The organism is Streptomyces sp. BYX5S (genome assembly GCF_054724165.1).
This window is the reverse complement of the sequence record NZ_CM138829.1, coordinates 5,884,954-5,941,541: the sequence shown is the minus strand read 5'-3', so window position 1 is coordinate 5,941,541 and position 56,588 is coordinate 5,884,954. Positions and strand designations below refer to the sequence as shown.

51 protein-coding genes (1 of these 51 running past the window's edge) are annotated in these 56,588 nt (G+C 72.5%); 30 read left to right on the top strand and 21 right to left on the bottom strand.

Annotated elements, in window-relative coordinates:
* Together ACYBSK_RS26935 and ACYBSK_RS26930 are read right to left on the bottom strand one after the other, a co-directional pair.
* Nucleotides 1–899: the 5' portion of a PhzF family phenazine biosynthesis protein gene (locus tag ACYBSK_RS26935; RefSeq protein ID WP_460243654.1), read on the bottom strand. The gene continues 43 nt to the left of window position 1, outside the view; only the first 899 of its 942 coding nucleotides appear in the window; its start codon is at nt 897–899; the stop codon falls past the left edge of the window.
* 130 nt (nt 900–1,029) lie between these two features.
* Nucleotides 1,030–2,583: an MFS transporter gene (locus ACYBSK_RS26930; RefSeq protein WP_460243653.1), complete on the bottom strand. Its 1,554-nt coding sequence runs from the start codon at nt 2,581–2,583 to the stop codon at nt 1,030–1,032.
* A gap of 62 nt (nt 2,584–2,645) precedes the next feature.
* Here ACYBSK_RS26930 and ACYBSK_RS26925 point away from each other — a divergent pair, with 62 nt between their 5' ends.
* Complete coding sequence (locus ACYBSK_RS26925) at nt 2,646–3,437, top strand: ArsR/SmtB family transcription factor (protein WP_460243652.1); 792 nt, start codon at nt 2,646–2,648, stop codon at nt 3,435–3,437.
* A gap of 750 nt (nt 3,438–4,187) precedes the next feature.
* On the top strand, nt 4,188–4,547 hold the full coding sequence (locus tag ACYBSK_RS26920; protein ID WP_460243651.1) for an ANTAR domain-containing protein: 360 nt from the start codon (nt 4,188–4,190) through the stop codon (nt 4,545–4,547).
* Nucleotides 4,548–4,563: 16 nt separating this feature from the next.
* Here ACYBSK_RS26920 and ACYBSK_RS26915 read toward each other — a convergent pair whose 3' ends face one another.
* Nucleotides 4,564–5,724, bottom strand: a complete 1,161-nt coding sequence (locus ACYBSK_RS26915; protein WP_460243650.1) for a magnesium and cobalt transport protein CorA — start codon at nt 5,722–5,724, stop codon at nt 4,564–4,566.
* A gap of 130 nt (nt 5,725–5,854) precedes the next feature.
* Here ACYBSK_RS26915 and ACYBSK_RS26910 point away from each other — a divergent pair, with 130 nt between their 5' ends.
* Nucleotides 5,855–7,024 (top strand): winged helix DNA-binding domain-containing protein, encoded by a 1,170-nt coding sequence (locus ACYBSK_RS26910; RefSeq protein ID WP_460243649.1) that lies wholly within the window; start codon nt 5,855–5,857, stop codon nt 7,022–7,024.
* 199 nt (nt 7,025–7,223) lie between these two features.
* Here ACYBSK_RS26910 and ACYBSK_RS26905 read toward each other — a convergent pair whose 3' ends face one another.
* Nucleotides 7,224–8,030 (bottom strand): helix-turn-helix transcriptional regulator, encoded by an 807-nt coding sequence (locus ACYBSK_RS26905; protein ID WP_460247108.1) that lies wholly within the window; start codon nt 8,028–8,030, stop codon nt 7,224–7,226.
* 193 nt (nt 8,031–8,223) lie between these two features.
* On the opposite strand from ACYBSK_RS26905, the gene ACYBSK_RS26900 reads away from it, so the two are divergent.
* Together ACYBSK_RS26900 and ACYBSK_RS26895 are read left to right on the top strand one after the other, a co-directional pair.
* The gene (locus ACYBSK_RS26900; protein ID WP_457479811.1) at nt 8,224–9,933 is read left to right on the top strand and encodes an AMP-binding protein; all 1,710 of its coding nucleotides are present in this window, start codon (nt 8,224–8,226) and stop codon (nt 9,931–9,933) included.
* Entirely contained in the window at nt 9,930–11,552 is a 1,623-nt protein-coding gene (locus ACYBSK_RS26895; protein WP_460243648.1) for an AMP-binding protein, read from the top strand. Before ACYBSK_RS26900 ends, ACYBSK_RS26895 begins: the two co-directional genes overlap by 4 nt.
* Nucleotides 11,553–11,576: 24 nt before the next feature.
* Here ACYBSK_RS26895 and ACYBSK_RS26890 read toward each other — a convergent pair whose 3' ends face one another.
* Together ACYBSK_RS26890 and ACYBSK_RS26885 are read right to left on the bottom strand one after the other, a co-directional pair.
* The gene (locus ACYBSK_RS26890; protein ID WP_457479809.1) at nt 11,577–12,083 is read right to left on the bottom strand and encodes a GNAT family N-acetyltransferase; all 507 of its coding nucleotides are present in this window, start codon (nt 12,081–12,083) and stop codon (nt 11,577–11,579) included.
* Nucleotides 12,084–12,158: 75 nt separating this feature from the next.
* Entirely contained in the window at nt 12,159–12,851 is a 693-nt protein-coding gene (locus ACYBSK_RS26885) for a hypothetical protein (RefSeq protein WP_457479808.1), read from the bottom strand.
* Between the two features lie 259 nt (nt 12,852–13,110).
* On the opposite strand from ACYBSK_RS26885, the gene gcl reads away from it, so the two are divergent.
* Nucleotides 13,111–14,898, top strand: coding sequence for a glyoxylate carboligase (gene gcl / locus ACYBSK_RS26880; RefSeq protein ID WP_460243647.1), 1,788 nt, complete (start codon nt 13,111–13,113; stop codon nt 14,896–14,898).
* Between the two features lie 682 nt (nt 14,899–15,580).
* On the opposite strand, the gene ACYBSK_RS26875 is transcribed toward gcl, so the two are convergent.
* From ACYBSK_RS26875 to ACYBSK_RS26865, 3 genes are all read right to left on the bottom strand, one after another.
* Nucleotides 15,581–17,038 (bottom strand): catalase, encoded by a 1,458-nt coding sequence (locus ACYBSK_RS26875; protein ID WP_457479806.1) that lies wholly within the window; start codon nt 17,036–17,038, stop codon nt 15,581–15,583.
* A gap of 201 nt (nt 17,039–17,239) precedes the next feature.
* Nucleotides 17,240–18,136 carry a 2-hydroxy-3-oxopropionate reductase gene (locus tag ACYBSK_RS26870; protein ID WP_457479805.1) on the bottom strand — a complete coding sequence of 299 codons (897 nt, stop codon included), beginning with the start codon at nt 18,134–18,136 and terminating at the stop codon, nt 17,240–17,242.
* 64 nt (nt 18,137–18,200) lie between these two features.
* Nucleotides 18,201–19,037, bottom strand: coding sequence for a TIM barrel protein (locus ACYBSK_RS26865; protein WP_460247107.1), 837 nt, complete (start codon nt 19,035–19,037; stop codon nt 18,201–18,203).
* 263 nt (nt 19,038–19,300) lie between these two features.
* Here ACYBSK_RS26865 and ACYBSK_RS26860 point away from each other — a divergent pair, with 263 nt between their 5' ends.
* From ACYBSK_RS26860 to ACYBSK_RS26810, 11 genes are all read left to right on the top strand, one after another.
* Complete coding sequence (locus tag ACYBSK_RS26860) at nt 19,301–20,059, top strand: hypothetical protein (RefSeq protein WP_457479804.1); 759 nt, start codon at nt 19,301–19,303, stop codon at nt 20,057–20,059.
* Entirely contained in the window at nt 20,056–22,320 is a 2,265-nt protein-coding gene (locus tag ACYBSK_RS26855) for a hypothetical protein (protein WP_457479803.1), read from the top strand. Before ACYBSK_RS26860 ends, ACYBSK_RS26855 begins: the two co-directional genes overlap by 4 nt.
* Nucleotide 22,321: 1 nt before the next feature.
* A complete protein-coding gene (locus tag ACYBSK_RS26850; RefSeq protein ID WP_460243646.1) occupies nt 22,322–23,935 on the top strand; it encodes an ABC transporter substrate-binding protein in 1,614 nt (537 codons plus the stop codon).
* 49 nt (nt 23,936–23,984) lie between these two features.
* Complete coding sequence (locus ACYBSK_RS26845) at nt 23,985–24,251, top strand: hypothetical protein (RefSeq protein ID WP_457479801.1); 267 nt, start codon at nt 23,985–23,987, stop codon at nt 24,249–24,251.
* 50 nt (nt 24,252–24,301) lie between these two features.
* Entirely contained in the window at nt 24,302–24,613 is a 312-nt protein-coding gene (locus ACYBSK_RS26840; protein WP_457481867.1) for a helix-turn-helix domain-containing protein, read from the top strand.
* A 162-nt stretch (nt 24,614–24,775) separates the two neighbouring features.
* Complete coding sequence (gene uraD / locus ACYBSK_RS26835) at nt 24,776–25,279, top strand: 2-oxo-4-hydroxy-4-carboxy-5-ureidoimidazoline decarboxylase (RefSeq protein ID WP_457479800.1); 504 nt, start codon at nt 24,776–24,778, stop codon at nt 25,277–25,279.
* A gap of 16 nt (nt 25,280–25,295) precedes the next feature.
* Nucleotides 25,296–25,685, top strand: coding sequence for a hydroxyisourate hydrolase (gene uraH, locus ACYBSK_RS26830; RefSeq protein WP_457479799.1), 390 nt, complete (start codon nt 25,296–25,298; stop codon nt 25,683–25,685).
* A gap of 5 nt (nt 25,686–25,690) precedes the next feature.
* Nucleotides 25,691–26,626, top strand: coding sequence for a factor-independent urate hydroxylase (pucL, locus tag ACYBSK_RS26825; RefSeq protein ID WP_460243645.1), 936 nt, complete (start codon nt 25,691–25,693; stop codon nt 26,624–26,626).
* 87 nt (nt 26,627–26,713) lie between these two features.
* Nucleotides 26,714–28,135 (top strand): nucleobase:cation symporter-2 family protein, encoded by a 1,422-nt coding sequence (locus tag ACYBSK_RS26820; RefSeq protein WP_457479797.1) that lies wholly within the window; start codon nt 26,714–26,716, stop codon nt 28,133–28,135.
* Between the two features lie 45 nt (nt 28,136–28,180).
* The gene (locus ACYBSK_RS26815; RefSeq protein ID WP_457479796.1) at nt 28,181–29,566 is read left to right on the top strand and encodes an 8-oxoguanine deaminase; all 1,386 of its coding nucleotides are present in this window, start codon (nt 28,181–28,183) and stop codon (nt 29,564–29,566) included.
* Between the two features lie 269 nt (nt 29,567–29,835).
* Nucleotides 29,836–31,293, top strand: coding sequence for a nucleobase:cation symporter-2 family protein (locus ACYBSK_RS26810; RefSeq protein ID WP_460243644.1), 1,458 nt, complete (start codon nt 29,836–29,838; stop codon nt 31,291–31,293).
* A gap of 84 nt (nt 31,294–31,377) precedes the next feature.
* Here the strand turns inward: ACYBSK_RS26810 and ACYBSK_RS26805 are convergent, their stop codons facing one another.
* From ACYBSK_RS26805 to ACYBSK_RS26790, 4 genes are all read right to left on the bottom strand, one after another.
* On the bottom strand, nt 31,378–32,346 hold the full coding sequence (locus ACYBSK_RS26805; RefSeq protein ID WP_460243643.1) for a hypothetical protein: 969 nt from the start codon (nt 32,344–32,346) through the stop codon (nt 31,378–31,380).
* Nucleotides 32,347–32,628: 282 nt separating this feature from the next.
* A complete protein-coding gene (locus ACYBSK_RS26800; RefSeq protein ID WP_457479793.1) occupies nt 32,629–33,051 on the bottom strand; it encodes an acyl-CoA thioesterase in 423 nt (140 codons plus the stop codon).
* Between the two features lie 98 nt (nt 33,052–33,149).
* A complete protein-coding gene (locus tag ACYBSK_RS26795) occupies nt 33,150–33,782 on the bottom strand; it encodes a hypothetical protein (RefSeq protein ID WP_460243642.1) in 633 nt (210 codons plus the stop codon).
* A gap of 60 nt (nt 33,783–33,842) precedes the next feature.
* Complete coding sequence (locus ACYBSK_RS26790) at nt 33,843–34,436, bottom strand: histidine phosphatase family protein (RefSeq protein WP_457479791.1); 594 nt, start codon at nt 34,434–34,436, stop codon at nt 33,843–33,845.
* A 533-nt stretch (nt 34,437–34,969) separates the two neighbouring features.
* Between ACYBSK_RS26790 and ACYBSK_RS26785 the strand changes: the two genes are divergently transcribed.
* The 3 genes from ACYBSK_RS26785 to ACYBSK_RS26775 all read left to right on the top strand — a co-directional run bounded on the left by ACYBSK_RS26785 (nt 34,970) and on the right by ACYBSK_RS26775 (nt 39,746).
* Nucleotides 34,970–37,831 (top strand): DEAD/DEAH box helicase, encoded by a 2,862-nt coding sequence (locus tag ACYBSK_RS26785; protein WP_460243641.1) that lies wholly within the window; start codon nt 34,970–34,972, stop codon nt 37,829–37,831.
* On the top strand, nt 37,828–39,174 hold the full coding sequence (locus tag ACYBSK_RS26780) for an SWIM zinc finger family protein (RefSeq protein ID WP_460243640.1): 1,347 nt from the start codon (nt 37,828–37,830) through the stop codon (nt 39,172–39,174). Before ACYBSK_RS26785 ends, ACYBSK_RS26780 begins: the two co-directional genes overlap by 4 nt.
* 89 nt (nt 39,175–39,263) lie before the next feature.
* A complete protein-coding gene (locus ACYBSK_RS26775; RefSeq protein ID WP_457479788.1) occupies nt 39,264–39,746 on the top strand; it encodes a hypothetical protein in 483 nt (160 codons plus the stop codon).
* A 22-nt stretch (nt 39,747–39,768) separates the two neighbouring features.
* Here the strand turns inward: ACYBSK_RS26775 and ACYBSK_RS26770 are convergent, their stop codons facing one another.
* The gene (locus ACYBSK_RS26770) at nt 39,769–40,410 is read right to left on the bottom strand and encodes a cysteine peptidase family C39 domain-containing protein (protein ID WP_460247106.1); all 642 of its coding nucleotides are present in this window, start codon (nt 40,408–40,410) and stop codon (nt 39,769–39,771) included.
* Between the two features lie 5 nt (nt 40,411–40,415).
* Nucleotides 40,416–41,630, bottom strand: a complete 1,215-nt coding sequence (locus ACYBSK_RS26765; protein ID WP_460243639.1) for a pyridoxal phosphate-dependent aminotransferase — start codon at nt 41,628–41,630, stop codon at nt 40,416–40,418.
* A gap of 91 nt (nt 41,631–41,721) precedes the next feature.
* Between ACYBSK_RS26765 and ACYBSK_RS26760 the strand changes: the two genes are divergently transcribed.
* The 7 genes from ACYBSK_RS26760 (at nt 41,722) to ACYBSK_RS26730 (ending at nt 48,067) form a co-directional block, all read left to right on the top strand.
* Nucleotides 41,722–42,366 (top strand): winged helix-turn-helix transcriptional regulator, encoded by a 645-nt coding sequence (locus ACYBSK_RS26760; protein ID WP_460243638.1) that lies wholly within the window; start codon nt 41,722–41,724, stop codon nt 42,364–42,366.
* A gap of 255 nt (nt 42,367–42,621) precedes the next feature.
* Entirely contained in the window at nt 42,622–43,404 is a 783-nt protein-coding gene (locus ACYBSK_RS26755; RefSeq protein ID WP_457479785.1) for an MHYT domain-containing protein, read from the top strand.
* Nucleotides 43,405–43,460: 56 nt separating this feature from the next.
* Entirely contained in the window at nt 43,461–45,707 is a 2,247-nt protein-coding gene (locus ACYBSK_RS26750; protein ID WP_460243637.1) for a nitrate- and nitrite sensing domain-containing protein, read from the top strand.
* 56 nt (nt 45,708–45,763) lie between these two features.
* The gene (locus ACYBSK_RS26745) at nt 45,764–46,153 is read left to right on the top strand and encodes a roadblock/LC7 domain-containing protein (protein WP_457481865.1); all 390 of its coding nucleotides are present in this window, start codon (nt 45,764–45,766) and stop codon (nt 46,151–46,153) included.
* Nucleotides 46,150–46,572 carry a DUF742 domain-containing protein gene (locus ACYBSK_RS26740; RefSeq protein WP_460243636.1) on the top strand — a complete coding sequence of 141 codons (423 nt, stop codon included), beginning with the start codon at nt 46,150–46,152 and terminating at the stop codon, nt 46,570–46,572. Before ACYBSK_RS26745 ends, ACYBSK_RS26740 begins: the two co-directional genes overlap by 4 nt.
* Nucleotides 46,553–47,143 carry a GTP-binding protein gene (locus ACYBSK_RS26735; protein WP_460243635.1) on the top strand — a complete coding sequence of 197 codons (591 nt, stop codon included), beginning with the start codon at nt 46,553–46,555 and terminating at the stop codon, nt 47,141–47,143. The genes ACYBSK_RS26740 and ACYBSK_RS26735 overlap by 20 nt, the downstream gene beginning before the upstream one ends.
* A 9-nt stretch (nt 47,144–47,152) precedes the next feature.
* On the top strand, nt 47,153–48,067 hold the full coding sequence (locus ACYBSK_RS26730) for a HipA family kinase (RefSeq protein ID WP_460243634.1): 915 nt from the start codon (nt 47,153–47,155) through the stop codon (nt 48,065–48,067).
* A gap of 49 nt (nt 48,068–48,116) precedes the next feature.
* On the opposite strand, the gene ACYBSK_RS26725 is transcribed toward ACYBSK_RS26730, so the two are convergent.
* Nucleotides 48,117–48,746, bottom strand: coding sequence for a class I SAM-dependent methyltransferase (locus ACYBSK_RS26725; protein WP_460243633.1), 630 nt, complete (start codon nt 48,744–48,746; stop codon nt 48,117–48,119).
* A 61-nt stretch (nt 48,747–48,807) separates the two neighbouring features.
* On the opposite strand from ACYBSK_RS26725, the gene ACYBSK_RS26720 reads away from it, so the two are divergent.
* On the top strand, nt 48,808–49,458 hold the full coding sequence (locus tag ACYBSK_RS26720) for a TetR/AcrR family transcriptional regulator (protein ID WP_460243632.1): 651 nt from the start codon (nt 48,808–48,810) through the stop codon (nt 49,456–49,458).
* 57 nt (nt 49,459–49,515) lie between these two features.
* On the opposite strand, the gene aceB is transcribed toward ACYBSK_RS26720, so the two are convergent.
* Both aceB and ACYBSK_RS26710 read right to left on the bottom strand, forming a co-directional pair.
* Entirely contained in the window at nt 49,516–51,138 is a 1,623-nt protein-coding gene (gene aceB, locus ACYBSK_RS26715) for a malate synthase A (RefSeq protein WP_460243631.1), read from the bottom strand.
* Nucleotides 51,139–51,367: 229 nt separating this feature from the next.
* Nucleotides 51,368–51,970 carry a nucleotidyltransferase family protein gene (locus ACYBSK_RS26710; RefSeq protein WP_460243630.1) on the bottom strand — a complete coding sequence of 201 codons (603 nt, stop codon included), beginning with the start codon at nt 51,968–51,970 and terminating at the stop codon, nt 51,368–51,370.
* Between the two features lie 219 nt (nt 51,971–52,189).
* Here ACYBSK_RS26710 and ACYBSK_RS26705 point away from each other — a divergent pair, with 219 nt between their 5' ends.
* Nucleotides 52,190–52,507, top strand: coding sequence for a DUF5955 family protein (locus tag ACYBSK_RS26705; RefSeq protein WP_460243629.1), 318 nt, complete (start codon nt 52,190–52,192; stop codon nt 52,505–52,507).
* 37 nt (nt 52,508–52,544) lie between these two features.
* Here ACYBSK_RS26705 and yczR read toward each other — a convergent pair whose 3' ends face one another.
* Nucleotides 52,545–53,996, bottom strand: coding sequence for a MocR-like transcription factor YczR (gene yczR / locus ACYBSK_RS26700; protein WP_460243628.1), 1,452 nt, complete (start codon nt 53,994–53,996; stop codon nt 52,545–52,547).
* A gap of 113 nt (nt 53,997–54,109) precedes the next feature.
* Between yczR and ACYBSK_RS26695 the strand changes: the two genes are divergently transcribed.
* Nucleotides 54,110–54,613, top strand: a complete 504-nt coding sequence (locus ACYBSK_RS26695; RefSeq protein ID WP_457479774.1) for a universal stress protein — start codon at nt 54,110–54,112, stop codon at nt 54,611–54,613.
* On the opposite strand, the gene ACYBSK_RS26690 is transcribed toward ACYBSK_RS26695, so the two are convergent.
* Both ACYBSK_RS26690 and ACYBSK_RS26685 read right to left on the bottom strand, forming a co-directional pair.
* Nucleotides 54,614–55,237, bottom strand: coding sequence for a response regulator (locus ACYBSK_RS26690; protein ID WP_457479773.1), 624 nt, complete (start codon nt 55,235–55,237; stop codon nt 54,614–54,616). It lies immediately after the preceding gene.
* A 97-nt stretch (nt 55,238–55,334) separates the two neighbouring features.
* Nucleotides 55,335–56,528, bottom strand: coding sequence for a sensor histidine kinase (locus ACYBSK_RS26685; protein WP_460243627.1), 1,194 nt, complete (start codon nt 56,526–56,528; stop codon nt 55,335–55,337).
* Nucleotides 56,529–56,588 lie beyond the last annotated feature (60 nt).

Genomic DNA, 56,588 nt, shown 5'->3' with positions numbered 1-56,588 from the left:
GCGGGCCGGATGCCGACGGCCGCCCCGGTGACCCGTACCCGGGGATCGCCCGCGCGCAGGTCGACCTCCAGGAGCGACGGACGGCCCATGTCGTGGCCCTGGTGGAGGGTGAGTGCGGCGTTCGCCGGGACGAGGGCCTGGTCGCGGGCGTAGGCGCCGAACGCGGCGGCCGCGGCGCCCGTCGCGGCGTCCTCCACCACACCGCCGACCGGGAACGGGTCGCGGACGTGGAAGACGGTCGGCGTCTGGCGCCACACCAACTGCACCGTCGTCAGGTCCAGGCGTCGCATCAGCGCGGCGAGCCGGTCGAAGTCGTAGTCGAGGTCGGCCAGTCGCTCCCGGGTGGCCGCCGCGAGCACCAGGTGGCGCACGCCGGCGAAGGCGATCCTCGCAGGCAGGGCGCTGTCGAGATCGCCGGGCCGCCAGCCGAGCGCGTCCAGGGCCTCCGCCACATCGGCCGGGTCGGCGTCGAGCACGTGGGGCTCGACGCTGGTGAGGGTGGCCTTCAGCACCCCGTCGTCCTCGCGGACGGTGACGGGCACGTGGCCCGCGGCGGTGTGGAAGCCGAAATCGCCCGCGCCGAGACGTTCGCCGAGCGCCACCGCGGTGGCGACGGTGGCGTGCCCGCAGAAGTCCACTTCGGCCCGGGGGCTGAAGAACCGCAGCGTGAACGAGCGGGCGTCCTCCGGGTCGGGCCCGGCCGTGACGAAGGCGGACTCCGAGTAGCCGAGCTCGGCGGCGAGCGCCACCATCCCGGCGTCGCTGAGACGGGAGGCGTCGAGGACGACTCCGGCGCCGTTGCCGCCGTTCGGGCTGGTGGAGAAGGCGGTGTAGTGCAACACCTCGGAGGTGAGAGGGCTGGGCGGTGGGGTCGCGTCGGTCTTCGGCGGGTTCGCCATGGTCGTACGTCCTGTCCTGTCGTGTGCGGCGTCCGATGGTTTTCCGACGGGCTTCCTATAGGGGGCCTCCCTGTATGGGGCCTCCCTATGTGGGGCCTTCCTATATGGGGCCTTCCTATATGGGGGCTTCCTATGTGAGGGCTTCCTGCGGGCCCGCCGGGGGTCGGACCGGATCCGATTCTTGTTCCACGGGGGCGTTGGCGCGGCGGCCGGCGGCGAGCGCGAGCACGGCCGCCGTCGCGAAGGCGGCAGCGGCGAGACCGGCGGACAGCCGCAGCCCCGAGGTGAAGTGTGCTGCCGTGGCGGCGAAGGTGCCGAACAGGGCCACTCCCACCGCGCTGCCGACCTGTCGGGCGACGTTGAAGACGGCGGAGGCGATGCCCGCGCCCGTGGCGGGTGCGGCGTCGATGATCGCGGCGGTGGCGGCGAGCGCCGTCAGCGTCTGGCCGAGGCCGGTGGCGGTCAACGCGAACAGCAGCACGGGATACGGGGTGTGGGGCCCGGCCGGCAGCCAGCCGAGGAAGCCGAGCGCGCCCAGCGCGAGGCCGGCGGTCATCGGCACGTACGGGCCGGTGCGGGCGGCGATCCGGCTGAGCAGCGGCGCGGAGATCAGCCCCATGCACACCGACGGCAGCAGGGCGAGCCCCGTGGCCAGGGCGCTGAAGCCGCGCTCCTGCTGGAAGTACAGGGTGGCCAGGAACAGCATGCCGTAGTAGCCGAGGCTGAACAGCAGGCCGACGACCGCGGTCAGCGTGAAGGCGGGGGCGCGGAACAGGGCCGGTGGCAGCAGCGGCGCACGTCCGTTCCCCGTACGACTGCGTGCTTCCAGGGCGCGTTCCACGGCGGCGAACGCGGCCAGGGCCGTGACGCCGACGCCGAACGCGCAGAGCACCAGCGGCGAGGTCCAGCCGCGCGAGCCGGCCTCGTTGAGACCGCCGGCCAGTGCGATGAGGCCTACGACGCCGAGCAGTTGGCCGAGCGGATCGGCTTTCCGCGCCGTGCGCCGCGGCCGGGGAGCGGGAGGGTGGTGCCGCAGGGTGAGGGCGACGGCGAGGGCGGCGACGGGAAGGTTCAGCCAGAACACCGCGCGCCAGCCGCTGCCGGAGACCAGCAGCCCGCCGACGACCGGTCCGGCCCCGAAGGCCACCGAGGCGACCGCGCCCCAGACGGCGACGGCGCGGGCGCGCACCGCGCGGTCGGGGTAGGTGACCTGGAGCAGGCCGAGGGACGCGGGTACCAGGAGCGCCGCGCCCGCGCCCTGCGCCAGCCGTCCCGCGATCAGCGGTGCCGGTGACCCGGCGACGGCGCAGCCCAGCGAGGCGACGGCGAAGACGACGAGACCGGCCAGGAACGTCGCGCGATGTCCCAGGCGGTCGGCGAGCGCGCCACCGAGCAGCAGCAGTCCGGCGAAGAGGGTGCTGTAACCGTCGACGATCCACTGGAGGGCGGTGGCGCCGGTGCCGAGTGAGGCCCGGATGTCCGGGACGGCGACGTTGACGACGGTGACGTCGAGCATGACGAGGAAATAGCCGAGGCTGAGCGCGATCAGCGGAGCCATGGCGAGCGCGGGCGGACGGGGACCGGCGACCCGTTCCGCCGCCGGACTCGCCGCCGGACTCGCCGCCGGTCCCGCCGACGGTCTCGCTGACGGCCCGCTGCGGGGCGCGAGGGACACAACTCTCATGCGGGACAGCATGAGAGCCGGATACTTCGTCGGCCGTCAAAATGTCGTTGTACGCTGTGCCCGTGGTGGACGAGCCCGTGATGGATGAGCCCGTGATGGACGAGCCTCCCAAGCACCAGACCGACATCGCCCGTGCGGCGGCGCTGATCGCGGACCCGTCGCGGGCCCGGATGCTCAAGGGCCTGGCCGACGGCCGTGCCCTGCCCGCCGGCGCACTCGCCGCGGAGGCCGGCGTCAGCGCCGCCACCGCCAGCGTGCACCTGGCCAAGCTGATCGAGGGCGGACTCGTCACGGTCGAACGGCAGGGCCGGCACCGCAATTACCGCCTGGCCGGGCCTGACGTCTGCGCCGCCCTCGAAGCCCTGGCGCTGATCGCGCCGGCCCTGCCCGTCACCTCACTGAAGCAGAGCCACCGCGCGAGCGCCCTGCATCGGGCCCGCACCTGCTACGACCACCTGGCCGGACAGCTCGGCACCGCCCTGATGGGCGCGCTGCTCGACCGCGGTGTGCTGACCGGACACGACGGAGTCCACCGCCCCGACGACGCCCCGAACGACCGGCCCGCCTCCTACGGCAGTGACATCCGCTACGAACTCACCGCCGTCGGCGCGGCGCGACTGCGCGAACTCGGCGTCGACACCGACCGGTTGCCGCAGCGCCGCCCCGCGGTGCGCTACTGCGTCGACTGGAGCGAACACCGCCACCACCTCGCGGGCGGTCTCGGCGCGGCCCTGACGGCCCGCCTGTTCGCGCTGGACTGGGTGCGCTGGGGCGCGTCGCCGCGTGTGGTCCGCGTGACGGACGAAGGAGTGAGAGGTCTGAAGAGCGCGCTCGGAGTGACCGTCGAGCGGTAGCGGCCCTCGTCCCTCCGCCACGGCCGGTCCCGCCACGAGGCGTTCGTGCGGCTGGCCGAAAACCTGCGGGCCGCGCCGCCCGGCCGCGGCCCGCATCGACGGCTACGCCGGAGCGGGGTCCTTCGAAGGCGACTCGTGCGCCTGGCATTCCGGGTGCGGACCGGACGATCCGGGGCCCCGCCCGGACGGTGCGGGGACGGTCCGGGCCGCCGGGGTCGTCGGGGTCGCCGGGGAGGGACGGCGAAGGCGGGACGGAGAGGCGGGGGCAGGGCGCGACGACTGCGTACGCGGACAGTTGCTCGTGGCGGGCTCCGACGGCCGATCCTGATGCGCGGCTGCGCCGTCGAACGGGGGCGGCACCTGCTGATCCGCATCGGCGTCCTCGCGTTCGGCGCGGACGGCGACCGTCCATGCGGTGACGAGTTGCTCGTACTCGCGGCGCTGCTCGTCGTTGAGCCATCCGCCGGAGCGCAGCATGAGACGGCGGATCAGCTCGTTGAGCTCTTGAGCACTCCGCCCTCGGCCGGGCAAATATGTGACGGACATATGAAGAACCGTAGCCGCACCCGTGAAGTCGTGGCCAGAGCGTTACCGGACACTCATGTTCCGCTACGTCCCTGCCGTATCCAGCCCGCCCCAGGGCCCGCTGATCCGGGCCGGGCGGACGGAATCCGCGCGTGCCCTCCTGCGCACCGGGCATGAGAATGGCACCGGCACCACAGCCCGCGCCCCGACCCCTTTGGTGACCCGATGGCCTTCTTCGCGCTGCACCCCACCGATCCGCTCACGTTGCTGTCCGTCGAGGACCTGGCGAAGGAGCATGCCCATGTCCTCGCCGAAGTCGGACACCTGCAGACAGCGGTCACCTCGCATGCGGTCGTGGACCAGGCCATCGGCGCCGTGGTGACGCTGGGGCGCATCCCTCCGGAGGAAGCGTGGCGCGTCCTGCGGGACGTCTCCCAGTGCACGAACACCAAACTCCGGCTCGTCGCCGAGCACGTCCTCCGGTTCGTCCAGGGCGGCGACCTCCCCGATGCGGAGCGCGCGGAGCTGTACCGCGCCATCGACCGCTACACCGTGCTGCGCCGACCGGCCCAGGACGAGGGCTGAGCCTCTCGGCTGTCCGTTACAGCCAGTCCCGTCGCTTGAAGATCACGTACAGGCTGACGCAGACCACGCCCATCAGGCCGATCGCGAAGGGGTATCCGAAGCCCCACCCGAGTTCGGGCATGTTCTCGAAGTTCATGCCGTAGATCGTTCCCACCAACGTGGGTGCGAACAGGATCGCCGCCCAGGAGGAGATCTTTTTGATCTCCTCGTTCTGTTCGAAGCCCGCCTCCGCGAGCGCCCGCATCTCGGCGTTCTGTTGCTGCGTCACCAGCGTCGCGTTCACCGTGAGGATGTCGGCGAGGGCCTGGCGGAAGGAGTCGACGCGTTCGCTGGTGTGGGTGACGTGGTCGGCTACGTCGCGGAGGTAGCGCTGGAGTTCCTCGTCGGTGCCGTACTTGGCGAAGCCCGCCATCAGGCCGTGCAGCATGCCGACCAGGGGGCGGGTGGCGCGCTGGAACTCGACCATTTCGCGGGAGAGTTCGTAGATGCGGCGGGAGACCTCGGGGGCGCCGGAGAAGACTTCCGTCTCGATCTCGTCGACGTCGTTCTGGACGCCGGACACCACCGGCGCGTACCCGTCGACGACCGCGTCCAGGATCGCGTAGAGGACCGCTTCCGGGCCCAGGCGCAGCAGGTCGGGTGTGGCCTCCATGCGGCGGCGGACCGCAGAGAGGTCGGGGGCCGCGCCGTGCCGGACCGTGATGACGAAGTCGGGGCCCACGAAGACGTGCAGCTCGCCGAAGTCGACCTCCTCGGGGCCGTCCAGGTAGCGGGCCGCGCGCAGGACGACGAAGAGGGTCTCGCCGTAGCGCTCCAGCTTCGGCCGCTGATGCGCCTCCATCGCGTCCTCGACGGCCAGCTCGTGCAGGTCGAACTCCGCCGCCAGTGACTTCAGTTCGGAGTCCGAGGGGCGGGCCAGCGCGATCCACGCCATCGTGTCCGGCTTCTCGCGCAGCCTGCGGTACGTGTCCGTGAGAGTGTCCGGCGTCGCGACCCGCACCCCGTCCCGGTACAGCGCCGTGTGCACCACGCTGCCCTGTTCCGGCGGGGCCGGGGCGGCGGCGGGCTCGGCCGGGGGCGCGGGCGAAGGGGGTGCCGGGGTGGCCGGCCGGCGCCAGGAGTAGCGGCGCGGTCCACCGTGCTCGTTCCGGCCCGGTCGTCCCTGCCGTCGCGGCATCGCCGCCTCCTTCCGCCGTACGTCTCCGGGGCCTCGCCAGGCAGCGTAACCAGCGAAGGTGACGGCGCCGCGCACCGCACCGCGCGTATCGCGGACAGCATCTGACCTACTTACCCGTTACCTTCCCCCTATGACGACGAAGCCGCTCACCGCCCGCGCCCTCGGGCGCGCCACCCTGGCGCGTCAACTACTGCTGGAGCGAAGCCCGTTGGACGTCGAGGATGCCGTCGAGCGGCTCCTCGGGCTTCAGGCGCAGGAGGTGCGGCCGCCGTACCTCGCGCTCGCCGCGCGCCTCGCCGACTTCACGCCCGCCGCGCTGTCCGACGCGCTGGAACAGCGTCGCGTGGCCCGGCTCGTCACCATGCGGTCCACCATCCATCTGCACACCGCCGACGACTGTCTGGCCCTGCGGTCCCTCATGCAGCCCGCCCTTGAGCGCGAACTGCGGATGTTCCGCAAAGGGCTCGTCGGCGTCGACCTGGAGCGGGTGCGTGAGCTGACGCGGGCGTACGTCGAGGAGGAGCCGCGTACCCCGAAGCAGATCCGGGAGCTGCTGCTGAGCGAACCCGGGTGGGCCGACGCCGATCCGCTCGCCCTCACCATCGCCGCGCGGGCGACCCTGCCGCTCGTTCAGGTCACGCCGAGGGGGCTGTGGCGGCGCAGTGGCGGGGTGCGGTTGACGACGGCCGGGCGGTGGTTCGGGTGGGAGGGCGGTGAGGCGGATCCGATTCCGATTCCGATTCCGATTCCGGTTGAGGCTTCTGCTTCTGCTCCGGGTCCTGTTCCGGCTTTGGACGGCACCGTCCTGCGGTACCTCGGTGCCTTCGGGCCCGCCTCCGTGAAGGACTTCCAGCAGTGGGCCGGCATCACCCGTACCAAGGACGCCTTCGAGCGGCTGCGGCCGCGGCTCGTGACCTTCCGCGACGAGCGGGGCGTCGAGCTGTTCGACCTGCCCGACGCTCCTCGGCCCGACCCCGACACGCCGGCGCCGCCGAGGCTGCTCGCCGAGTTCGACAACCTGCTGCTGTCGCACGCCGACCGTACGCGGGTGATTCGTGAGGTCGACCGGGGGCGCAACTGGCAGGTGAACACGGCGTACTTGACGTTCCTTGTTGATGGGATGCTGGCGGGGTTGTGGACGTTTGCCGAGGCGGCGGGTGGGGCCGTGCTCACGCTGCAACCCTTTCGGGAGCTCAGTCGTGTTCAGCGGGATGAGCTCGTGGCCGAGGCGGAGCGTACGGCCGTGGTTCTGGAGGCGGATGGGCCCGTCAGCGTCGACTTCGGTACGGTTCGCGCCTGAGGCGGCTGCCCTCCCGTTCCTACGCCACGGGGCTCCGCCCCGGACCCCGCTGCTCAAACGCCGCAGGGGCTTGAAAGGCTCGACCGCCACAGGGGCTTGAAAGGCTCGACCGCCGCAGGGGCTGGAAAGTCTCAATCGTCGCAGGGGCTTGAAGGGCTCGACCGCCGTAGGGGGTTCCTCGGCGGAGCCGCTCGGTGGGTTACGGGAGGGCCCCCGCTCGGCGGGCCGCAACGACCGTCTCGCCTCTCGTGTGCGTGCCCAGTTTGCGCATCGCGGAGCGGAGGTAGCTCTTGACGGTTTCGGGGCGCAGGCCGAGGCGGTCGGCCGTGGTGGCGTTCGTGGCGCCCGCCGCCACGCAGGCGAGGACGTCGACCTCACGCGGGGTGAGGGCCACCGGGGGTTCCGCGGGGCGCACCGGGTCCGCGGCGAGGGTGAGGCGGCCGCAGACCGCGAGGAGTTCGGCGCGCAGCGTGGGGTCGACGAGTCTCGGGGCGAGGGCCCGCAGCGCGCCGTGCGCCTCGCGGACCTCCTCCCACGCCCCGCCGTCCTCACCGGCAGGTGCCCGCGTCGCGGCGAGGAGCGACCGCGCCTCGTCGCGCACCACCAGCGCCTGCTCCACGTCCCGCGCCGCCGCCATCGCCGCGTCGAGCGCCCGGTCGCCGAGCGGGTCGGCCGTGCGCAGCGCCCCGTACAGCACGCCCCGTACCCGGCGGCGTACGACGACGGGCACCGCGAGGACCGAGTGCAGGCCCTCGGCGGCGACGGCCGCGTCGTACTCGTGGCTGATGTGCCGCGAGCCCTGGTAGTCGGTGACGGCGCACGCCCTGGCGAGGCTCAGTGCCTTGCCGCCGAGGCCGTTGCCGGCCGCCACGCCCAGACCGCGCAGCGCGCCCGTCGCCGCGCCGCTGAGTTCCGCGATCCGGATCCGGCCCGCGTCCGCGGTCAGCCCGCCGAACGCCACCGGGAGCCCCGTGCCCCGCCGCAGCCGGACCAGCGCCGCCCGCATCTCGACCGCCTCGGCGGCTCCTGCGCCCACCGTCCATCACCTCGCCGCGCGCCGTTCACCCCCGTATGGGGGTGGTGAGACCTGTGTCACTCACTACACGATGTCAGACACGGCCCGCGACGGTGCGGGACATGCGGCGGATCCCGGGCATCGGACGGACCTCCCGGACCGCCCACGGACATACGGAGCGCTCATGACGACGGCGAACGGACCCACGGAGACGACGGCCGGCGGCCCCACGGGGCAGTTCCGCGCGGCCCGTGACTTCCTGCTGCGGCACGCGCGGGACTACGAGGCCGCGTACGAGGGCTTCGCCTGGCCCCGCCCGGAGCGCTTCAACTGGGCCCTCGACTGGTTCGACGTCATCGCCGAGGGCAACGACAAGACCGCCCTGCACATCGTCGAGGAGGACGACACCGAGGCGCGGTTCTCCTTCGACACCCTGCGCCGCCGCTCCAACCAGGTCGCCAACTGGCTGCGCGGCCACGGCGTCGGCGCGGGCGACCGTGTGCTGCTGATGCTCGGCAACCAGGTCGAACTGTGGGAGGTCATGCTCGCCGCGATGAAGCTGCGGGCCGTCGTCATCCCCGCCACCCCGCTGCTCGGCCCCGCCGACCTCACCGACCGCGTCGAGCGCGGCCGGGCCAAGCACGTCGTCGTACGCCCCGAGGACGTCGCCAAGTTCGGCGAGGTGCCGGGGGAGTACACCCGGATCGTCGTCGGGGCGGGCGCGCGCGACGACGGGTGGCTGGCGTACGAGGACTCCGGTGGCGCCGCCGACACCTTCGAGGCCGACGGGGTGACGCGCGCCGAGGATCCGATGCTGCTGTACTTCACGTCCGGTACGACGGCCCGGCCCAAGCTCGTCGAGCACACCCATGTGTCCTACCCCGTGGGCCACTTGGCGACGATGTACTGGATCGGGCTGCGCCCCGGCGACGTGCACCTCAACATCTCCTCGCCCGGCTGGGCCAAGCACGCCTGGTCGAACTTCTTCGCGCCGTGGAACGCCGAGGCGACCGTCTTCCTCTACAACTACACGCGCTTCGACGCGGGCCGGCTGATGGCCACCATGGACCGGGCCGGTGTCACCTCGTTCTGCGCGCCGCCGACCGTGTGGCGCATGCTCATCCAGGCCGACCTCACCCAGCTGCGCACGCCGCCGCGCGAGGTCGTCGCCGCCGGTGAGCCGCTCAACCCGGAGGTCATCGAGCAGGTCGAGCGGGCCTGGGGCATCACCATCCGCGACGGCTTCGGGCAGACCGAGACCTCCGTCCAGGTCTCCAACAGCCCCGGGCAGGTGCTCAAGTCCGGTTCCATGGGGCGTCCCAGCCCCGGCTTCAAGGTCGAGCTGCTCGACCCGGTGACCGGGCGGCCCGGGGCCGACGAGGGCGAGATCAGCCTCGACCTCTCCGCCCGCCCCGTCGGCCTGATGACCGGCTACCACGGCGACCCGGAGCGCACGGCGGAGGCGATGGCGGGCGGCTTCTACCGCACCGGTGACATCGGGTCGCGCGACGCCGACGGCTATCTGACGTACGTGGGCCGCGCCGACGACGTGTTCAAGGCCAGCGACTACAAGATCAGCCCCTTCGAGCTGGAGAGCGCCCTCCTCGAACACGAGGCGGTCGCCGAGGCCGCCGTCGTGCCCGCCCCCGACGAGCTGCGGCTCGCCGTCCCGAAGGCGTACATCGTGCTCGCCGAGGGCTACGAACCCGGCGCGGACACCGCGAAGCTGCTCTTCGAGCACTCCCGCGCGGTCCTCGCCCCGTACAAGCGGCTGCGCCGCATCGAGTTCGGCGAGCTGCCCAAGACGGTCTCCGGGAAGATCCGCCGCATCGAACTGCGCGAGGCCACCGCCAAGGGCTCCACCGCCGAGTACCGCGAGGAGGACTTCAAGTGACGGGAAGCTCCCACGAGTTGTCGTACGCGCACGGCACCAGCGAGGTGCCGCTGCTCGGTGACACCATCGGCGGCAATCTGCGCCGGGTCGTCGAGGCGTGGCCCGAGCGCGAGGCACTCGTCGACGTGCCGAGCGGGCGCCGCTGGACGTACGCCCAACTCGGTGACGATGTCGACCAGTTGGCGCGCGGGCTGCTGGCCCGTGGCGTCGCCAAGGGCGACCGCGTCGGCATCTGGGCGGTCAACTGCGCCGAGTGGGTGCTCGTCCAGTACGCGACCGCGCGGATCGGCGCGGTCATGGTGAACATCAACCCGGCCTACCGGGCGCACGAGCTGGAGTTCGTCCTCAAGCAGTCGGGCGTCTCGCTGCTCGTCGCGTCGACCGAGCACAAGGGCACCGACTACCGCGACCTCGTACGGCACGTCGCCCCGCAGTGCCGGGAGTTGCGCGAGCAGGTCTTCATCGGCGAGGACAGCTGGGACGCGCTCGTCGCCGCCGGCGCCTCCGTCGGGGCGGACCGACTGGCCGAGCGCGACGCCGAGTTGTCGTGCGACGACCCGGTCAACGTCCAGTACACCTCCGGCACCACCGGCTTCCCGAAGGGGGCCACCCTCTCCCACCACAACATCCTCAACAACGGCTACTGGGTGGGGGAGACGGTCGGCTACACCGAGCAGGACCGGGTGTGCCTGCCGGTGCCCTTCTACCACTGCTTCGGCATGGTGATGGGGAACCTGGGCGCCACCTCGCACGGCGCCTGCATCGTCGTCCCCGGCCCGTCCTTCGAGCCCGCCGCCACCCTGCGCGCCGTCCAGCAGGAGCGGTGCACCTCGCTGTACGGCGTGCCCACCATGTTCATCGCGGAGCTGAACCTCCCGGACTTCGCGTCGTACGACCTGAGCAGCCTGCGTACGGGCATCATGGCGGGCTCGCCGTGCCCGGTCGAGGTGATGAAGCGGGTCGTCGCCGAGATGCACATGGCCGAGGTGTCCATCTGCTACGGCATGACCGAGACCTCACCGGTGTCCCTCCAGACCCGCCGCGACGACGACCTGGAGCGGCGCACCGGCACCGTCGGCCGCGTCCTGCCGCACATCGAGGTCAAGGTGATCGACCCGGTCACCGGTGTCACCCTGCCGCGCGGCGAACCCGGGGAGCTGTGCACGCGCGGGTACAGCGTGATGCTCGGCTACTGGGACGAGCCGGAGAAGACCGCCGAGGTCATCGACGCCGGACGGTGGATGCACACCGGCGACCTGGCCGTGATCCGCGAGGACGGATACGCGCAGATCGTCGGACGCATCAAGGACATGATCATCCGGGGTGGGGAGAACATCTCGCCGCGCGAGATCGAGGAGTTCCTCTACGGGCACCCCAAGATCGCCGATGTGCAGGTGGTGGGTGTGCCGCACGAGAAGTACGGGGAGGAGGTGCTCGCCTGTGTCATCCTGCGCGACCCCGCGGACACGCTCACGCTCGACGAGGTCCGCGCCTTCTGCCGCGACCGGCTCGCGCACTACAAAATCCCGAGCCGTCTGCGCCTTCTGGAACGGTTCCCGATGACCGTCAGCGGGAAGGTCCGGAAAGTGGAACTCCGTGAGGGGTACGGGGAGTTGTAGAACGTACAACCGCAGACAGGGGGCTCACGGCTCCCGCCTCATGCACACCCTGGGCCACCGGTCCAGACCGTGCTCCGCCTCCGCCGCGCGGATCGCGCGCAGGCCCGGCGTGAGCGCGGCCCCGGACAGCCGGCGGAAGCCGAGGCGCTCGTAGTACGGGGCGTTCCACGGCACGTCGGTGAACGTGGTCAGGGTGAGACCGGTCAGGCCCTGGTCGCGCGCGCAGTCGGCGGCGCACGCGATCAGGGCCTGACCCACGCCGCGGCGCGCGGCGTCGGGGTGCACGGTGACCTGCTCGATGTGGAGGGCGCCGTCGACCACCTCGGCGACCAGGTACGCGACTACGGTCCCGGTGTCCTCGGCCGCGACCCAGGCGTGCCCCGCCCGCCGGTAGCGGTCCAGCTCGGCGACGGTGGGCGGCGCGTCGTCGGCGACCGCGGCCATGCCGACCGTCCGGAAGATCTCACCCGCGGCCGTCTCGATCGCCTGGAGGCGGGGGAGGTCGGCGGGCTCGGCGGGGCGGATCTGCATGGCGCAAGTATCGCGTGCGGGGCAGGTGGCCGCGCGGTCGTTTTCGTGGCCGGCCAGGGGCGCCCGCGCGCGGCGTTACGCGCCGCCCGCGATCAGCTCGTCCGCCGGGCTGTTCACCGGCTGGGGCACCCCGGCCAGGTCGAGGACGAACAGCGGGACGCGGAGGGCGTCGGCGCGGGTGCGGCCGTCGTCCGTGTATCCGGCCAGTGAGAAGTAGGCGCAGGCCGCGGACTCCGTCATCGACTGGAGCCACAGGCACTCCACGTCGCGCAGGGTCGCGGGCCGCACCGACGGCTCGATCTGGGCGACGACCCCGCGTGCCGCGAGGCCGATGCCGGAGGGCGGGCGCTGGTCGGCCCGGCGCACGTCGTCGTAGCCGAGCCAGCGCAGATAGAGCGCCACCGCCGTCACGGCGTCGCGCGCGGTGCGGATGGCGACGGGCTGGAAGGCGGGGCGCGGGGGCGCGGCCGTGCGCGGCAGCGGTATGTGGGTGGGCGCCGGTGCCTGGTCGTCGTGGACCGGGACGCGCAGCACCGTGCCGCAGGCGCAGCCCAGCTCGGGGCGGGGCCAGCGGTCGTGGCGGCCGCACACGGGGCAGCGCAGCGTGACCCAGTCGTCGGCCCAGGTGCGCTCGGAGACCGGGACGGGCGCGGCGCCGCGGACCATCGGGGGCGCGACCGGCGCGCCGCAGGCGCAGGGCAGGGCCGCGGGCGCGTACAGGTGCTCGCGCCGGCAGGTGGGGCAGCGCAGGCGCGCGGGCTCGGCCATGGCAACTCCCCCTCTGGTACTGCCCGGGTCCTGCCGCAAAAGCGGATCGACGTCGTTCTCATCATCCACCTTGACGGCCTCCAAAGCGCCCCTCTACATTGCTTCCATATAGCAGAACCTAGTTTCCGCATCGTGAAAGTCAACTGAGATCGATCGCGGGGCTGGGGAGACGGAATTCAGAGCTCGCCGCGGGGCGCGACGGGAGCGCGAATCCGACAGCCGTAGCCGTACACAGTCACAGCAGGAGTCGGGAGCACTCATGGCTCGAATGACCGCCGCCCGCGCGGCCGTTGAGATCCTCAAGCGCGAGGGCGTCACGAACGCGTTCGGCGTGCCCGGTGCCGCCATCAACCCCTTCTACAAGGAGCTCAAGGAGAGCGGTGGCATCGACCACACGCTCGCCCGCCACGTCGAGGGCGCCTCGCACATGGCCGAGGGCTACACGCGTACCAACCCGGGCAACATCGGTGTCTGCATCGGCACTTCGGGTCCCGCCGGGACCGACATGATCACGGGGCTGTACTCCGCGACCGGGGACTCGATCCCGATCCTCTGCATCACGGGCCAGGCCCCGAGCCACCTCCTGCACAAGGAGGACTTCCAGGCCGTCGACATCGCCGCGATCGCCAAGCCGGTCGCGAAGATGGCGGTCACCGTCCTGGAGGCCGCGCAGGTCCCGGGCATCTTCCAGCAGGCCTTCCACCTGATGCGGTCCGGCCGTCCGGGCCCCGTCCTCATCGACCTGCCGATCGACGTCCAGCAGACGGAGATCGAGTTCGACCCGGAGACGTACGAGCCGCTGCCGATCTACAAGCCGGCCGCGACGCGTGCGCAGATCGAGAAGGCGATCAAGCTCCTCGTCGAGTCGGAGCGGCCGCTGATCGTCGCGGGCGGCGGCATCGTCAACGCGGACGCCTCCGACCTCCTGGTCGAGTTCGCCGAGATCACCAACACCCCGGTCGTTCCCACCCTGATGGGCTGGGGCACGATCCCCGACGACCACGACCTGAACGCCGGCATGGTCGGCCAGCAGACCGGTCACCGGTACGGCAACGCCACGTTCCTGGAGTCGGACTTCGTCCTCGGCATCGGCAACCGGTGGGCCAACCGCCACACCGGCTACAAGCTCGATGTCTACCGCGGTGAGCGGAAGTTCGTGCACGTCGACATCGAGCCGACGCAGATCGGCAAGATCTTCGCGCCGGACTACGGGATCGCCTCCGACGCCAAGTCGGCCCTGGAGCTGTTCGTCGAGGTCGCCAAGGAGCTGAAGGCGGCCGGCAAGCTGCCCGACCGCTCGGCGTGGGTCGCCTCGCACCTGGAGCGCAAGGAGACCCTCCTGCGCCGTACGCACTTCGACAACATCCCCATGAAGCCGCAGCGCGTCTACGAGGAGATGAACCGGGCGTTCGGCAAGGACACCCGGTACGTCACGACGATCGGCCTCTCGCAGATCGCCGGCGCGCAGATGCTGCACGTCTACAAGCCGCGGCACTGGATCAACTGCGGCCAGGCGGGCCCGCTCGGCTGGACGATCCCGGCCGCGCTCGGCGTCGCCAAGGCCGACCCGGACACGCAGGTCGTCGCGCTGTCCGGCGACTACGACTTCCAGTTCATGATCGAGGAACTGGCGGTCGGCGCGCAGCACCGCATCCCGTACGTCCACGTCCTGGTCAACAACGCCTACCTGGGCCTGATCCGCCAGGCCCAGATCGGCCTGGACATCAACTTCCAGGTCAACCTGGAGTTCGAGAACCAGAACAGCCCCGAGCTGGGCGTCTACGGCGTCGACCACGTCAAGGTCGCCGAGGGCCTCGGCTGCAAGGCGATCCGCGTGACCGACCCGAACGAGCTGGCCACCGCCTTCGAGCAGGCCAAGAAGCTCGCGCAGGAGCACCAGGTGCCGGTCGTCGTCGAGGCCATCCTGGAGCGCATCACCAACATCTCCATGAGCCCGACGGCCGACATCAGCGCCGTCAAGGAGTTCGAGGAACTCGCCACGGAGCCGGGCCACGCGCCCACGGCTGTGCGGCCACTGAAGGTCTGATTCGGGTCGCACCCACGCAGGGCGGGCCCCCGGTTCCACGGAACCGGGGGCCCGCCCTCGTTGCTGTGACGGGTCCCCGCAGGGTGCCTGGCGCTCGTGCTCACAGTGCGCGGACCCGGACCCCACCTTGCCCACCCTGCCGCCCCAGGCGGAGCCGGCGACACCCGCACTCCTCAAGCCTCTGCGGCGATTGAGCAGCGGGGTACGGGGCGGAGCCCCGAGGCGTTGGGACGGTGGGCCGTCATCGGGGTGTGGCGTTCCCGCACAGGGCGGCGGAGCCCTCCCGGCGGGACGCGAAGTCGGGACGCGAAGTCGGGACACGAAAGAGCCCCGGATACGGACCGTCGTATCCGGGGCTCTGGCTCTGTTCGGGAGGAGGGTCGTTGCCGTCCGACGGCGCGCGACTGGCGGAACATGCATGCGCGCCACCGGACGGAGTCCAGGGGGTGGCTGGGACCGCGGCGGCTGTCGTACGACGGTTCCCCGCCCGCTCTCCCTCTGGTCGAGAGAGGAGCGGTGAACCTTCACCACCGCACTGGCTCGTACGCTGCACAAGCCGCCGCGGTCCTCGTCCGCCCGCGACCGTCCGGCACGACCACCCCTCATCCGGGTCGTACGAACGGCGCGGGTCCTTGCGTACGGGGCGACCTCCCGTCACCCCGTACGCGGTCCGGCAGGAGGCTCAGTCCTCGCGCAGGGCGCGGACCGCCTCCTCCACGCGCTTGCCGTAGTCGGCGTCGGCGGCGTGGAAGTGGGCCAGGTTCTTCTCGACGATGTCGTCGCGGGAGACCTGGGAGAGGCCGCCGGCGATGTTGGCGACCAGGCGCTTCTTCTCGTCCTCGGACATCAGGCGGTACAGCTCGCCCGCCTGGAAGAAGTCGTCGTCCTTCGTGTGGGCCGGGGCCTCGTGCGTGCCCGTGTAGCCGTGGATCGCCTGCGGCGCGGCCAGCGGGCGGCCGGTCTCGACGGGGCCGTCGAAGGAGTTCGGCTCGTAGTTCTTGTGGGCGCGGGCGTAGGCGTTGGTGGCCATGGCGCCGTCGCGGCCGTAGTTGTTCGCCGTCGTCGCCTTCGGGGCGTTGACCGCGAGCTGGGTGTGGTTGACGCCCAGGCGGTAGCGGTGCGCGTCCGCGTAGGCGAACAGGCGGCCCTGGAGCATCTTGTCGGGGGAGGGGCCGATGCCCGGAACGAAGTTGTTCGGGGAGAACGCGGCCTGCTCGACCTCGGCGAAGACGTTGTCGGGGTTGCGGTCCAGGACCAGGCGGCCGACGCGCTGGAGCGGGTAGTCCTTGTGCGGCCACACCTTGGTGAGGTCGAACGGGTTGAAGCGGTAGTCCGCGGCCTCGGCGGCCGGCATCAGCTGGACGTAGAGCGTCCAGGACGGGTTGACGCCGCGCTCGATGGCCTGGAGCAGGTCCGTCTGGTGGGAGTTCGGGTCCTTGCCGGCGATCTCCGCGGCCTGCTCGGACGAGAGCGAGCGGATGCCCTGGTTCGTCTTGAAGTGGTACTTCACGAAGAAGGCTTCGCCCTGCTCGTTCGTCCACTGGTAGGTGTGCGAGCCGTAACCGTTCATGTGGCGGTACGACGCCGGGATGCCGCGGTCGCCCATCAGCCAGGTCACCTGGTGCGTGGCCTCGGGGGCGTGCGCCCAGAAGTCCCAGACGTTCTCCGGCTCCTGCTTGCCCGTGAACGGGTCGCGCTTCTGCGAGTGGATGAAGTCGGGGAACTTCAGCGGGTCCTTGATGAAGAAGACCGGGGTGTTGTTGCCGACGAGGTCGTAATTGCCCTCCTCGGTGTAGAACTTCAGCGCGAAGCCGCGCGGGTCGCGGACGGCGTCCGCGCCACCGAGGTTGTCGGCGACGGTCGAGAAGCGCAGGAAGACCTCGGTGCGCTTGCCCACCGTGTTCAGGAAGTCGGCGTACGTGTAGTCGGTGACGTCGTCCGTCACCTCGAAGTAGCCGTACGCGCCGGAACCGCGGGCGTGCACCACGCGCTCCGGGATGCGCTCGCGGTTGAAGCGGGCGAGCTTCTCCAGGAGGTGCTGGTCCTGGAGCAGGATCGGGCCGCCGACGCCTGCGGTGGCGGAGTTCTGGTTGTCGGCGACAGGGGCGCCGGACTCTGTGGTGAGCACACGCTTCGGCATTTGTTCGGGGCGACCTTCCGTGCAATTGCTGCTGACGATGAGAGCGGTTAACGGGGGCGATGCAGTGGAGCGTAAGGACCCCTGAACAGCTACGTCAACAGTTTGTTGAAGTTGAGGTGATGGTTCCGGGCCGCGGCGACGCCTGGGCGCGACAGGACAGGTGTCAGCGCCGCCACGGCCCGGAAGTCTGGGGGTCGGTGCCTACTTGGGCTGGTCGCCCGAGAGGCGCTCGACCGAGCGCAGCAGCGCCGAGTGGTCGAGGCCGCCGTCGCCCTGGGCGCGCAGCGAGGCGACCAGCTGGGCGACCGTGGCGCCGACGGGCAGCGCGGCACCGACGTTGCGGGCGGCGTCGGTGACGATGCCCATGTCCTTGTGGTGCAGGTCGATGCGGAAGCCCGGCTTGAAGTCCCGGTTCAGGAAGTTGTCCTTCTTGCGGGTCAGCACGGTGGAGCCGGCCAGGCCGCCGTTGAGGACGTCGAGCGCGGCCTTGAGGTCCACGCCGGACTTCTCCAGGAAGACCACGGCCTCGGCGCACGCCTGGATGTTCACGGCGACGATCAGCTGGTTGGCGGCCTTCACCGTCTGACCCGAGCCGTGCGGACCGCACAGCACGATCGTCTTGCCGAGCGCGTCGAGCAGCGGCTTGGCCTCGTCGAACTCGGCCTGCTCACCGCCGACCATGATGGAAAGCACGGCCTCGATCGCACCGGCCTCGCCACCGGAGACGGGGGCGTCCAGGACGCGGATGCCCTTGTCCTTGGCGGCCTTCGCGAGGTCGACCGAGGTCTGCGGGGTGATCGACGACATGTCGATGAGCAGGGCGCCCGACTTCGCGTTCTCCAGGATGCCGTCCGGGCCGTAGGCGATGGCCTCGACCTGCGGGGAGGCCGGAACCATCGTCACGACGACATCGGCGTCCTTGACGGCCTCGGCGATCGACTTCGCGGCGGTGCCGCCGGCGGCCGCGAGGCGGTCCAGCTTGTCCTGCTCCAGGGTGAAGCCCGTGACGTCGTAACCGGCCTTGATCAGGTTCTCCGACATGGGCGAACCCATGATGCCGAGACCGATCCACGCGACCTTGGGGAGGTTGTTGCTCATGAGGGTGACTCCAAAGACTGTAAAAGCGGTGATACGTCGATGAGTTGGCGGGTTCGACTACGGCTCAGGCGGCGCGGTGCTCGCGCGGCAGCCAGTCGAAGGCCTCGGCGCTCGGGGCGTCGCCCGGCTTGTACTCCAGGCCCACGTAGCCCTCGTAACCGGCCTTCTTGAGCTGGTCGAGCAGCTCCTCCAGCGGCAGCGAACCGGTGCCGGGGGCGCCGCGGCCCGGGTTGTCCGCGATCTGCACGTGCGCCGTCCTGTCGGTGTACGCGGTGATGATCGCCGTCAGGTCCTCGCCGTTCATGGACAGGTGGTACAGGTCCATCAGGAACTTGGCGTTGCCGAGGCCGGTCGCCGCGTTCACCTTGTCCACGATCTCGATCGCCTTCGGGGCGCTCACGATCGGGCACTTGGGCGACTCCGGCGCGTTCAGCGCCTCGATGAGCAGCACGGCGCCGACGCGGTCGGCCGCGCGGGCCGCCAGCACCAGGTTCTCCAGGGCGAGTTCGTCCTGCTCCTGCTCGGAGACCCCGTCGACCCGGTTGCCGTACAGGGCGTTGAGCGCCGTGCAGCCGAGGGACTGGGCGAAGTCGGCCGCGACGTCGATGTTCGCGCGGAACTTCTCGCTCTCCTCGCCGGGGATCGACAGGGCGCCCCGGTCCGGTCCCGGCAGCTGGCCCGCGTAGAAGTTCAGTCCGGTGAGCTGCACGCCCGCGTCCTTGATCGCGGCGCGCAGGGCGTCGAGCTCGGATTGGGCGGGCGTGGGGGCGTCGACCCAGGGCCACCACAGCTCGACCGCCGTGAAGCCCGCCGCGGCGGCGGCCGCAGGGCGCTCCAGGAGCGGGAGCTCCGTGAAGAGGATCGACAGGTTGACGTTGAAGCGCTGGTCTGTGAAGCCCATCAGGGTCGGCGCTCCCTTCAGGTTCGTCATGTCAGGTTCGTCTTGGTCAAGCTTCCGTATTGCGGAAGTTCGTTTCTACTTGATGGAAGATTGCCTGGAGAGGTTCGTGGCTGTCAAGAGGGGCCGCCGAAATTCGCCCCGCGCACCCGTCCGTGCGGCCGTCAAGAAACCGCCGTGTGTCACGTGTCCGGCCCGGAAGTTCTGGGAAGGTGAACGCCCGTTGCCGGTCACGGGAGTTGGGGGAGATGGGCGGATCCCGGTCAGTGCCGACGAACGGTCTCTCGCCGGTCTACGACGAGGCGGGGGCCGCGTCCGCGCGGTTCCTGCGCTGGCTCGTCGAGCGGACCGGAACGGGCGGGACGAGCCGGGTGGCCAGCGCCGATTTCGCGGCCCACGAGCGGTGCAGCGTGGACCTGGTCGCCGACTGCGTGGAGCGCCTCGCCGCACTCGGCTGGCTCACCGTGCACAACGACTCGGGCGCCGACCCGCCGCTGGTCGGCCCCACCGCCGCCGGCCTCGCCGAGGTCGCCGTCTGGGACGAGGCGTACGCCGACCGGGAGGCCAGGCGGCGCTACGCCAAGGCGGCCCTGTTCGCCTACTGGGACCGGGCCGGGCAGCACCGCAGCGGCGAGGAGTCCAACCCCGAGGACTTCCTGTGGGCCAGCGAGGCCTTCTACTGCGGCCGCCAACTCGCCCTGGAGGACCTGGAGTACGCCCGCGACCACCTCGGACTGCCCGAGGCCGCGCCGGAACCGGGGCCCGGCATGACCCTCTCGTACGAGCAGCTGGCCCGGCTCGTCCAGGCGTCCCGGCCGGACCTGTCCGAGAGCGACGGCGAGCTGCGGCGGGTGGTCGAGCTCGCCGGTGAGCTGACCGACGCGAGCCGCGGCGGCGGCCGGCCGGACGACGGCGCGGTGCGCAGCTTCTTCGAGCGCGCCACCCGCCTGCTCCAGTCCGAGGGCCGGGACCTGGCGACCGGCTTCCTGGCGGAGATCATCCGGCAGACCCTGAGGCTGCCATGACCGACCACGGAGGCCCCGCCACCGAACCCGACGACCAGATGCCCGAGGTCTACGCGCGCCAGCCGCTCCTGCGTCAGCTGGTGCCGCGCCTCATCGGCCTGGAGCGCGACCGGCACCGCAGGCGCCGCCACCACGAGTTCGCCGACGACCTGCCCGTCGTCCTGCTCAGCGGGCGGCACGGCACCGGCAAGAGCGCCATGCTGAACGACCTCCAGCGCGCCTACGCCCCCGACACCGGCCCCTGGCCCGGCCCGCGCGTGCCCTTCGCCCGCATCAACTGCACGGACCTCCAGGAGTGGGCCAGGGTGGGCCCCGAGATCGCCAACAACTCGTACGCGGTCGAGATGCTGGTCGAGCTGATCCGTCAACTGTCGCTCCCCGTCGCCGGGTTCGGGCGGCTGCGCTTCCCCAGGACCACCGCCGGACTGCTCGCCGTGATCTCCGCCCGGCGCCCCGGCATCGACGACGAACGCGACGTCGCCGACCGGCACGCCGCCGCCCTGCTGGGCCCCTGGCCGACCGGCGACCCGCCGCCCACCTGGGACGCCCTGTTCCGCCCCGCGCTGCGCCCGGCCCCGGACGGCGGCTCGCCCGACCCCGCCGAGTTCCCCGAGGCGGCCGTGCGCGCCTACCTCGGCCGCGGGCGGCGCCGCGCCCGCGGGCTCGGCGCCCGCGACCTGGTCGGCTGGTACGAGCACCACCGCAGCGAGAGCGACAACCGGCTGCGCGGCCTGCCGCCCGACGCCGCGAGCGAACCGCCCCGGGTGCCGCCGGCGCGGCGCGCGCGGGCCGTGGCCCGGCTCACCCAGGAGTTCCACCAGGGCCGGGGCTTCCGGCGCGGCGTCGAGCGGATGCTGATGGCCGCGTTTCTCAGGGACGTCCGCTACGGGTGGCTGCGGCGCGGCAACCGGGCCCCGCGGCCGCTGGTCCTGCTCGACAACGTGCACACCGACCCCGGCCGCGACTTCCTCGAACTCCTGCTGGAGCAGCGGGCGTTGGGGGCCAGCGGCGCCCGCGACCCGCTCGTCGTCCTCGCCACGGAGCTGCGCGCGGACGCCGACGACGACGCCGAGACTCCGGAGGACGAGCAGGAGACCGCCCCGTACACGGCGGCCACCCGGCAGCCGCTCCAGGAGGTCGGCGCGCGGACCCGCTGGAGCCGGGAAGGGCACGAGCCCTCGCAGGGCGTGCTCATCCTGCCGCTGCCGCCGCTCGACACCCAGCACCTGGAGCGCATGCTCCGGCGCGACGAGCGGGTCACCTTCGACCCGTACATCGCGACCGCGCTGCACGACCTGACCCGGGGCCACCCGATGGGCGCCCGCCGCATGTGCGACGCCGTCGTGCACAAGGCGCGCGGCGAGGAGTGGGTGGCGGCCGAGGAACTGCTCGACCTCGCCCACCCCGGCGGCGCGGGCGAGTCCGTGATCTGGCGGCTCCTGAACACCCTCGTCGGCAGCGAGAACCACGACGAGCTGTGCCTGTTCTCGCTGGCCTGGGACCGGGAGGCCGCCGAGCAGCTGGCCGAGCGGTGGGTGCCGCGCCGCATCGACGACCTCGCCGCGGCCGACGGCGTCGCCGCCCAGCTGGAACGGGAGCGCTGGTCGCGCGGCCCCGGCAGCCGCCCGTTCATCACGGACCGCTTCCTGCGCGCCCTGCTCGTGCACCAGATGCGCAGCGGGCGCGGCGCGGGCGGCGTCGGCTGGGGCGACGCGCACGGACTGCTCGCCCAGCACCACCGGCGCCGCGCCGAGGGCCGCGCGGGCCGGGCCGGGCGCGACGAGTGGGCGCGCTTCCTGTGGCACCGGCTCGCCGGGGGAGAGGCCCAGGAGGTCGTCGACCGGCTGCACACCGACTTCGTACGGTCCGACAGCGACGCCCTGGAGTGGCTGCGCACCCTGCGGACCGTGGCGCACGCGCCGCGCCCGCCCGGCGACCTGTGGTTCGAGCAGTGCCAGGAGGTCGGCAAGGGGCGCAGGGACCGGCTCCAGGTCCGGGCGGACCCCGAGGCGGGCCTGGAGAAGCAGGCGATCTACCGGCTGCTGCACGCCCTGTGGTACGCCGCCGACGAGCTCGCCGAGGCGGACCGGACGCTGACCGCGCGGATCGGCCAGGACCTGTCGTTCCTGTCCGCCCAGCACCTCACCGGGCGGGCGGTCCTCGCGCAGGCCGCGATCCGCTGGCCGCGGGCCGTGCGGGACGGGGAGGACTGGCCGCTGGAGCGCAGCTGGCAGGGCGACCAGCCGCGAACGGGAGGGTGACGTGAGGCGCTGGACGGACCGCAGGAACTGGCGCTGGCTGCCCCGCAGGCTGCGGTTCCGGGTGCTCGGCCTGCTCGACGTCGTCGCGCTGTGGCTGGTCGTGGGGGCGCTGGTCGGAGCGGGCACGTGGTGGGGCGTGGACACGTACCTCGACGGGCGGCGCTACTGCTCCGCCGACCACGACCTGCGGCGCGTGGGCGACGCCGGGGAGTGTGTCGGTGTCACCGCGCGGCCGTACGCGTTCGCCCCGGGGCTCAAGGGCGTCCTGGAGCGCATCGCCCGCGAGAACGCGGCGGCGCGGGCGAGCGCGCCGCGGCGGCAGGTGGTCAGCGTCGCCGTCGTCATGCCGTACACCGAGCGGACGCGGGGCGCGGCCATGTCCGAGGAGCTGATCCTGCACGCGTTGCAGGGCGCGTACGTCGCGCAAGTCGAGCACAATCGCGGGGCGACGACCAAGGGCACCGCCATCCAGCTCCTCTTCGCGAACGTGGGGGAGTACCTCGACCACTGGCCGTACGTGACCCGTGCGCTGACCGCGCGTCTCGACGGTGCCGCCCCGGTCGTCGCCGCCATCGGCTTCCCCAACAGCGACAGCGAGACCCTGGCCTCCGTGCGCGGCCTCCAAAGGCACCGGATACCGGCCGTCAGCGCCGTGCTGAGCGCCACCGACATGGAGAACCCGTACCTGTTCAAGGTCTCGCCCTCCAACGCCCAGCTCGTCGACGCCCTGAAGGCGTACGTGACCCGGACCGGCGTGAACCGGAAGAAGACGTTCATGATCGCGGACGACCGCAAGGACCGGTACGTGTCCGATCTGCGCGAGGTCCTGCGGCGGAAGTTCGGCGCCGACTACGGCATCACCGACGACCCGGTGCGGCGCAGGGTCGAGATGTACCAGGGCCGGAAGGGGCCGGAGCGGGGTGACACCCAGGACTTCAAGGAGTCGGTGGAGGCCATGTGCGCCGCCGGGACCAGGACGGTCTTCCTGGCGGGCCGCGACGCGGACCTCCAGCCCTTCGTGGAGGCCGTCGACGAGACGAACTCCTGCGGCTACTCGGCGCGGGACCCGCTGCGTGTCCTGCGCGTCAGCACCGGCCGCGACCCGGGCACCGAGACCCGCACGATCCGCGAGATCACCCGCCGCCTGCACATCCGGATCGTCACGGCCGCCGCCGTGGACGCACCCCGCTGGCAGCGCGGCGACGAGCAGACACCCCGCCACTTCGGGCGGTTCGCGCGGGCCTACGAGGACCTGTTCGGCGGCAGGCCCGACGCCCTCAACGACGGCTACGCCACGATGTACCACGACGCGCTCGCCGCCGTGAGCAACGCCGTGAAGCAGGCCCGCTCCAGCGGGGACGGCAAGGTGACCCACGACGACGTCCACGACCAGCTGCGCAAGGGCAGCCCGCAGGACGACTGCGCCCAGTGCGTGCAGGCCGCGAGCGGCGACTTCACGTTCGTCGACACCCGCGAGAGCGCCGCGAGGACCGGGGCCGGGCAGTGGCCCGTGTGCAAACCGGTGCCCGTCGTGACGTTCCCGCAGGAGAACCGGAGCGGGGCGCCCCTGTACCGGACGTACGAGAGCGCGGACAGCACGTGCCCGCCTCCCTGATCGCCCCGCCCGCTCCCGTCCGGGGCCGCGTACGCGTTAGGTTGAACGCGTGCGATTGAGAGTGGAGTTCACGACGGAGCCCTTCGACCTGGAGGAGGCGCCCGAGCACGCGGTCGCGGCCCGCCGGGTGATCGAGGCGGCCGATCTCGACGAGGTCGACGTGGGGCCGTTCGGCAATACGGCGGAGGGCAACGCGGACGCGGTCCTGACCGCGGTCGACGCCCTGCTGCGCAGAAGCCTCGACAGCGGTGCGACGCGGATCTCCCTTCAGGTCAACGTGGTGGGGGACGCGACGGGGAAGGACGACGACGCGTGAACGAGACCGGGGACGCCTTCATCACGGCGGTCAAGCCGCTGGTCGACGCCATGGGCGGGGAGATGGTGCCGCCGGACGGCGCGGGCCCCGACGACGTCGTGCTGGCGTGGCAGGGGGCCGACGTCGTGGCCGTGCGCCTGCCCCAGCTGGCGGACTCGCTCGACCACATCCTGGCCGCCATGGAGCGCACCAAGGGCCGCCCGCTCTCCGAGCTCGACCGCAAGCAGAAGCAGGAGGTCGTCCGCCTGCTGGAGGCCCGGGGAGCGTTCTCCGTACGTCACGGTGTGGAGACGGTGGCCGGCGCCCTCGGTGTCTCCCGCTTCACCGTCTACAACTATCTGAACCGGGACAAGCCCTCCTGACCTGGGATTTCCTGGCTCCCGCAGCGCGTGTGCACACCGCCGTCCGATATCCGGACGGCGGTTTTTTGTCGCTCCAAGTTTTCAACAAACTGTTGACGTGGTGTTTCCGGGGGCGTTAGCTATCTGCAGCCCGTCCAGCACAAGGCCACGGAAGGCATAGCCGTGACTTCAGGTTCCACGCCGGGGCTGACCCGGTTCAACGCCTCGGACGAGAGTGCGGCGCAGGCCGAACTCCACGAGGTGTGTGCTTCATCGGTGTGGGGGAGCAAGATCCTCGCCCAGCGCCCCTTCGCCTCCGTCGAGTCCCTCCTTACGGCCAGCGACGCCGCCATGGCGGAGCTGACCGCGGACGACCTCGCCGAGGCGATGGCGGGGCACCCGCCGATCGGCCGCCCGAAGCCCGGCGACCCCACGTCCTCGCGTGAGCAGCGCGGCATGGCGGGGGCCTCCGAGGAACTCAAGGCGGAGATGCTCGAACTCAACCTGGAGTACCAGGACACGTTCGGCCATGTCTTCCTCATCTGCGCCACCGGAGCCACCGCGGAGCAGATGCTCGGTGCGCTCAAGGAGCGGATCGGCAACACGGCCGAGGAGGAGCGGGAGATCGTCCGCACCGAACTGGGCAAGATCAACCGCATCCGCCTGACGCGCCTGATCGACGCCTGACCGAAGAGGAAGCCCGATGAGTACCGAAACGACCGCCTCGGTGTCCACGCACATCCTGGACACCAGCATCGGACGCCCCGCCGAGGGCGTCGCCATCTCCCTTGCCGCACGCGCCGGTTCGGGTGGCGAGTGGCAGGCGCTCGGCGGCTCCGCCACCGACGCGGACGGTCGCTGCAAGGACCTGCCGGCGCTGCCGGAGGGCACCACCCACGTACGTCTCGACTTCGAGACCGAGGCGTACTTCGTCAAGAAGCAAGCCGATGCGCAGCAGGACGCCCCCGCGAATCGGGACAGCGGCGCGTTTTTCCCCGAGGTTGCCATCACCTTCGCGGTGAACCCGGGCGAGCACTACCACGTGCCGCTGCTGCTCAACCCGTTCGGCTACTCCGTTTACCGAGGGAGCTAGCAGACATGCCCACGATCCTGGGTTCCAACCAGTACGGCAAGGCCGAGAACCGAGTCGTAAAGATCACGCGGGACGGCGACACCCACCACATCAAGGACCTGAACGTCTCGGTCGCGCTCAGCGGCGACCTCGACGACGTCCACCTCACCGGGTCGAACGCCAACTGCCTGCCGACGGACACCACCAAGAACACCTGCTTCGCCTTCGCCAAGGAACACGGCATCGAGTCGGCGGAGCAGTACGGCATCGAGCTCGCCCGGCACTTCGTCGACAGCCAGCCGTCCATCCACCGGGCGCGCATCCGCATCGAGGAGTACGCCTGGGAGCGCATCGCCGGCTCCGACGCGGGCTCCCAGTTCATCGGCGCCGACGAGGTGAAGCACTCCTTCGTCCGCAAGGGCCAGGAGACGCGCCTGGTGCAGGTCACCTACGACGGCGAGAAGTTCGAAGTCCTCAGCGGGCTCAAGGACTTGACCGTGATGAACACCACGAACTCCGAGTTCTGGGGCTACATCAAGGACAAGTACACGACGCTCAAGGAGGACTACGACCGCATCCTCGCCACGTCGCTTTCGACGTGGTGGCGGCACAGCTGGACGGGCGTCGGCGACGAGCGCACCCCCAACTGGAACAAGTCGTACGAGCAGTCGAAGAAGCACATCCTCCAGGCCTTCGTCGAGACGTACTCGCTGTCGCTCCAGCAGACCCTCTTCCAGATGGGTTCGCGCGTCATCAACAACCGCAGCGAGATCGACGAGATCCGCTTCTCCGCACCGAACAAGCACCACTTCCGCCAGGACCTCTCGGCCTTCGGCCTGGAGAACGAGGCGAAGGACGGCGCGGTGTACTGGGCGGCCGACCGCCCCTACGGCCTGATCGAGGCCACCATCCTGCGGGACGGCGCCGAGCAGCGCATCCCGGTCGACATGACCAACCTCTGACGCCTCAGGCGTAGTTGACGCGGCAGCGCGCCCCTTCCCACCCGCAGTCGGCGGGGGCGCGCCTGCACCCGGAGGGAACATAAAGCAATGGCAGTGCCAGCAAAGGGGCCGGCTGAAGCCGAGGGCCCGTGTTCCACCCCATCGGAAGACACCGCGAGCGCCGCCTCGCAGGTGCATCCCGTGGATGAAAAGCTCCACCCGTCGCGGCTCGTCCCCGCCGCACTCCAGCACATCGCCGCCATGTACGCCGGCGTCGTCACCCCGCCGCTCATCATCGGCCAGGCCGTCGGCCTCGACACCGCGGGCCAGACCCGGCTGATCGCCGCCTCGCTGCTCATCGCGGGCGTGGCCACCCTGCTCCAGACACTCGGCGTCAAGGGCTTCGTCGGCAACCGGCTGCCCTTCGTCAACGCCGCGTCCTCCGCGGGCATCGCACCGATGCTCGCCATCGCCGAGACCAACGCCGCAGGCGATCAACTCCCCGCGATCTACGGGGCGGTCATGGTCGCCGGTGTCTTCTGCCTCGCCATCGGCCCGTTCTTCGGCCGGCTGCTGAGGTTCTTCCCGCCGCTCGTCACCGGCGTCGTCATCACCCTCATCGGTGTGACGCTGATGCCCGTGCCCGTCGGCTGGGCCCAGGGCGGCGACAAGACCGCCGCCGACTACGGCGACATGCGCTACCTCGCCCTCGCCGCCTTCACGCTCGTCGTCATCCTGCTGATGCAGCGCTTCGGCAAGGGCTTCGTCAAGCAAGTCGCGCTGCTCTTCGGCCTGTTGATCGGCACGCTCGCCGCGATCCCGTTCGGCATGGCGGACTTCAGCGCCATCGGGTCCGCGCCCGTGGCCGCGCTCCCCACGCCGTTCGCCTTCGGCGCCCCCGAGTTCCAGCCCGCCGCGATCATCTCGCTCTGCCTCGTCATGCTCGTCCTGATGACCGAGTCCAGCGCCGGCATGCTCGCCATCGGCGAGATCTGCGAGCGCGACTGCGACGGGAAGACCATCACCCGCGGACTGCGCACCGACGGCATCGCCACCTTCATCGGCCCGATCTTCGGCGGCTTCCCGACCTCCGCCTTCGCCCAGAACGTCGGCGTGGTGTCCCTCACGAAGGTACGCAGCCGCTACGTCGTCGCCGTCGCGGGCGGCACCCTGCTGATCCTCGGCATCTTCCCGATGCTCGGCGCGGTCGTCTCCCTGGTCCCCATGCCGGTCCTGGGCGGCGCGGGCATCGTGCTGTTCGGCTCGATCGCCGTCAGCGGCATCCGTACGCTCTCCGAGGCGGGCCTCGACGACAGCTCCAACATCATCCTGGTGGCCGTCTCGCTCGGCGCGGGCATCATCCCGCTCGCCGCGCCCACCTTCTACGCGGACTTCCCGGCCTGGGCGCAGACCGTGCTCGGCTCCGGAATCAGCGCCGGCGCCCTCGTCGCCGTCTCGCTGAACCTTTTCTTCCACCATCTCGGCACCCGCGGCAGCACAGGCGCCGCCGCGGCACTCAAATCTTCCTAGGGTCATGCCGTGCCCAAAAACGCCACCACGACTGAAGGAAGCACCATGGCACCTTCTTCGGCAGACCGCATTGTCATCGAGAACGTCGCGATCGCGACGGTCGACGCCCACGACACCGAGTACGCCTCGGGACACGTCGTCGTGGCGGGCAACAGGATCGAGTCCCTCGGCGCGGGCCCCGCGCCCGAGGGCCTCGAAAATGTCGTCCGCCGGATCGACGGCACCGGACACCTGGCCACACCCGGCCTGGTCAACACGCACCACCACTTCTACCAGTGGATCACCCGTGGCCTGGCGACGGACCACAACCTGTTCAACTGGCTGGTGGCGCTGTACCCGACATGGGCGCGCATCGACGAGCAGATGACATACGCGGCGGCGCAGGGCTCCCTCGCGATGATGGCCCGCGGCGGTGTCACCACCGCCATGGACCACCACTACGTGTTCCCGCAGGGCTCCGGCGACCTCTCCGGATCGATCATCCGGGCCGCCTCCGAGATGGGCGTGCGCTTCACCCTGGCGCGCGGCTCCATGGACCGCAGCGAGAAGGACGGCGGACTGCCGCCCGACTTCGCCGTCGAGACCCTCGACGGCGCGCTCGCCGCGACCGAGGAGACGGTGAACAAGCACCACGACGCCTCCTTCGACGCGATGACGCAGGTGGCCGTGGCTCCCTGCTCGCCGTTCTCCGTCTCCACCGAACTCCTCAAGCAGGGCGCCGAGTTGGCGCGCCGCCTCGGCGTCCGGCTGCACACCCACGGCAGCGAGACCGTCGAGGAGGAGAAGTTCTGCCACGAACTGTTCGGCATGGGCCCCACCGACTACTTCGAGTCGACGGGCTGGCTCGGTGAGGACGTGTGGATGGCGCACAGCGTCCACATGAACGACTCCGACATCGCCGCGTTCGGGCGTACGAAGACGGGTGTCGCGCACTGCCCGTCGTCCAACGCCCGCCTCGCGGCCGGCATCGCCCGCGTCCCCGACATGCTCGCGGCCGGCGTTCCGGTCGGCCTCGGCGTCGACGGCACCGCCTCCAACGAGTCGGGCGAGCTCCACACCGAACTGCGCAACGCCCTCCTCATCAACCGCCTCGGCGCGCACCGCGAGGCGGCCCTGAACGCCCGTCAGGCACTGCGCCTCGGGACGTACGGGGGCGCGCAGGTGCTCGGCCGGGCCACCCAGATCGGGTCGCTCGAAGCCGGCAAGCTGGCCGACCTGGTGCTGTGGAGGATGGACACCCTCGCCCACGCATCGATCGCCGACCCGGTGACCGCGCTCGTCTTCGGCGCGGCCGCACCGGTCACCCTCTCCCTCGTGAACGGCAAGCCGGTGGTCGAGGACAGCCGCCTGCTGCACGTCGACGAGGACGCCATCGCCCGCTCCACGCGGGCGGAGGCGCAGCGACTCGCGCGGATCGCCGCCGAGAGCTGAGTTGTTGAGACTCCGGTCAGGGGGGACGGCCCCTGGCCGGGGACTCGATCGAGCTGCCGAGCGGGCTGCTCGACCGAGTGCCGCCCCTGGGACGTGGCCCAAAGCCTCACGTCCCCGGGGCGGCCAGTAGTACCTGGGCGCACAACAACCGAATAGAGCCGCACCATCAGCACCACCAGCACGACCTTGCACCTTGCACCACCTCCTAGAAGCGAAAAGCGCCGGCTGCCTGCCGGTGCTGGAAAACAACCGGAGGAGCCGCAGTGGCGATGAAGCCCAGGTTCACCAAGCAAGGCACCACCCCCGACGCGACCGAAGAGGCGCGGGCGGGGCATACCAAACATCCGGTCGACGAGACGTTGCCACCGCTGAAGATGGTGACGACGGGCCTCCAGCACGTGGCGGCGATGTACGCGGGCGTGGTCGCGCCCCCGCTCATCGTCGGCGCGGCGATCGGCCTCAGCCCGAAGGACCTCACCTTCCTGACGGGCGCCTGCCTCTTCACGGCGGGCCTCGCCACCTTCCTCCAGACGCTCGGCATCTGGAAGATCGGCGCCCGCCTGCCGTTCGTGAACGGGGTGACGTTCGCGGGTGTCGCCCCGATGCTCGCCGTCGTCGGCTCGACGAAGGACAAGGACGACGCGCTGCCGATCATCTTCGGCGCGGTCATCGTCGCGGGCGTGCTCGGCTTCATAGCCGCGCCGTTCTTCTCCAAGCTGGTCCGGTTCTTCCCACCGGTCGTCACCGGCACGGTCATCACGCTCATCGGTGTCTCGCTGATGCCGGTCGCCTTCGGCTGGGCCCAGGGCCCCGACACCAAGGCGGCCGACTACGGCTCGATGCAGAACCTGGCGCTCGCCGGCATCACGCTCGTGATCGTCCTCGTCATCCGCCGCTTCACCACCGGCTTCGTCAAGCAGATCGCGGTGCTGCTCGGCCTGGTGATCGGCACGCTGATCGCGATCCCGTTCGGTGCCACCGACTTCTCGCCGGTCGGCGAGGCGAGCCTCATCGGCTTCCCGACGCCGTTCCACTTCGGTGCCCCGCAGTTCGCGGGCGCGGCCATCGTCTCGCTGTGCGTCGTCATGGTGGTCTCGATGACCGAGTCGACCGCCGACATGCTCGCCCTCGGTGAGATCGTCGGCCGCCCCGCCGACGAGAAGACGATCGCGGCGGGCCTGCGCGCCGACACCCTCGGCTCCGCCGTCAGCCCGCTGTTCAACGGCTTCATGTGCAGCGCGTTCGCCCAGAACATCGGCCTCGTCGCGATGACGAAGATCCGCAGCCGGTTCGTGGTCGCGGCCGGTGGCGGCTTCCTCGTCCTGATGGGCCTGTGCCCGATGGCGGCCTCGCTGATCGCCGTCGTGCCGCGCCCGGTGCTCGGCGGCGCGGGCGTCGTCCTGTTCGGCTCGGTCGCGGCCAGCGGCATCCAGACCCTGGTCAAGGCCAACCTCGACAAGGACAACAACGTCCTCATCGTGGCCGTGTCGCTCGCCGTCGGTCTCATCCCCATCGCGGTGCCGGAGTTCTACCACGCGTTCCCGGAGAACGCGAAGATCATCCTGGACTCGGGCATCTCCACGGGCTGTGTCGCGGCGGTCGTGCTGAACCTGCTGTTCAACCACATCGGCAAGGGGCGCGACGCCGACGACGTCACATCGCCGATGGAGTCGGGCGGTGACATCGCGGAGCAGCGCGGTACGCCGTCGGCGGCCGGGGCGCACTGACCAGCGCGGAGCTGAAGGGGTGGCGGCCGTGGGGGCGCCACCCCTTCAGTGCGTGAGGGGTGGTGTCAGACCCCTCGGGGCTCATCAACCACCGCACACGCGCGACGACTTCACGAAGCCGCCCAGGTTTTCGTCGTCCGTGCCGAGCAGCGCCCGGCCGCCCGACGCGGCGCCGGGCAGGCACTCGACGCCCTCGACCTTGCGGCCGTCGAACGTCCTCGTCGCGGTACGCGGCGGTGCGGCGACCCGCAGCGCCGCCTTCGTGCCCGACGCGTCGAGCGTCACGCGTCCCGCCTCGCCCACCGCCGAGGCGAAGGGACCGTCGTCCCCGGCGTCCGAGGCCGAACTCACCATCAGGCGCCCCGAGCCGGTCAGCGAGATGTCGGACACGTGGCGCACCTCGCCCTTCGGGTAGGAGGCCCGGTACTCCGCCTCGCTGACCTCCCCGAACTCCGCCTCCCCGTACGCGTTGAACAAGAACGGCGCCGCGAACACCGTCGCCGGACGGGCCGCGCCCGCGCCCCGGTCCGCCCACACGGCGACCGTCCTGCCGTGCGAGGTGCCGAGCGCGAAGCCCTCGAAGTCCGCGCCCTCGGGGATCGCGGGCAGCGGCGCCAGATCGAGCACGCGCGCGGTGTCGCCGTCGAGCTGGATCCGGTACACCAGCCCTCTGCTCGTCAGCGCCATGAACGCGCCGGGCGTCCCCGGCACCGCCTCGACCGCCTCCAGGTCCTTGGGCGGCGCACCCTCCCACGCGACCGGTGAGACCGTCGTGTCCTGCGGCGCGGACGGATCGAAGGTGATCCGGCCGAGCCGCCGTTCGCCGGGCTTCTTGTTGTCGTGCACGACAAGGGCCTCCAGCGCGCCGCCGGCCGCGCCCTCGCCGGTGAGTGCGAGGCCGCTGATCCCGGACCTGGCGTCGTCGCCGACCCGCTGCCAACCGCCGCGCTCCGGCGCGGATCCGGTCCCGGCGGGGGCATCCGCGCGGGCGGGAGCCGCGAGGGCCAGCGTCACGAAGGCGGCGGAAAGCAGGGACTTGTGGCGCAACTGCATGGACGAGCCTCTCGCGTTGGGGTCGTTCGGCGGTGCCTCGCACGAGGTGGACGCGCGTAGAAAGCGGGTCGACGGGGACCGTAGCGATCTTCTGGGGAGGGGGCAAGGGGGCATGGGGGCGAGGGGGCATAGGGGCATGGGGTGCGCGGAGGGGCGCGCGGTCAGTCCGCCGAAGTCCCGTGCGCTCTCTTCCAGCGCGGCCAGGATCCGGCGCGCCGGACCCCGGCCGCGCGCCCGCTCCACGACGGCCGGAGGCGAAGCGCGCGGTTCCCTTGCCGCGGGTCAGAGGCCGAAGACGGCCGGGGCCGACGCCAGTTCCTTGAAGACCTCCCCGGGACGCGGCACCAGCTTGCGCTCGGTGAGGTCCATCACGCCGCTCACCGCGGTCACTTCGGCCGCCACCGCGCCGTCGGCCCTGGTGAACGTCTGGTGGACGCGGAACACCTTGCCGTCGCCGAACTCGAAGGCGCAGCTCACGTCGACGACGTCGCCCGCGCGCAGCTCGCGCAGGTAACGGATGTTCGTCTCCAGGACGACGGGGCCGACCCCGCGGCCCAGCAGCGCGTTCTCGTCGAGGCCGGCGTGGCGCAGGAACGACCAGCGGGCGTGCTCCGCGTACTGGAGGTAGACGGCCTGGTTGAGGTGTCCGTTGATGTCGATCTCGTATCCGCGTACCTCGACCGGCACGGAGAACTGCTCTGCCACGACGTTCCTCTCGATGGGGGCGTCCCGAAGGGGGGCGTTGTGCCGATCATGCCAACAGGGGTGCGTGCGGCGGCATTCCGGGCCCGGCCTCGGCCGCGCTACGTGCGTCTCGGTGACGCCAGCAGGTAGCGGGCGCCGCCGCGCGTCTCCGTGTGCTCGCTGACCTGCCAGCCCGCGTCCCGCAGCGCCGCCGCGCACCGCGCGAGACCCGGCTGCTCCGGGTGCCGTACGGCGACGGCCTCGGGCTGCGGGGTGTCGCCCACGCGGTAGCCGGGCGTCTGCTCGCCCGCGGGGACGCAGCCGGCCGCCTCCAGGGCGAGCGCGGCGGAGGGCGCGAGGCGGCTCCGCTCCCAGGCGCACGGGCGGTCCGACGCGCCGTCGGCGTTCGTCATCCGGCGTATCTCCAGCACGCCCTGCCAGGCCGTCCGCACCTCGCGGGCCCGTGCGGGCCCGGTGTCGGCCGCCGGTTCCCCGCCGAGGCGGGCGGCGAACAGGCCGTCGGACGCGGGCCGTTCAGGGCGCGGCTCCTCGGGCGGCGGTTCCGCACCGGCCTCGCGCACGCGGTGCCCCGCCGGGGTGAGGAAGTGCTCGTGCGGCGGCCGCGGGTGCCGGAACGCCAGCTTCAGGACGACGAGTCGCGCGAGCTGGGCCGGGGCGCCGGTGATGCGGCCCGTCTCCGGATCGGCTCCCTCGATGATGCGGCGCTGCGCGGCGGTCGGCGGTCTGGTCATGGCGGACACCTCCTGCCGACGATGGTGCACGACGGCACTGACAACCCGGCGGGGCGGCCGTCAGGGGCGCAGGTTCCAGCCGGAGATCACCGGCCTGCCGTGCTCGAACGTGAGGCGGCTGACCGTGCCCGTCGCCAGCAGGAAGTGCGAGCCGCCCGACGCGGGCAGGCCCAGGCGGCGGGCGGTCAGGACGCGCAGGAAGTGGCCGTGCGAGACGAGGACGACGCTGCCCTCGTTGTTGGAGAGCGCCGCGTCGACCTTCGACAGCATCCGGTCGGCGCGCTCGCCGACCTGCTCCGGTGTCTCACCGGGGTGCTCGGGCGGGCCCGGCGGTACGCCGTCGTCGAACAGGTACCAGTCGGGCCGGGTGCGCTGGATCTCCCGGGTGGTGATGCCCTCGTACGCGCCGTAGTCCCACTCGTGGAGGTCCGCGTCGACGGTGTAGCGGGTGAGGCCGGCGAGTTCGGCGGTCTCGCGGGTGCGCTGGAGGGGGCTCACGAAGACGGCGCCGATGTGGTAGCTGCCGACGAGGGGGGCGACGCGGCGGGCCTCCTCCCGGCCGTTGTCGGTGAGCGGGATGTCGGTGAGGCCGGTGTGCTGGCCCGTCAGGGCCCAGTCGGTCTCGCCGTGGCGGACGAGGAGCAGATCACCCACGGTTTGTGCCTGTTCGTTCGGGGGTGGACGAGGTCAGCGCCATTCTCCCCGCCCCCACTCACGCCCACCTCCGGGGCCCACGCCCCAAAGACCGGGGCTCCGCCCCGGACCCCGCTCCTCAATCGCCGGAGGGGCTGAAGGGGCCGCGACTCCGCGCCTCAAGCGCCGACCGGGCTCAAAGATCGGGGCTCCGCCCCGGACCCCGCTCCTCAATCGCCGGAGGGGCTGAAGGGGCCGCGACTCCGCGCCTCAAGCGCCGACCGGGCTCAAAGATCGGGGCTCCGCCCCGGACCCCGCGCCTCAAACGCCGGCGAGGCTGAAAGGCCGGGGCATAAACACCGGCGCGGCTGAGGGCCAGGTGTCGGGACGGTTCGGGTTTATTGAGCCCCTGCGGCGATTGAGCAGCGGGGTCCGGGGCGGAGCCCCGGGGTGTGGTGGTGGTGCCGGTGAGGGCACGGCCTGGGGTGGGTTGTCAGAGGTGGGCCGTAAGGTCTAGGGGTCGTCAAGGAGTGAGTGGAGAGGGAGGTGGGAGCGTGCCCGAGTATCAGGGCGTCCCGGTGGGCGCCGCCGCCCTCTTCCTGCCCGACCCGCTGCCCCGCGCAAGCCGCATCGCCTACTGGACGCCGGACGGCACCCCCCTCCCCGGAGCCGACGCGGAGCTCCCACTCGTGCGCCCGCACGGCACCACGGTGCGCACCCGCAAGGTCCCCGCCCTCGTCCTGCCGGTGCCGGACGCCCTGCCGAGCCTCCTGCGCGCCCGCCGCACCCCCGGCGCCCACCCCGCCGCCGCGGCCTGGGGCGCGGCCGCGGCGCACGCCCTGCACCTGGTGGCGCGGGGCCGCCTGCTGCCGGGGCTCACCGCCTCCGACCACGACGCATGGCGCGCGGGCCCCCTCGACGAGGACGACGTGGCGCAGGTCCGCGGCATCGCCGCCGCCCTGCCCCCGGAGGGGTACGCGACACCCGTGCCGGGCAGCAGACCGCTGCGGGTCCCCGAGCCGGAGGCGCTGGTCCGGGCGTTCCTGGACGCGGTGGCCGACGCCCTGCCGCGCACCCCGGCCGCGGCCCACGCGGCGGGCGCGCCGTTCGCGGCCGCGGCCGCCCAGCACATCCCCCGGGCCCGCCCCTGGGCCGTCGAGGCGGCGGCCGGGCTCGACGCGGGCGTGAAGGTGTCGCTGCGGCTCGACCTGTCGCAGTACGCGCTGTTCGACACGGACGACGACACGACCGATCCCGAGGACGGGCCCGGCGCGCGCCGCGCCGGCGCCGCAATCGTCCAGGTGCACAGCCTCGCCGACCCCACGCGCGTGGTCGACGCCGCTGCACTGTGGGCGGGAGAGGCCAGCGAGCACTTCGGGCCGCGCGCCCGGATCGACGCGGTGCTCGCGGTGCGCCGCGCCGCCCTCGCCTGGCCCCCGCTCGGCCGCCTCCTGGAGCAGGACGCGCCGGACGTGCTGGCCCTGTCCGAGAGCGAGCTGACCGATCTGCTCGGCCCCGGCGCGGCCCGCCTCGGCAAGGCCGGCGTCACCCTGCACTGGCCGCGCGACATCGCCCGCTCGCTCACCGCGACGGCCGTGGTGCGCGCGCAGGCCGCACCCGGCTCGGCCACCGACGGCACGGCGTTCTTCGACAGTGAGGAACTGCTGAAGTTCAACTGGCAGCTGGCGCTCGACGGCGACCCGCTCACCGAGCGCGAGATGGACGCGCTCGCCGAATCGCACCGCGCGGTGGTGCGGCTGCGCGACCAGTGGGTGGTCGTCGACCCCGACCTCGTCCGCAAGGCGCGCAAGCGGGAGCTGGGCCTGCTCCAGCCCGTCGACGCGCTCGCGGTCGCGCTCACCGGGGAGGCCGAGGTCGACGGGGAGCGGGTCGCGGCCGTGCCCGCGGGCCGCCTCGCCGAGCTGCGCGACCGGCTCACGCGCGGCATCGAGGCCGTGGAGCAGCCGGCGGCGCTGCGGGCGACCCTGCGCGACTACCAGCTGCGCGGCCTCGCCTGGCTCGACCTGATGACCTCGCTCGGCCTCGGCGGCTGCCTCGCCGACGACATGGGCCTCGGCAAGACCGTCACGCTCATCGCGCTGCACCTGCGCCGCGACCGGCCGCACCCCACACTCGTCGTCTGCCCGGCCTCGCTGCTCGGCAACTGGCAGCGGGAGATCGAGCGGTTCGCCCCCGGCACCCCCGTCCGCCGCTTCCACGGCGCCGACCGCACCCTGACCGGCGTCGAGGGCGGCTTCGTCCTCACCACGTACGGAACCCTGCGCACCCGCGCCGCCGAACTCGCGGGGCACACCTGGGGCATGGTCGTCGCGGACGAGGCGCAGCACGTGAAGAACCCCAACTCCGCGACGGCGAAGGCGCTGCGCACGATTCCCGCCCCCGCGCGCGTGGCACTCACCGGCACACCGGTGGAGAACGACCTGTCCGAGCTGTGGGCGCTCCTCGACTGGACGACCCCCGGCCTGCTCGGCCCGCTCAAGGCGTTCCGCGCCCGGCACGCGCGCGTGGTCGAGGGCGAGGTGCCGCTCCAGGGACACGGCGGGACGAACCCGGAGGCGATCGAGCGGCTGTCCCGCCTGGTCCGGCCGTTCATCCTGCGCCGCCGCAAGTCCGACCCCGGCATCGTCCCCGAACTGCCCCCGAAGACCGAGTCCGACCACCCCGTGCCGCTCACCCGCGAGCAGGTCTCGCTGTACGAGGCCGTGGTGCGCGAGTCGATGGCGCGGATCGAGGAGGCCGAGGGCATCGGCCGGCGCGGCCTCGTCATGAAGCTGCTGACGTCGCTCAAGCAGATCTGCAACCACCCGGCGCAGTACCTCAAGGAGGGCCAGGGCGACGGCGACCGGCCGCGCCTCGCGGGCCGCTCCGGCAAGCTCGCCCTCCTCGACGAACTGCTCGACACGATCGTCGCCGAGGACGGGGCGGTCCTCGTCTTCACCCAGTACGTGTCCATGGCCAAGCTCCTCGCCACGCACCTCACCACCCGCGGCATCCCCAGCCAGCTGCTCCACGGCGGCACCACGATCGTCGAGCGCGAGCGCATGGTGGACCGCTTCCAGTCAGGCGAGGTCCCCGTGTTCCTGCTGTCGCTGAAGGCGGCGGGCACCGGACTCAACCTCACGCGTGCGGGCCACGTCGTCCACTTCGACCGGTGGTGGAACCCGGCGGTCGAGGAGCAGGCCACCGACCGCGCCTACCGCATCGGGCAGACCCAGCCCGTCCAGGTCCACCGGCTCATCACCGAGGGCACGGTGGAGGACCGGATCGCCGAACTCCTCGCAGGGAAGCGGGCGTTGGCGGACGCGGTGCTCGGCACCGGCGAGGCGGCGCTCACCGAGCTGACCGACCGCGAGCTGACCGACCTGGTGGCGCTGCGCAGGGAGGCGAGCCGATGAGCCCGGCCGGCCGACCCCGCGGCGGCCCCGCCGCCCGCCGCCCGCACGTGCCCGGCCGCGCGGGCGCCACCGAGCAGGCGCGGGCCCGCCACCTGGACACCCGGCGCACGTTCCCGCCGCTGCCGCCCCGCGCCGAGCCCGGCGGCGGCTTCGCCCTGACGTGGTGGGGCAACGCGTGGGTGGACGCCCTGGAGGACACGGCCCTCGACCAGGGCCGCCTCACGCGCGGCCGCGCCTACGCGGACCGGGGTCACGTCGACGCGATCACGGTCACCCCGGGCCGCGTCGTCGCCTACGTGCACGGCTCGCGCCCCCGCCCCTACCGGGCCGAACTGCGGCTGCGCACCCTGCCGGACGAGGCGTGGGACCGGTTCCTGGACACGGCCGCGGCCCGGCCCGAACATCTGGCGTCGCTCCTGGACAAGGACGTGCCGCACGCGCTGGCGGCGGTCGCCGACCTGCTGCCCGCGGTCGACGACCTCGTCGCCGAGTGCACCTGCCCGGACCGCGGCGACCCCTGCAAGCACGCGGCGGCGCTCTGCTACCAGACGGCGCGGCTGCTCGACGAGGACCCGTTCGTCCTGTTCCTGCTGCGCGGCCGCGGCGAGCAGGAACTGCTGGGGACGCTGACCCGGCGCAGCTCCGTGCACGAGGCGCAGGAGCGCTCCAAGGCGAAGGCGCCCGCACTCGACTCGCGCCCCGCCAAGGAGGCGTACGCGGCGGGGGAGGGGCAGCAACTGCCGCCGCTCCCGCCGGAGTTCCCGCCCCCGTCGTACCCGGAGCGTCCGCCTTCCTACCCGCAGGCCCCGGACGCCCCCGACCCCCTCGCGCTCGACCTGCTCGCCACGGAGGCGGGCGTGCGCGCCCACGCGCTGCTCACCACCGGTGCCGACCCGATCGCGGGCCTCACCCCCTGGCAGGACGCGGTCCGGCTGGCCGCCGCGCACCCGGGCTCCGGCCTCACGGCGGCGACCCGCGCCCTGTACTCCTCGCTGTCCCGGGGCACCGGCCGCACCCCCACCGACCTGGCGCGCGCCGTCGCGGCCTGGCGGCAGGGCGGCTCCGAAGGGCTGTCGGTCCTGGAGGAGGAGTGGGACCCGCCCGCCGGTCCCTTCGACCGCGCCCGCCCCGCGCTCCTGGCCGTGGGCCACGACGACTTCCGCCCCCACCGCAACCACCTGTCGACCCGCTCCCTCCAGCTCCGCCTGGGCCGCGACGGCCGGTGGTACGGGTACGAGTCCGACCCCGGCCGCGACGACTGGTGGCCCAGGGGCGAGCCGGGCCCGGACCCCGTCGCGGTCCTCGACGGGGTGCTCGGCGGCGACCTGGCGGGCACGGACTGAACGCCCTCCCGGCCGCCCGGCGTTCCGACGCCCGCCCGGTGCCCTCCCCGTCCGTCGCACGCCGCGGCGGGCCCGTAGGGTGCACTCGCATGGATCACCTCGACGTCACCCCGCACCGGCTGGCCGGAACCTGGCACATCGTGTGCTCCTCCTTCCCGATGTGGCTCGGGGGCCGGCGCACGGACGCCACGTTCACGTACACGCCGCTGCCGCCGGGGCGTTCGGGCGCGGCCCGCCTGCGCGACGAGGTCGGCTACCGGGCGCGGGGCCGCCACCGCACCATCCGCGGCACCGACACCCGCCTCACCGACCGCCCCGGCACCGTCTTCCGATGGCGCGGCGCCGGGCCTCTCGCGCTGCTGACCAGCGAGTGGGCGGTGAGTGAAATGGGGCCGGACGACGCCTGGGCGGTGATCACCTTCAGCCGTTCCCTGGTGACCCCGGCGGGCACCGACGTCGTGGTGCGCGCCGACCGGCTCGGCGACCCGGAGGTCCTGAGCGCCGCGCTCGCGGCCGGTGACCGGCTGGGGGCGACCCGCCTGACGGACTACGAGCACGCCGACAGGCCGTGAACACCGTAGGGCCGTAACGGCCCTACGCGTCCGACCGCCGATCGCGCCCACCTACCGGCAGCGACATCCCGCGCCCCGCGAAGAACTCCGCGAAACGCGCCACGGGAAGGTCGGCGGTGCGGGTCGCCGCGTCCGTGCCCGACGGGTTGTGGAAGTGGTAGCCGGAGCCGTCCGCCGTGCGGGACGTGACGAGGACCAGGTGGCCGCCGCGGCCGGGGGACGGCTCCTCGGGGCGGCGGATCGCGAAGTGCACGGAGGCGATCACGAGGCGGCCCGCGTCGAGCAGTTCACCGATCGCGGCGACGTCCAGCGTCCGGTGCACCGCCGCGTCGAGGCCGTGCGCCTCCCGTACGTACTCGGCCGCGGGCGCGTACACCATGCCGTGGATCTCGCCCTCGGCGTCCACCCGGTACGCGCCGAACTTCAGGGCGCCGTCGCGGAGTTCGAAGAGCGAGGGGGCGTCGGGGCCGAGCGCCATGCGCAGGCACGTCGCCCCGCACAGATGCCCGCACCAGCGCGCGTAGTCCTCCACCGTCGCCGCCCCCGACCGCCGCCACGCGGGATCCCGCGCCCGGTCGAGGCGGCCGGACACGATGGGCCCGACCAGCTCGGGCGAGGCGAACTGGGTGTGGCTCGGCCACGGGCACGTACGGCAGGTGTTCACAGGAGTCACGGCTGCTGACGGTATCCGCTGAGGAAGCGCCCGATCCGGCTGATCGCGGCGTCGAGGTCGTCGGCGTACGGGAGCGTGAGGATGCGGAAGTGGTCCGGGCGCGGCCAGTTGAAGCCGGTGCCCTGGACGACCTGGATCTTCTCGCGCAGCAGCAGGTCGAGGACGAACTTCTCGTCGTCGACGATGGGGTGCACCTTGGGGTCGATGCGCGGGAACGCGTACAGCGCGCCCTTGGGCTTCACGCAGCTGACGCCGGGGATCTCGTTCAGCTTCTCCCACGCCTTGTCCCGCTGTTCGAGCAGGCGGCCGCCGGGCCGGGTGAGGTCGTGGATCGACTGGCGGCCGCCGAGCGCGGCCTGGATGGCGTACTGGGCGGGCGCGTTCGGGCACAGCCGCATGGAGGCCAGCATGGTGAGGCCCTCCAGGTAGTTCTTCGCGTGCTGCTGCGGGCCCGTGACCACCATCCAGCCGCTGCGGAACCCGGCCACGCGGTACGTCTTCGACAGACCGGAGAACGTGAGGACGACGAGGTCCGGGGCGAGGGCGGCGGCGGTGTGGTGCACCGCGTCGTCGTAGAGGATCTGGTCGTAGATCTCGTCGGCGAACACCATCAGGCCGTGCCGGCGGGCGAGGTCGAGGATGCCCTCGACGATCTCCTTCGGGTAGACCGCGCCGGTCGGGTTGTTGGGGTTGATGATGACGACCGCCTTCGTGCGGTCGGTGATCTTCGACTCCATGTCGGCGAGGTCGGGGTACCAGTCCGACTGCTCGTCGCAGAGGTAGTGGACGGCCTTGCCGCCGGAGAGGGTCGTCACCGCGGTCCACAGCGGGAAGTCCGGCGCCGGGATGAGGACTTCGTCGCCGTCCTCCAGGAGCGCCTGCACCGCCATCGAGACCAGCTCGGACACGCCGTTGCCGAGGAACACGTCGTCCACACCGACGTCCAGGCCGAGCGCCTGGTACCGCTGGGCGACGGCGCGGCGCGCGGAGAGGATGCCGCGCGAATCCGTGTACCCGTGCGCCTGCGGCAGCATCCGGATCATGTCCTGGACGATCTCCTCGGGCGCCTCGAAGCCGAACAGGGCCGGGTTGCCGGTGTTCAGGCGCAGCACGCTGTGGCCCGCCTCCTCGAGCGCGTTCGCGTGCTCGATCACCGGGCCGCGGATCTCGTAGCAGACCTCGCTCAGCTTGCTCGACTGCCGGAACTCCATCTGTGCCCTCCAAGCGCGCCAGTGACTCGTGTTGCTTGGTTTTACCAAGTGGCTGCTTGGAAAGTCCAACAAGTTGCATAGACTGCGCGCCATGCCACGCCGAAGCTACGACCAGTACTGCGCCGTCGCCCGCGCGCTCGACGTCGTCGGGGACCGCTGGACGCTCCTCGTCGCGCGCGAACTCCTCGCCGGACCGCGCCGCTACACCGATCTGCACGCCGATCTGCCGGGCGTCAGCACGGACATGCTGGCGACGCGGCTGAAGGACATGGAGCGCGACGGTCTCGCCGAGCGCCGCAGGCTCCCCGCGCCCGCGTCGGCGTACGTGTACGAACTCACCGACCGGGGATGGGGACTGCTGCCCGTACTTCGCGCGCTCGGCGAGTGGGGCGCGCCCGACCTCGCCGAGCGGCGGCCCACCGACGCGGTGCGGGCGCACTGGCTGGCGCTGCCGTTGTCACGGCAGTTGGAGGCGCTGGGGGAGCCGGGCGCGGTCGAGGTCCGCGTCGACGAAGGGGTGTTCCACGTCCGCGTGGGAGACGCGGACGGGCAGCCGGTGTACGGGGACGGGGCGTACCCGGGCGGGGAGCCGGACGTACGTCTGGACCTCGCGGAAGAGGTGTGCGCCGAGGTCGCCCGCGGCGCCGTCGGTCTGGTCGAGGCCGTGCGGGCCGGCCGCGTCACCGTGGTCGGCGGGGGCGGACTGGCGAAGGCGCTGCGCGACGGCACCTCCTGAAACCTCTCCCGATAGGCGGACCGTCAGGAACGGGACCAATGTCCGGACCGTCCCGAGGCGCGGCGTGACAAGAGTCGCACCGCGCCGCACGGTCACGTACCGCACCACTTTGTGAAGGCCCCATGAACTCGGGCCTACTGGCCGGTGCAGCGGCTTTTTCGCGCCAATTACCGCTCTGAACAGGCCATCCACCGCGTGTTAGCGTCCCGGTCGACCGGGGGCCGATGTGAAGAGTGAGAGGGACCCGCAGAAAACATGGCGCACATGCACCACATGACAGGTGGCTGGATCACGCCGCTCCTGTCGTACGTGATGGCGGTCGTCGGGTCCGCGCTGGGCCTGCGCTGCACCGCGCGCGCCCAGGCCGCGGGAGAGCGGTCCAAGCGGAACTGGCTGCTCACCGCGTCCGTCGCGATCGGCGCCGGAATCTGGACGATGCACTTCATCGCGATGCTCGGCTACACCGTCGACGGCACCGCGATCCGCTACGACATCCCCCTCACCCTCCTGAGCCTCGCCGTCGCGATCCTCGTCGTCGGCGCGGGCCTGTTCATCGCCGGATACGGCAGATCGCGGGCGCTGTCCGTGCTGCTCGGCGGGCTCGGTACGGGACTCGGTGTCGCCGCGATGCACTACATCGGCATGGCGGCCGTGCACCTCAACGGCTCCCTCACCTACGACCCCGTCCTCGTGATCGCCTCCGTGGTGATCGCCGTGGCCGCCGCGTCCGCCGCCCTGTGGGCCGCGCTGTCCGTGCGCGGGCCCGCCGTCGCGGCCGTCGCCGCGCTCGTGATGGGGCTCGCGGTCAGCAGCATGCACTACACCGGCATGGCCGCCGCCGACGTCACCGTGCGCGCCGGCACCGCACCGCTGCCCGGCGCCACCGCGACCGCGTTCATCCTGCCTCTGGCCGTCGTCCTCGGCTCCTTCCTCTTCCTGACCTGCGCCTTCGTCGCGCTGTCGCCGACCGCCGACGAGCGCGCCCGCAGCGAGGCCGCGGCCCGGCCGCTGCACGAGGTCGAACTGCCCGCGACGTAACCGCGCCGCGCCCCGCCTCCCCCCACTCATTCCGGCCCCGCCGAGGAGCTGTCCCCATGCCCGCGCGCTTCGCGCTGCCCGAACGGCTGCGCTCCAAATCGATCAGAGCCAAGGTCGTCACCCTGCTCACGGTCCCCGTCGTCTCCGTGATGGCGCTGTGGGGCCACGCCGCGGTGACCACCGCCTCCCAGATATCCGACAAGGAGCAGCTGAAAGAGGTGAACTCGGCGCTCGTCGCGCCGATTTCCCGCTTCACCGTCGCCGTGCAGGACGAACGCGCGGCCGCCCTGACGTACCGCGCCGCCCCCGACGCGGCCGCGCGCAAGGACTTCGCCGGGGCAACGGCCCGTACCGACAAGGCCGTTGACGCCCTCGACGCGGGTCTGCGCTCCATCAGCACCGACCTCGCCGACCTCGACGCCGCGCTGCCCGACCGCATCCAGCAGCTCAGGTTCAGCGCCGAATCGCTGTCCGGGCCGCGCCAGAAGGCGAAGGCCCCGGGCGGCACGGGCGCCATCGCCGGGTACGACACGGCCGTCCAGCGCGCCCTGTCCGTACGGGCGGGACTCGCGGCGGCCGACAGCGAGGCAGCGCGCACCCTGCTCCAACTCGCCCGCGCTCGCGAGGCGTTGAGCCGCCAGGACGCGCTGCTCGGTGCCGTGCGGGCCGACGGGACGATGACGCCCGCCCAGTACCGCGACTTCGTCGGCGACGTCGCCGTGCAACGGGACCTCACCGACGCCGCGCTGCCCGAACTCACGGGCCGCGACGCCGCCGCCTTCCGGGCCGCGCTCGGCACCGCGAGCGCCAAGGACCTCGGCCACGTGCAGGACATGGTGCTCGCCGCCGGTGCCGCGCGCGCCGCCGACGCGGTGCCCGCCGGGCGCTGGGAGTCCGACGCGCGCGACACCCTCGCCGCCCTCGACAAGGCGGAGGCCCGCGCCATCGACGAGGCCGCGGGCGCCCAGCCGTACTCCCTTTCCTCACTGGGCAGTTCGGGCCTCGCCGTGCTCCTCGGTCTGCTCGGTGTGATCGTGTCGCTGCTGCTGTCCGTACGGATCGGCCGCGGCCTCGTCGCCGACCTCACCGGGCTGCGCGACGCCGCGCTCGACCTGGCCGCGACCCGGCTGCCCGCCGCCATGCGGCGCATCCACAACGGCGAGGACGTCGACCTCGACAAGGAGGCGCCGCTCGACGGGACGCCGCACCACGACGAGGTCGGACAGGTCGGCGCGGCCCTCACCACCGTGCAGCGCGCGGCGCTGCGCGCGGTCGCCGACCGGGCGGCGGTCCTCACGGGCGTCTCCGGCGTGTACGTCTCGCTCGCGCGGCGCAGCCAGGTGCTGCTGCACCGGCAGCTCGACCTCCTCGACGCGATGGAGCGCCGCACGGAGGACCCGACCGACCTCGAGGACCTGTTCCGCGTCGACCACTTGACGACGCGGATGCGGCGGCACGCCGAGTCGCTGCTGATCCTCTCCGGGGCGGCGCCGGGGCGGGCGTGGCGCAATCCGGTGCCGCTGATCGACGCCGTACGGGCGGGGATCGCGGAGACGGCCGACTTCGACCGGGTCCAGGTCCAGGACCTCCCGGACCTGCTGCTCTCCGGGGCGGCCGTCGCGGACGTGGTCCACCTCGTCGCCGAACTCGCGGAGAACGCGTCGTCGTTCTCGCCGCCGCACACGCCTGTGGTGGTGCGCGGGGAGCCCGTCGGGGCGGGGGCCTGTCTGGAGATCGAGGACCGCGGGCTCGGGATGAGCGACGAGGCGCTGGCGGAGGCGAACGCGCGGATCCACGCGGCGGACGTCGACCTGCTGGACTCCCGCAAGCTGGGGCTCTTCGTCGTCAACCGGCTCGCGCAGCGGCAGCGGTTGGATGTGACGCTGCGGAGGTCGGTGTACGGGGGCATCACCGCGGTCGTCTTCCTGCCGCAGGCGCTGCTGGAGGCGACGCACCCGGGGTTGCGGTCGGTGCCGGAGCCGCCGGAGGCGGGGCCCCTCCCGCAACGTACGGCCGCCCCTCCCACACCCCGGGGCTCCGCCCCGGACCCCGCTCCTCAAACGCCGGAGGGGCTTGAGGTACCCGCCCCGACTGCCGCCAATGGCCTCACCACGGGGTCGGAGGATCTGCCGCAGCGGGTGCGGCAGGCCAGCATGAGCGCTGAGTTGCGGGAGGTCGCGCCCGAGCAGGGGGAGGGGCGTGGGGCCCGGTCGCCGGAGGCGGCCCGCGCCACCATGACGTCCCTGAGCTCGGGACGCCGACGCGCCCGCGCCGCCCGCGAGCACGACGGAGGACACCGATGACCCCGACGTACAACGTCACCGGCCTGGGCGGCGGCGACGCCGCGGGAGACCACCACATGGGGATCGACTGGCTCCTCGACGAACTCGCCGCCCGCGTCCCCGAGGTCCGCCACGTCGTGATGCTCTCCGGCGACGGCCTCTGCGTCGGCGCCTCCACCGGCCTCGGCCGCGACGAGTCCGAGCGGTTCTGCGCCATCGCCTCCGGCTTCCACTCCCTCGCCAAGGGCGCCGGCCGCCACTTCGCGGCGGGCGGCGTCGTCCAGACGATGGTCGAACTCGAAGGCGGCTTCCTGTTCGTGGTCGCCGCGGGCGAGGGCTCCTGCCTCGCCGTGTTCACCGACGGCCACGCCGACATCGGCCTCGTCGCGTACGAGATGGCGCTGCTCGTGGACCGTGTCCGCGAACACCTCGGCGTACCCGCCCGTGCGGACGGCGATGCCCCGTGAAGGACAAGGACGACGCCTGGTCCGACCGTTACGACGAGGACGCCGGGCCGCTGGTACGGCTCTACGCCATGACCGCCGGCCGCGCCCGCACCGGCAACGGGGCGGAACGCATGGACCTCATGGCCATCGTCCGCCCCACCCGCACCAGGCCGGCGGGCCCGCTCCCGCCCGAGCAGCGCGAACTGCTCGCCCTGTGCCTGCGCGGCCCGCGCCCCGTCGCGGACCTGGCCTCCGACTCCGGCCTGCCCCTGGGCGTCGTACGCGTCCTGCTCGGGGACCTCGCGGCGAGGTCGCTCGTCACGGTCACGCCGCCCGAGTCGGCGCGGGCCACCGACCCCGGCACGGGCACGCCCACCGCCTACGCCCGCCCCGACGCCCACCTCCTCCGAGAAGTGATCAATGGCCTTCGCGCACTCTGACCCCACCAGCCGCGCCGACCCCCGCGCCGACTTCACGGCGCTGAAGGTGCTCATCGCGGGCGGCTTCGGCGTCGGCAAGACCACGCTCGTGGAGTCGGTCAGCGAGATCCGCCCGCTGCGCACCGAGGAGGACCTGACGGTCGCCTCCCGCGGCGTGGACCACCTCGACGGCGTCACCACCAAGTCGACGACGACCGTGGCCATGGACTTCGGCCGCATCACGCTGCGCGAGAACCTCGCCCTGTACCTGTTCGGCACGCCGGGCCAGGACCGGTTCTGGTTCCTGTGGGACGAGCTGGCCACCGGCTGCCTGGGCGCCGTCGTCCTCGCCGACACCCGCCGCCTCGCCGACTCCTTCCCCGCGGTCGACTACTTCGAGAGCCGCGGCATCCCGTTCATCGTCGCCGTGAACTGCTTCGACGGCGTACGGTCCCACAGCCCCGAAGCGGTGGCGCGGGCGCTCGACCTCGGTCCCGGGACCACGGTGCTGCTGTGCGACGCCCGCGACCGGGAGTCCGGCAAGGAGACGCTGATCCGGCTCCTCGAACAACTGCTGCAACAGGAGATATAGCCTGGTCGGGTGCCCAGCCTCAGAGAGATCACCGCGACCCGTTACGTGAACCCGCTGCGCACCGGCGGCTCCGTCCCCGGTGTCGTCGAGGCCGACGACCTGGGCACGTACGTGCTCAAGTTCACCGGGTCCGCGCAGGGCGTGAAGGCGCTCGTCGCGGAGATCGTCGTCGGCGAGCTGGCGCGCGCCTTCGGGCTGCGCTTCCCGGAGCTGGTGCTCGCGCACTTCGACCCGGCGCTCGGCGCGGACGAGCCGCACCAGGAGGTCAAGGAACTGCTCGACGCGAGCGCGGGCCTCAACCTCGGCATGGACTTCCTGCCGGGCGCCGTCGACTTCACACCGGAGGTCGCGGAGACGTTCTCCGTGGACCCGGTGGAGGCGGGCCGCATCGTCTGGCTCGACGCGCTCACGGTCAACGTGGACCGCACGGTGCACAGTTCGAACCTGATGGTGTGGCCCACGCTCGGTGTCGCGCCGCCGCGGCTGTGGCTCATCGACCACGGCGCCGCGCTCGTCTTCCACCACCGCTGGGACGGCGCGGACCCGGCGAAGCCGTACGACTTCCGGCACCACGCGCTCGGCGGGTACGGGCCGGACACGCGGGCGGCCGACGCGGAACTCGCGCCGCGGGTGACGGAGGAACTGCTGCGCCACATCCTCTCCCTCGTCCCCGACGCGTGGCTCACGCAGGACTTCGCGACACCGGACGAGGCCCGCGACGCCTACGTCACCCACCTCCTCGCCCGCGCCGACTCCTCCGCCTCCTGGCTCCCGACGGACTTCCCGTCCCGCGCGGAGCTGGCGGAAGCGGACGCGCGGCGCGCGGCGGCGACCGAGAAGGGGCGCCCCGCATGGCTGAAGCGGGTGCCCGACCTGCACGGGAAGCCGCCGGCGGAGCAGGACTGGTCGCGGCACGTCGGGTGATTCCGGCCATTCCGCTCACGCCGCGGGGCTCCGCCCCGGACCCCGCTCCTCAATCGCCGGAGGGGCTTGAGTGGGTGAGGGTGAACCAGAACGTGGGGAACGGGTTCGTGCCCGGTGTCGTGTCCGTCAGGTGCCACGCCGGGAACCTGGCGCGGAGTTCGTCCTCCGTGACGCCCGAGATCTCGTCGTCCAGGACCCCGGGTCCGTAGCCGAACATCAGGAACCGGGCCCCGGGCGCCGCCCGCGCCGTGAGGGCGTCCGCGTAGGCGTCGCGGCGGTGGCGGGGGATGCCGCAGTAGCAGCTCAGGTCGAAGAACAGGTCGTACGGGCCGGGCGCGCCCACCTCGTCCAGGCGCGTCGCGTCCCCGCACAGCACCGTCACGTCCACGCTCGCCGCCGCGGCCTTCTCCCGGGCCTGCCGGACCGCGCGGTCGACGAGGTCCACGGCCGTCACCCGCCAGCCGTGCCGGGCCAGGTACACGGAGTTGGTCCCGGTGCCGCAGCCGAGTTCGAGGGCGCGGCCGGGCGCGGGCGCGGCGGGGCCCTCCACCAGCTCCACCAGCTCGGGCGGAGTGACGCCGGTGTCCCACGGCGGCTTGCCATCCCGGTAGTAGTCCTCCAGCGCGCGGCGCACCATCGCCTCTTGGTCGAGCTGCGCGGCCGTCCAGGTCTGCTGCATCGTTGCCCCCAAGAACTTAGAGTCGAACTCTAGTGTCTGACTCTAGAGATAGACTCCCGGCATGGCTGCCGTCAAGGGATCCGACAGACGCCCCGACAAGCGGGCCGAGCGCTCACGGCGCACCCGCGAGAAGGTCGTCGCGGCGGCGCGGGAGCTGTTCGTCGCGCAGGGGTACGGGGCGACGAGCCTTCAGCAGGTCGCGGACCGCGCGGGCGTGGCCGTGCAGACGGTGTACTTCGTGTTCGGCAACAAGCGCGTGCTGTTCAAGGACGTCGTCGACACGGCCATCGCGGGCGACGCCGAACCGGTCGCCACGATGGAGCGGGACTGGTTCCGCGACGCGTGTGCCGAGCCCACCGCGGCGGGGCAGCTCCGCGCCCATGTACGCGGGGTGCGCGAGATCCTCGGCCGGGTCGCCCCGATCATCCCGCTGATCGCCGCGGCCTCGGCCACCGACCCGGAGATCGCCGCGCAGTGGCCCGCTGACGCGGACCCCCGCTACACGGTGCAGCGGGCCGCGGCCGAGGCCCTCATCGCCAAACCCGACGCCCGCGCGGACATCGACGTCACCCGCGCCGCCGACCTGCTCCACGGCCTGCTCAGCCCGGAGCTCTACCTGGTCTTCGTCCGCGACCGCGGCTGGTCACCGGAGACCTGGGAGAACTGGGCCCTCGGCTCCCTGACCACCGAACTCTGCGCCGACGGCGGGTGAGACACGACAAGGGGCCCGGCGCCTTCCCGGCGCCGGGCCCCTCCTGTCGCGGGTACGTCAGCCGAGCTGCTCGTACGCCGGCAGCGTGAGGAAGTCCGCGTAGTCCGCGTCCAGGGAGACCTGGAGGAGGAGGTCGTGGGCCTGCTGCCACTTGCCGGCCGTGAAGGCCTCCTCGCCGATCTCGGCCTTGATGTTCGCGAGCTCCTCCGCCGCGACCTTGCGGGCCAGGTCGGCCGTCACGGTCTCGCCGTTGTCGAGGACGACGCCCGCGTTGATCCACTGCCAGATCTGGGAGCGGGAGATCTCCGCCGTGGCCGCGTCCTCCATGAGGTTGAAGATCGCGACGGCGCCGAGGCCGCGCAGCCAGGCCTCGATGTAGCGGATGCCGACCTGGACGGCGTTGACGAGGCCGTCGTAGGTGGGCTTGGCGTCGAGGGAGTCGATGGCGATGAGGTCGCCGGCGGCCACCGAGACGTCCTCGCGCAGGCGGTCCTTCTGGTTCGGCTTGTCGCCGAGGACCTTGTCGAAGGACTCCATGGCGATCGGGACCAGGTCCGGGTGCGCGACCCACGAGCCGTCGAAGCCGTCGCCGGCCTCGCGGTCCTTGTCGTCGCGGACCTTCGCGAAGGCCACCTTGTTGACCTCGGCGTCCTTGCGGGACGGGATGAAGGCCGCCATGCCGCCGATGGCGTGCGCGCCGCGCTTGTGGCACGTACGGACGAGGAGTTCCGTGTACGCGCGCATGAACGGGGCCGTCATCGTCACCAGGTTGCGGTCCGGCAGGACGAACTTGGAGCCGCCGTCACGGAAGTTCTTGACGATGGAGAACAGGTAGTCCCAGCGGCCGGCGTTCAGGCCGGAGGCGTGGTCGCGCAGCTCGTAGAGGATCTCCTCCATCTCGTACGCGGCCGTGATCGTCTCGATCAGGACCGTGGCGCGCACGGTGCCCTGCGGGATGCCGACGTAGTCCTGCGCGAAGACGAAGATCTCGTTCCAGAGGCGGGCCTCCAGGTGCGACTCCGTCTTCGGGAGGTAGAAGTACGGGCCCTTGCCGAGCTCGATGAGCTTCTTCGCGTTGTGGAAGAAGTAGAGGCCGAAGTCGACGAGCGCGCCGGGGACGGCCTTGCCGGACTCGTCCACGAGGTGGCGCTCGTTGAGGTGCCAGCCGCGCGGGCGCATGACGACCGTGGCGAGCTCGCCCGCGTCCTTCAGCGCGTACGACTTGCCGGTGCGCTCGTCCGTGAAGTCGATCGTGCCGTTGTACGCGGAGGTGAGGTTGAGCTGGCCGCCGATGACGTTCGCCCACGTGGGGGCGGAGGCGTCCTCGAAGTCGGCCAGCCAGATCTTCGCGCCGGAGTTCAGCGCGTTGATCGTCATCTTGCGGTCGGTCGGGCCGGTGATCTCGACGCGGCGGTCGTTCAGTGCGGCCGGGGCCTCGGCGACCTTCCAGGTGTCGTCCGCGCGGATCGCGGCGGTCTCCGGGAGGAAGTCGAGCGTGGAGGTGCGGGCGATCTCGGCGCGGCGCTCGGTGCGGCGGGCGAGCAGCTCGTCACGCCGGGGCGTGAACAGTCGGTGCAGCTCGGCCACGAAGGCGAGGGCCGCTTCGGTGAGCACCTCGTCCTGCCGGGGCAGGGGCTCGGCGTCGACGATGGCCAGCGGGGACGGCGCTGGTGCGGACATGTGGCTGTCACTTCCTTCAGCGAGCGAGCGGCCCGCGCGGCACGGCGTGCCGGGGCCGTCTGGGTATGGCTGCTGGCCCCGCTTTGGGGGACCGGCCCTTCTCATCAGTGGATATTAGTTTCCTCATTGTGGAAGTTCAATGGTTTGTTGACGTCGAGATTCTCAGAGTCGACAGATCGTGGCTCCGCGTGCCACCCCTCTCACTCCAGGTGTCCACCCGACGCGCCCGTTACTCAAGACGCGCGAGATCCGCCTCCGTGTCGATGTCGTACGCCTCGGCGACGTCACCGCACTCGACGAGGTCGATCGCCCCCGCGTGCTCCTTGAGGTACGCGCGTGCGCCGCGGTCCCCGCTCGCGCTCGCCGCGATCCCCGCCCAGTGGTCCCGGCCGAACAGCACCGGGTGCCCGCGCTCCCCGTCGTACGCGGCCGCCGCCAGCGCGGCGGGGGAGTCGCACGCCGCCAGCACCCGGGCCACCGCCGCCCCGCCGATCCCCGGCTGGTCCACCAGGAGGACGAGCGCGGCCGACGCCTCCGTGGCCGCCAGCGAGTCGAGGCCCGCCCGCAGCGACGCTCCCATGCCCGCCTCCCAGTCCGGGTTCACGATCACCTGGCAGCCGTCCAGTACGGCCCGCGCGCGGACGTCGTCCGCCGCCGCACCGAGTACCACGTGCACCGGATCGCATCCCCCGGAACGCAACGTGGCCACCGCGTGCTCCACGAGCGGCCGCCCGCGGTGCGGCAGCAGCGCCTTCGGGCGGCCCCCGAGCCGTCGGCCGCCGCCCGCCGCGAGCAGCAGCCCCGCCACCGTGCCTGTTCGCCTGTTCGTCATGCCCCTTGCATATCGCACGCGCGACGCGATCGAACTCGTTTGAATTTTCACAGTTGTCTTCCACAACGGACTGGCGAAACGCGTGTGCGTGGCGTTAACTGGGCCGCCACAAAACCGAGTTGGGCGCCCGACCATCGCTCTGGTCGGGTCGTACGAGCAGGAACTGAGCAGGAACTGAGCAGGACAACACACGCACAAAGACGTGCGAGGGGGAGAGCTGTGTTGCGGAGCGTGGAGCAGAGGCTTGTGACCGGCAGCGACGAGGACCCGCGCGTGACGGAGTTGCGCGCCGCCGTGTCCCGGTTGCGCCGGGAACTCGCCGCGCACCCGGCCGAGTTCCCGGACCGGGGCATCGCCGAGGACGAACTCGCGGCGCTCGACGCGATGGCCGGCGGCGGCAGGCCCGAAGTGCCGAGGCTGCGCCGTTCGCTGTTGCTCGTCGCGGGAGCCGTCGGTTCGGTGAGCGCGCTGGCCGGGGCGCTGTCCCAGGTCAGGGGCGCCGTGGAGCTGTTCGGGGGGCCGCCCTCGCAGAACTGACATCGTTGGCACGCGCCCGCCCCCCCCGGGCGCGCTCTCAGGCCACCCAGTGCGGGCGCCCCGGCTCCTCGCCCGCCCCGCCGAGCCCGCCGTCGAGCGCCGCGGCGATCCGCCGCACCGCCTCCTCGGCGACCTCCACCGGCTGCACGTACGGCACACGCAGCCGGTGCTCGAACGTCCCGGGGTCCGCGCCGAACCGCGAGCCGCCCTCGATCCGCACCCCGTGCCGCAGCGCCGCCCGGCCGAGGGCGGAGGCGATCGGGCGGCCCAGGTCCACCCAGAGGGAGAGCCCGCCGGGCGGCGTCTGCCACCGCCAGTCCGGGAACGCCCGGCCGAGCGTCCCGGCGAGCCGGTCGCGCCGCTCGCGCAGCACCGGGATGCGCCGCCGCAGGATGCTGTCCTCGTGGTCGAGCAACCGGCCCGCCACCAACTGGTCGAGGACCGAGCCCGACATGTCCGCGGCGACCCGCAGCGCCGTCAGCTCGGTGATCAGCCGGGTGTTCGCGCGCACCCAGCCGACCCGCAGCCCGCTCCAGTGCCCCTTGCTCAACGAGCCGACGGTCACGACCTGTTCACCGCCGCCGGACGGCGCGAGCGAGGCGAACGGCGGCTCGCTCACCCCGTCGAGCGCGATGTCCGCGATCGTCTCGTCGACGACCAGCCAGGTGCCGGTGGCCCGCGCGGCGGCGATCACCCGCTGCCGCTGCTCGCGCGGCATCAGCCGGCCCGTCGGGTTCTGGAAGTCCGGGATGAGGTAGGCGAGCCGGGGCGCCGACTGCCGCAGCGTCGCGCCGATCAGCTCCACGTCCCAGCCGTCCTCGGTGACCGGCACGGGCGCCGTGCGCAGGCCCAGCTGCCGGATGACGGTGAGGGCGTTGGCGTACGACGGGTTCTCCACCAGTATCCGGTCGCCCGGCCTGCCGAGCAGCGTGAGGGTGAGCGCCACGGCCTGCTGGGCGCCCGTCGTGACCAGGATCTGCTCCGGCAGCGTCGGCAGCCCGCGCCGCGTGTACCGCTCGGCGATCCGCGCCCGCAGCTCCGCCAGACCGTACGGGTGGTAGCCGTTGGTCAGCGCGTGCCGCGCCACGTCCGGGGCCGCGGCGGCGTACGCGGCCGACAGCTCGTCCTCCAGGAACCCCGGCGCGGCGACCGCCAGATCGATCACGTCCTCGTCCGCGGCGGGCGTCGCCACGGAGGTCGGCCGGGCGCCCTCCGGCAGCTCCGTCCACGTCCCGGCGCCGCGCCTGCTGCGCGCGTACCCGCTCTCGCGCAGCAGGTCGTACGCGGCCGTGACGGTGGCCCGGCTGACGCCGAGGGCGAGCGCGAACTCACGCTCCGCGGGCAGCCGCGTGTGCAGCGGGATCCGCCCGTCGAGCAGCAGCGTCCGCACGCCCTGCGCGAGCGCCCGGTACCCGGGCCGCTGCCCGGCCACCCCCGTCACGAGCCCGCCGAGCCTCCGGCCGCCGAGGCCACGCCCACCGTCTTCCATGCCACATCTCCGTGATTGGCCCTGCTGTCCAGGCCAATCAGCGTACAGAGTGGGGCCGAACGGCGAGAAGTGGCCGAGGCCCCGGCGGGCCCGGCCGAACAGGGAGGCGTGTCATGGACGACGAGCGGAGCGGCGGGCGTGTGGTGGTCGGGGTCAGCGGCTCCCCGGCGAGCCTCGCCGCGGTGCGCTCCGCGGTGGCCGAGGCCCGGCGCTCGGGCCGTCCGCTGGTGGCGGTGACCGCGTGGGAGCCGCCCGAGGGCGAGGCCACTTACCGGCGGTGGCCGGACGCCGACTGGGCCCGGCACTGGCACGGGCGGGCCCGCGCGCGGCTGGCCGGGGCGTTCGAGGAGGCGCTGGGCGGGGTGCCCGCCGACCTCGACGTGACGCCGCGCGTCGTGCGCTCCCGGCCGGGGCCCGCCCTGCTCGAATTCGCGTCGCGCCCCGACGACCTCCTGGTCCTCGGCGTCCGGCCGCGCAGCCTGGTGCGCGCCGCCCACCGCCACGTGCGGCGGCACACGGTGTGCCCGGTGCTCACGGTGCCGGTGCGGCCGCTCCAGCGGGCGGAGCTGCGGGCGCTGCGGCGGGTGCGGGCGACGGACTTCGGGGTGACGCGGTGATCAGCGCGGCCGCAGCAGGCCGTCCCGGGTGGCCCGCGCCACGGCCGAGGTACGGGAGTCGACGCCCAACTTGGCGTAGATGTGCACCAGATGGGACTTCACGGTGGCCTGGCTCAGGAACAGCTCGCGCGCGATCTCCGCGTTGGACAGACCGTCCCTGACGTGCCGCAGCACCTCCAGCTCCCGTCGGCTGAGCGCCTCCGCGGGCGCCCGCATCCGGTCCATCAGCCGGTCGGCGACGGCGGGCGCGAGCGCGGAGCGCCCGGACGCGGCGGTCCGCACGGCCGCCGCGAGCTCCTCCGGCGGGGCGTCCTTCAGCAGGTATCCCGAGGCCCCCGCCTCGACCGCCGCGAGGATGTCCGCCTCGGTGTCGTACGTGGTCAGGACCAGGACCCGTGGCCCGTCGGGCAGGCCGGCGATCCGCGCGGTGGCCTCCGCCCCGTGCAGCTGACCCGCGCCGAACTGCAGATCCATGAGGACGACGTCCGCGCCCCCGGCCAGCTCCACCGCCCGCTCGGCGGTGGCGGCCTCCGCCACGATCTCGAAGTCCGCCTCCGCGTCGAGCACGGCCCGCAACCCGGCCCGTACGACGGGGTGGTCGTCGGCGAGCAGCAGCCGGATCACGTGGCACCTCCGGTGGTGTTCGGGGCCGGTGCGGCGGGGCACACCGCGCCGCCGCGCGCCGTGCTGCCGTGCCCGGTCCACGGCCGGTCCCGCCGGATCACGCGGCATCCCCGCCCGTCCCCACCGGCAGCGGCAGCGTCACCGCGACCGCTGTGCCGCGGCCCGGCGCCGACTCCACGGTGAACGTGCCGCCGAGTTCGCTCACCCGTGAGCGCATCGCGGTCAGGCCGAAGCCGGTCCCGTCGCCGTCCGGCGCGCGCTCGGGGTCGAAGCCCGCGCCGTCGTCCACCACGTCCAGGGCCACCGACGTCTCCATGAAGCTGAGGGTGATCTCGGCGCGGCGCGCGTCCGCGTGCCGCACCGTGTTGGCGAGCGCCGACTGGGCGACGCGCAACAGCGCCACCTCGTACGGCGTGGGCAGTTCCAGGGGTCTGCCGCTCGCCGAGAAGTGGGCGGTGAGGCCGGGCGCGGCCGTGGCGCACAGCCGCTCCAGGGCGCCGGCCAGCGATCCGCCGTCGAGGGCGGGCGGGGCGAGCGCGCGCACGAACCGGCGGGCCTCGGCGAGGTTGTCCCGCGCCGTGCCCCGCGCCCGCTCGACGTGCGCGGCGGCGGGGGAACCGGCGGGCAGCTCGCGCCCGGCCGCGACCAGCAGCAGCTGGATCGAGGACAGGCCCTGCGCCAGCGTGTCGTGGATCTCGCGGGCGAGCCGCTCCCGCTCCGCGAGCGTCCCGGCCGTGCGCTCCGCCTCGGCGAGCTCGGCGCGGGTGACGACCAGCTCGTCGATCAGCCGCTGCCTGCGCTCGCTCTCCCGGTACAGCGCCTGGTACCCGAGCACGGTCGCCACGGCGACGGCCGCACCGAGCAGCGGCCCGATGAACGCCCCCGGGTTCACCGCCCCGTCATGACCGACGTACGAGCAGATCGCGGCGGCCGCCGCCAGCCCCACCGCGGGGACGCCCCAGCGTGCGGGCAGCAGGTGCAGCAGCAGGAAGTACAGCGGGAACGCCAGCCACAGCGCGTCCGGCGACAGCACGAGCAGCACCGCCCACACCGCGCCCAGCACCGCGAGCCACCACGCCGCCCCCGCTCGCGTGGCCCGTACGACGGGCAGCGCCGCGCCCACCCCGTAGACGAGTCCGGTCACCACGGCCACCGCCACCACCGGCGCGACCGGCTCGTCGGTGCGACCGGTGAGGGCCCGGACGACGACGAGCGCGAGCAGGCCCGCCGTCAGCAGGTGCAGACAGCGGCGCAGGGCGCGCAGCGCGGGGGTGAGCGAACGTGGATCCATACCGCTCACCAGCGTACGGAGCGGGGGGCCGGAACCGGTCAACCGAAAGTTCGAAAGGCG

Coding starts and splice junctions, on each gene's coding strand:
- ACYBSK_RS26930 (WP_460243653.1), bottom strand. CDS start 2,583: ATGAGAGTTGTGTCCCTCGCGCCCCGCAGCGGGCCGTCAGCGAGACCG.
- ACYBSK_RS26920 (WP_460243651.1), top strand. CDS start 4,188: ATGGCCTTCTTCGCGCTGCACCCCACCGATCCGCTCACGTTGCTGTCC.
- ACYBSK_RS26915 (WP_460243650.1), bottom strand. CDS start 5,724: ATGCCGCGACGGCAGGGACGACCGGGCCGGAACGAGCACGGTGGACCG.
- ACYBSK_RS26910 (WP_460243649.1), top strand. CDS start 5,855: ATGACGACGAAGCCGCTCACCGCCCGCGCCCTCGGGCGCGCCACCCTG.
- ACYBSK_RS26905 (WP_460247108.1), bottom strand. CDS start 8,030: ATGCGGGCGGCGCTGGTCCGGCTGCGGCGGGGCACGGGGCTCCCGGTG.
- ACYBSK_RS26900 (WP_457479811.1), top strand. CDS start 8,224: ATGACGACGGCGAACGGACCCACGGAGACGACGGCCGGCGGCCCCACG.
- ACYBSK_RS26890 (WP_457479809.1), bottom strand. CDS start 12,083: ATGCAGATCCGCCCCGCCGAGCCCGCCGACCTCCCCCGCCTCCAGGCG.
- ACYBSK_RS26885 (WP_457479808.1), bottom strand. CDS start 12,851: ATGGCCGAGCCCGCGCGCCTGCGCTGCCCCACCTGCCGGCGCGAGCAC.
- gcl (WP_460243647.1), top strand. CDS start 13,111: ATGGCTCGAATGACCGCCGCCCGCGCGGCCGTTGAGATCCTCAAGCGC.
- ACYBSK_RS26875 (WP_457479806.1), bottom strand. CDS start 17,038: ATGCCGAAGCGTGTGCTCACCACAGAGTCCGGCGCCCCTGTCGCCGAC.
- ACYBSK_RS26870 (WP_457479805.1), bottom strand. CDS start 18,136: ATGAGCAACAACCTCCCCAAGGTCGCGTGGATCGGTCTCGGCATCATG.
- ACYBSK_RS26865 (WP_460247107.1), bottom strand. CDS start 19,037: ATGGGCTTCACAGACCAGCGCTTCAACGTCAACCTGTCGATCCTCTTC.
- ACYBSK_RS26855 (WP_457479803.1), top strand. CDS start 20,056: ATGACCGACCACGGAGGCCCCGCCACCGAACCCGACGACCAGATGCCC.
- ACYBSK_RS26840 (WP_457481867.1), top strand. CDS start 24,302: ATGGGCGGGGAGATGGTGCCGCCGGACGGCGCGGGCCCCGACGACGTC.
- uraH (WP_457479799.1), top strand. CDS start 25,296: ATGAGTACCGAAACGACCGCCTCGGTGTCCACGCACATCCTGGACACC.
- pucL (WP_460243645.1), top strand. CDS start 25,691: ATGCCCACGATCCTGGGTTCCAACCAGTACGGCAAGGCCGAGAACCGA.
- ACYBSK_RS26820 (WP_457479797.1), top strand. CDS start 26,714: ATGGCAGTGCCAGCAAAGGGGCCGGCTGAAGCCGAGGGCCCGTGTTCC.
- ACYBSK_RS26815 (WP_457479796.1), top strand. CDS start 28,181: ATGGCACCTTCTTCGGCAGACCGCATTGTCATCGAGAACGTCGCGATC.
- ACYBSK_RS26810 (WP_460243644.1), top strand. CDS start 29,836: ATGAAGCCCAGGTTCACCAAGCAAGGCACCACCCCCGACGCGACCGAA.
- ACYBSK_RS26805 (WP_460243643.1), bottom strand. CDS start 32,346: ATGCAGTTGCGCCACAAGTCCCTGCTTTCCGCCGCCTTCGTGACGCTG.
- ACYBSK_RS26795 (WP_460243642.1), bottom strand. CDS start 33,782: ATGACCAGACCGCCGACCGCCGCGCAGCGCCGCATCATCGAGGGAGCC.
- ACYBSK_RS26780 (WP_460243640.1), top strand. CDS start 37,828: ATGAGCCCGGCCGGCCGACCCCGCGGCGGCCCCGCCGCCCGCCGCCCG.
- ACYBSK_RS26775 (WP_457479788.1), top strand. CDS start 39,264: ATGGATCACCTCGACGTCACCCCGCACCGGCTGGCCGGAACCTGGCAC.
- ACYBSK_RS26765 (WP_460243639.1), bottom strand. CDS start 41,630: ATGGAGTTCCGGCAGTCGAGCAAGCTGAGCGAGGTCTGCTACGAGATC.
- ACYBSK_RS26760 (WP_460243638.1), top strand. CDS start 41,722: ATGCCACGCCGAAGCTACGACCAGTACTGCGCCGTCGCCCGCGCGCTC.
- ACYBSK_RS26755 (WP_457479785.1), top strand. CDS start 42,622: ATGGCGCACATGCACCACATGACAGGTGGCTGGATCACGCCGCTCCTG.
- ACYBSK_RS26750 (WP_460243637.1), top strand. CDS start 43,461: ATGCCCGCGCGCTTCGCGCTGCCCGAACGGCTGCGCTCCAAATCGATC.
- ACYBSK_RS26745 (WP_457481865.1), top strand. CDS start 45,764: ATGGGGATCGACTGGCTCCTCGACGAACTCGCCGCCCGCGTCCCCGAG.
- ACYBSK_RS26735 (WP_460243635.1), top strand. CDS start 46,553: ATGGCCTTCGCGCACTCTGACCCCACCAGCCGCGCCGACCCCCGCGCC.
- ACYBSK_RS26725 (WP_460243633.1), bottom strand. CDS start 48,746: ATGCAGCAGACCTGGACGGCCGCGCAGCTCGACCAAGAGGCGATGGTG.
- ACYBSK_RS26720 (WP_460243632.1), top strand. CDS start 48,808: ATGGCTGCCGTCAAGGGATCCGACAGACGCCCCGACAAGCGGGCCGAG.
- aceB (WP_460243631.1), bottom strand. CDS start 51,138: ATGTCCGCACCAGCGCCGTCCCCGCTGGCCATCGTCGACGCCGAGCCC.
- ACYBSK_RS26710 (WP_460243630.1), bottom strand. CDS start 51,970: ATGACGAACAGGCGAACAGGCACGGTGGCGGGGCTGCTGCTCGCGGCG.
- yczR (WP_460243628.1), bottom strand. CDS start 53,996: ATGGAAGACGGTGGGCGTGGCCTCGGCGGCCGGAGGCTCGGCGGGCTC.
- ACYBSK_RS26695 (WP_457479774.1), top strand. CDS start 54,110: ATGGACGACGAGCGGAGCGGCGGGCGTGTGGTGGTCGGGGTCAGCGGC.
- ACYBSK_RS26685 (WP_460243627.1), bottom strand. CDS start 56,528: ATGGATCCACGTTCGCTCACCCCCGCGCTGCGCGCCCTGCGCCGCTGT.